The following is a 57,671-nucleotide window of genomic DNA, read 5'->3' on the forward strand; positions in this document are numbered from 1 at the left end:
CCGTGGTCGTCGCACAGAAGCGCGTGCCCGCGGGCACCACTGCTGGTGCCGCGCTGCGAAACGGCTTGCTCCGGCTGGAGAAAATGCCTGCCGAGACGGTGCCGCAGAACGCGCTGGGAGAAATCGGCGCGGACGTCACCGAGCTGGTGGCGACCGCCGACGTCCAGGCGGGCCAGCTCCTGCTGAAGCCCATGTTCGCGGCCGCCAAGCCTGCGTCGTCCGGCTTGCCCATTCCCGAGGGGAAGGTCGCCGTCAGCATCGAGCTGGGCGCACCGCAGCGAGTCGCCGGCTACGTCAAAGCCGGATCGCAGATCGCGGTGTTCGACACGTACACCGTCATGGACGAGAAGTCCGGCACCCCGTCCGGCGCCGGGCTGGAAAAGCAGCACGAGAGCACGCAGGTCACCCGATTGCTGCTGCCGAAGGTCGAGGTGCTCGCGCTCGGCGCGCCGCCGGTACCGAACGCGAAGCAGGGCGACGGCGCGAGCCAGGGCGGCGTGCTGGTCACGGTCGCGGTGACCCAGGGCGAAGCCGAGCGCCTGATCCAGCGCGCCCAGTTCGGCACCTTGCACTTCGCATTGCTCACAGACAGTTCCCAGATAAGCCAGGGCAACGGAACGAACAGCAAGTCCGTCTTCGGCCCGGCCTAGCAAGAGTGGAAGAGAACATGTCAATCCTGTGCACGAAACAGAGGGCGGTGGTACCGCCGCTAGCCGGAGCGATGGGCGGCGAAGTGTCCCATGTGGACGATCTCACCGCGGCTGAGGGGGTGCTCGCTTCCGACCCGCGCGAGACGCTGGTCGTCATCGGGGCCGATGTGGATCTGATGGAGGCACTCGACTTCGCCTCGGTCCAACGACTTCTGCGTCCCGCGCTGGGTGTCGTCCTGCTGCGTGAGCGGCTCGAGGTGTCCGTGCTGGCGCTCGCCATTCGCGCCGGGGTCCGCGAGGTGGTACCGGAGTCCGACCTCGACCTGGTCGCCGAGTCCTGCCTGCGTTCGCGGGAGCTGTCGCGGGTGACGCCCGACGGCGTCGTGATTCCCGCTCAGCAGTCGACCGAGGGCAAGATCGCGGTCGTGTTCGCGACCAAGGGCGGGTGCGGCAAGACGACCACGGCCACCAACCTGGCGGTCACGTTGCACGCAGGCGGCGCCAACCGGGTCTGCCTGGTGGACCTGGACATCGCTTTCGGCGACGTGGCCATCTCCCTTCAGCTCACCCCGGTCCGCACTCTGGTGGACGCGATGGCGATGGACGGTCAGCTGGACGAGACCGGCGCGTCGGGACTGCTCACGCGCTACCGGCCGGGCCTGGAATGTCTGCTGGCACCGGTGGAACCGGGCGACGCCCAGCAGATTCCCGCCTCTCTCGTCACGGATGTGCTCCGGGTGCTGCGACGCATGTTCGACTACGTCGTCATCGACACGCCGCCGCAGTTCAACGAGCACGTGCTGGCGGTGCTGGACGAAGCCGACCACCACGTTCTGCTCACCACCCCCGACGTGCCGACGCTGAAGAACCTGCGGTTGACCATCGACATGCTCGACCTGCTGTCCTACCCGCGCGACCGGCGCCTCATCGTGCTGAACCGGGAGGACTCGCGGGTCGGGCTCACCGTGACCGACGTCGAGAGCGTCGTGAAGACCGGCGTCGCCGTGCGCGTTCCGGCAAGCCTCGCGGTGCCCGCCTCGATCAACCGGGGCGTGCCGATCACCATCGACCAGCCCGAGCACCGGGTCAGCGCCGGGTTCCGGGAGATCGCCACGCGGATCCTCGCGGGCGCGAAGCACGAGCCCCCGGCTGCCCGGCGCGGATTGTTCGGGTTGAGGAGGCGGTCCGGATGAGGCTGAGCGACCGGCTGGTCCAGCGGACCTCGCCCGCCAGGACCGAGGACGAACCGGTGGTCACCTCCACCGCGGTGCCCGAGGCACGCAGGGACCGCAGTTCCGACCACTTCGCCGCCGTCAAGCGCCGGGTGCACGGGGCGTTGCTGGACACCCTGGGACCCAAGCTCTACGACGAGCAGCTCGACGAGCACGAGCTCGAACTGCGGGTCCGCAACTCGCTGCAGACCGTGCTCGAGCAGGACGAGACCCCGATGACCCTGGCGGACCGCGGCCGGATGGCGACCGACGTCGCCGACGAGATCCTGGGTCACGGTCCGCTGGAACCGCTGTTGCGCGACGCCGACGTCAGCGAGGTCATGGTCAACGGGCCGAACCGCATCTACGTGGAGCGCAAGGGAAAGCTCCAGGCGGTGGACGCGGCTTTCACCGACGAGGGCCACCTGCGCCGGATCATCGACAAGATCGTGTCGCGGGTCGGCAGGCGAGTGGACGAGGCGAGCCCGATGGTGGACGCCCGGCTGCCCGACGGCAGCCGGGTCAACGCCGTCGTGCCGCCCATCGCGCTGGACGGCTCTTCGCTGACGATCCGCAAGTTCGCCACGGACCCGCTCCAGGTCGAGGACCTGATCAGGTTCGGCACGATCAGCCCCGCCGTCGCCGAGCTGCTGTCGGCGTGCGTGCGAGGGCGGCTGAACATCCTGGTGAGCGGCGGCACCGGCTCTGGCAAGACGACGACGCTCAACGTGCTGTCGTCGTTCATCCCGGAAGACGAGCGCATCGTCACCATCGAGGACGCGGCCGAGCTGCAGCTGCGGCAGGACCACGTGCTGCGGATGGAGTCACGCCCGGCGAACGTCGAGAACCGCGGTCAGGTGAGCATCCGGGAGCTCGTCCGCAACTCGCTGCGGATGCGGCCTGACCGCATCGTGGTCGGCGAGGTCCGTGACGGTGCCGCGCTGGACATGCTGCAGGCGATGAACACGGGGCACGACGGGTCGCTGACGACGGCACACGCCAACACGCCGCGCGACGCGCTGTCGAGGCTCGAGACGATGGTGCTCATGGCGGGCGTCGACCTGCCCAGCCGCGCCATCCGCGACCAGGTCAACTCCGCGCTCGACCTGATCATCCAGCAGGCCAGGCTGAAGGACGGCACCCGGCGGATCACGCACATCACCGAGGTGGTCGGCATGGAGGGTGACGTGATCACACTCCAGGACCTCTTCGTGTTCGACTTCGCGGCAGGTGTGGACGAGAACGGGAAGTTCCGCGGCACTCTGCGTTCGACAGGACTGCGCCCCACCTTCGCCGACAGGCTGGCCGAGCACGGCATTCCGCTGCCCGCCGGCCTCTTCTCCTCCGACAGGTGACGCCGATGATCCTCAGGCTGATCGCCGCAGTCATGGTCCTGTGTGGAGCGTCGACGCTCCCAGCGGGCGCCGACCCGACCGCGGAGCTCGGTTCGGCGAAGGTAGAGGACGGACGGATGCACGTCACACTCACCGCACGCGACGTCCCCGATTCGCTCGATCCGGACGGAGTGCGAGTCGAGGTCGACGGCACACCGGTGCCCGCCACCGCGGCCGTGGTCAGTGAACCGCGGCCTGCGCGGGCGGCGCTCGTCGTGCTCGACACGACAGGCACCATGAACGGTGTCCCGATCGCGACGGCCGGCAACGTGGTCACCGCCTACCTGTCGGCGTTGCCCGCGGACGTCCACACCGGACTGGTCACCTTCTCGGACCGGCCCGCGCTGACGGTGCCGGTCACCGCAGACAGGCAGCAGGTGACGGCCGCCCTCGCCGGGGTGGGTGCCGCCGGCAGCAGTGCGCTGAACGACGCGGTGACGCTGGCCGCCCGCAGCCTCGCCGGAGTACCCGGCACCCGCAGGTTGCTCGTGCTGTCCGACGGCGAGGACGCCGACGGTGGCGCCTCGCTCGACGCCACGCTGAAGGTGCTGTCCGAAACAGGTGTCACCGTCGACGTGGTGGAGCTCGACGGTGCGGCCGGGGCGGCGATCGCCGGCCGGAACAGCCTTGCACAGGGCAGCGGCGGCCACCTGGTGGCGGTCGGCGACGCACGGGCGGGTGCGGCGTTGTTCGCGCCGGCCGCTCCTGTGCGGCTCGAGGTGAGCGCCGTCGTGCCCGACCAGCTCTCCGGCAGGCAGGTGCGGCTGACCGTCCGGGTGGGGCACCTCGTCGCGGAGACCGGCGTGCACGCCCCGGACCGGCGCGGCGCCGACATGCCCGCCGTACCGGCCTGGACGTTCGGCACGCTGCTCGGCGTGATCTTCACCGTCCTCTCCGGACTCGGCTGGCTCTGGTTCGGGCGTCGTCGCGTCGTCCGGCGCGCGCGGCGCAGCCGGCTGGCCGAGGTGCGGCGCTACCGCGTGCGTGACGGCGCGGAGCCGGAGACAGGCGCCGTGCGGGAGCCGACGCGGCCGACGCGCCTGCTGCTGGCACTGTGTGAACGGATCATCGACGGCCGCGGCAGGCGTGAGCGGATCGAGTTGGACCTCGACCTGGCGGGCGTCCGACTGCGCCCCGCGGAGTGGTTGCTCGTGCGGTTCGGCATCGCCGTCGTGCTCGGTATGGTCCTCGCGGCGGTCACGGGCGCGCCGATGGTGTGCGGACCGCTCGGGGCCCTGCTCGGGTGGTTCGGCGGACGTTCCTTCCTGAAGTTCCGGATCGGCAGGCGGCGCACGGTGTTCGGTGAACAGCTCCCGGACACGCTCCAACTGGTCGCGGGAGCCCTTCGGTCCGGTTTCTCGCTGGCGCAGGCGCTCGACAGCACGGTGCGCGAGGGCACTCAGCCCATCGCGGGCGAGATCGCCCGGTCACTGGCCCGCACCAGGCTCGGCGTCTCGGTGGAGGACGCCCTTCAGAAAGCCGCCGACCGGATGCGGTGCCAGGATCTCTCCTGGGTGGTGATGGCGATCCGGATCCAGCGCGAGGTCGGCGGGAACCTCGCCGAACTGCTGCTCACCACCGTCAACACCATGCGTGAGCGGGCGACCGTGCGCAGGCAGATCAAGGCGCTCACCGCCGAGGGCCGGATGTCGGCGTACGTGCTGATCTCGCTGCCGATCGGGCTCGGCGTCTGGCTGTTCGCCAGCCGGCGGGACTACATCGAACCGCTCTACACCCGCCCGGCCGGCTGGATGATGCTCGGCGCGACCGCGGTCTGCCTCTGTGTCGGCTGGTTCTGGATGACGAAGATGATCAAGGTGGAGGTCTGAGGTGAGCGGAACGTTCCTGCTCCTGACGGGCGTCGCTGCCGTCGCCGGTGCGCTGGCGCTGGCGGGGGCCCAGGTCGCCACGGCCGCAACGGGTACGGCGCGCGTGTCACGTGGGCTCGCCCAGATCGAGACCACCTACGGCCAGGGTGCCACCGACGTCGCCGACACGGACGGCGAAGCGCTGCCTTCCGCGCTGGACCGGCTGCGCGCGCTCGCCGCCCGAATCTCACCGGCCACCGCCATCGCGTCACTGGAGCACCGGCTCGACCTGGCGGGCAACCCGTCCCGGTGGACCGCCGAACGGGTGATGGCCTTCAAGGGCGTCGGTCTGCTGGGACTGGCGCCGATCGGTGCCCTGTACGGACTCGGGTCGGCGCTGACCCTCGTCGCCTACGCCCTGGCAGGCGCCGCGGTCGGCTTCTTCCTGCCGGACGTGCTGGTGCACAACGCGGCGACCAAGCGCCAGGCGCTCATGGGCAAGGAACTCGCGGACGTGCTGGACATGCTCACGGTGTGCGTCGAGGCCGGGCTGGGCTTCGACGCGGCGGTGTCCCAGGTCGCCCGCAACACCTCCGGTCCGCTGTCGGTGGAGTTCTCCCGCCTCCTGCAGGAGATGCAACTGGGCAAGTCCAGGGTCGAGGCGCTGCGGTCGCTGTCCGGCCGCACCACGGTCGCCGCGGTGCACACGTTCGCCTCGTCGCTGGTCCAGGCGTCCGAACTGGGCATTCCGACCGCACGGGTGCTGCACGAACAAGCCGGCGAGATCCGCGTCAAGCGTCGCCAGGCGGCGGAGGAGAAAGCCCAGAAGGTGCCGGTGAAGATCTTGTTCCCGCTGCTCCTGTGCATCTTCCCCGCGTTGTTCATCATCATCATCGGACCGGCGGGCATCGAGATCTACGACAGCCTGATCGCCGGTTGACCGCAACCGAACGGCAACCGTCCGGCACCCGGCGTGACACCGGAAGTGCCGCTTCATGGAGGACACACAGTGGTCAGCAAGAAGCAGAGGACGTCATGTCGATTCGACTCGTGGTCGTGGACGGTCAGCCCCTCGCCCGGTTCGGGCTCACCCGGCTGCTCGAGGGCGAGACGGACATGGAGATCGTCGGCGAGGCCACCACGGCGGCCGAGGCGATCGCCCTGATCTCCACCACCAAGCCGGACGTGGTGACCGTCGACGTGACACTTCCCGACGGCAACGGGCTGACGCTCGCCAGTGAGCTGCGGGACCGCTGGCAGTCGCTCGGCATCGTCGTGCTCACCTCCAACGGCGAGGACGATGTGTTGTTCCGCGCGATGGAGACCGGTGTGTCGGCGTTCGTGCCGAAGACTTCGACCCTGGTGGAGATCGTCGGCGCGATCAGGCACGCCGCCGTCGCCGCTTCGTCCTTCACCGCCACCGGCCTGGCCGACGCGTTCACCCGGCTGCGGGAGTCGCGTGCGCGTTCCCCGTTGAGCCCGCGTGAGGGCGAGGTGCTGCGCCTGTTGCAGGACGGACTGTCCGTGCCGGGTGTGGCCCGAGCGCTGCACATGAGCACGTCGACGGCCAAGACCTACGTGGCGCGGCTCTACGAGAAGCTCGGCGCTTCCAGCCGCTCGCAGGCGTTGATGACGGCACTGGACCGCGGACTGATCGGCCTGCGCAGCGCCTGACCACAGTGGACGGTCCCCAGTTTGCGGTATTCGACGGCCTCTCGCCACGAACCCTGTGTCAGCATCGGGTTCCCGGGCTGGTCCGGTAGGCGTGAGCAGAGCGACCGGAGGTGTCCGTGGTCTCCAAGGTGCTGGTGATCGAGGACGATCAGGACATCCTCGGTCTGCTCGCGCGCCACCTCCGGGACATGGGGCACGAGGTCGTGCTGGCACAGACAGGCGAGCGAGGACTCGACCTGGCGCGCGCCGATCCACCGGACGTGGTGGTCGTCGACATCGTGCTGCCCGGCAAGGACGGCCGGTGGGTGATCCGCGAACTGCGGGCCGACCCCCGAACCCGGCATTGCCAGGTCGTCGTCACGTCGATGCTCGACCCCGCCGACATCCGCGTCGACGACGTCGACGGAATGCTGCTCAAGCCGTTCGACCGCGCCGCCGTGTGGGCGGCGCTTGGGAGGGTGTCATGACCGCCGTGGTCATCGCGGAGGACGACGCCGACATTCGCGATCTACTGGTGTTCAAGCTGATGCAGGACGGGTTCGACGTCAGGGCCGTCGGGGACGGGCCGGCGGCGCTGGACGCCGTCGCGACGGAGCGCCCGGACCTCGTCATCCTCGACGTGATGATGCCCGGCATGTCCGGCCTCGACGTCTGCCAGAGACTGCGGTCCGAGCAGGCGACGAAGAACTTGCCGGTGATTCTGCTGACCGCTCGTGCCCAGGAGGCCGACGTCGAGTCCGGCTTCGGGGTGGGTGCGGACGACTACGTGACCAAGCCGTTCAGTCCCCGCGAACTGCTCAGCAGGGTGCACGCCGTGCTGGCCAGGGTCGGCCAGTGAATTCGATGGGCTCCGCCATCATGCTGGCGGGCGCGGTGTCGACCGTGGTGCTGGGGGTGCTCATCACAGCACACCACCTGACGTCGGCGCGCCGCCGTAGTCGCCGTGAGCGGGAGGCACAGCGGTTGCGGCCGCTGGTCTTCCGGCTGCTCGGCGATCCGGGGCTGCTGCCGGAGCTCGTCGCGCTGGACCGCCGGGCGTGGGCCGCGGTGGAGCCGACCGTGATCTCCTTGCTGGGCAACCTCAGTGGCGCGGTGCGTGAGCCGTTGGTCGACCTGCTCACGCACCGAGGGGTCCTCGACTCGGCGCGTCGTGGCCTGCGGGCCAGACGAGCGCGCGCGCGGGTCGAGGCCGTCCACGTGGTGGGGTTGTTGCGCAGCAAAGAGGATCTGCCGCGGGTGGTGTCACTGATGGCGGACCCTCGTCCAGAGGTCCGGGTGGCAGCCGCCAGGGCATTGGGCGGCCTTGCGGATGCGCGGGGTGCCCGGCCGCTGCTCGGTGGCCTCAGTTGCTCCCGGCCGGTGCCTGCGCACGTCGTGGCGCACTCGCTGCTGGCGCTGGGCCCCACGGCGAATCCGGTGATCATGGACGCGCTGCGTCATCCACACGCGACGGTCCGTGCAGTGGCGGCGGAAGTGCTGGGATTCGGAGGCGTGGTGGCGGCGTTCCCCTTGCTCGTCCGCCTCCTGCGCGAGGACGCCGAGCTGCCGGTCCGGCTGGCCGCCGTGCGCGCGCTCGCCCGGACGGGGACACCGGCCACAGCCGCGGTGCTGATCGGGTTCGTCGGCAGGGGAAGTCCCTCCGAGCTGCGGATCGCGGCCGCGGAGGCACTCGGCGCACTCGGCGACCCGGCTGCCGCGGACACCCTGGGTTTCCTCCTCGCCGAGGAGCCGCATCGGTTGGCGCACAACGCGTCCCGTTCCCTGCTGCGGCTTGGCGACCACGGTCGCGACATCCTCTCGCGCGTGGCGGGCGGAAGTCTCGGCCCAGCCGCCGCCGTGCACGCCATCGAGGCGCTGGCGTGGAACCAGATCACCCACGAGCGCCTGGCCGCGGCGGCTCGAGGTCACACGTGACGACCCCTTCCGCCGGCACACCCACGGGGGCGGCGTGATCCTGAACGCCGTCGAGGTGGCCGGCCTCGCGGCGGCGTGCTACTTCCTGCTGATCAACTGCAGCTACCTCGTGTTCCTGTCGATCGCGGCGGTGGAGTTCACGCGGGAGGGCAGGCGCACACCGTTCCTGGCGGTGGACGAGTTGTACGCGGGTCCGCTGACCAACGCCGTGTCGGTGCTCATGCCCGCGTACAACGAGGAGGCGGGCATCGTCGAGGCGGTGCGGGCCATGCTCGCCCTGCGCTATCCCGTGTTCGAGGTCGTGGTCATCGACGACGGGTCCACGGACGAGACGTTCGCTCAGCTCGAAGCCGAGTTCCAGCTCGTGAGTCTGCCCGCTGTCGTGTCCGACGAGCTACCGCGGCGGGGTGTCGTGCGTTCGGTGCACGTTCCCGCAGTCCGTGCGATCCCGCTCGTGGTGGTGCGTCAGGAGAACGGGGGGAAGACCCGTGCGCTGAACACCGGGCTGTGCCTCGCCCGGCATCCGCTGGTGTGCATGGTCGACGCGGATTCCATTTTGGACCCGGACGCGTTGATGAGCGTGGCCAGGCCGTTCCTCGACGACCCGTTCCGGGTCGTCGCCGCCGGTGGTGCCGTCCGCGTCGCCAACGGGTGCCGGGTGGTGGCCGGCCGGCTGGTCGACGTGCGGATGCCGAGGCGGCTGCTGCCCGCGATCCAGGCCGTGGAGTACCTGAGGGTCTTCCTGCTCGGCCGCACCGCGTGGTCGCGTTTCAACGGCCTGCTGGTGATCTCCGGAGCGTTCGGGCTGTTCCGCCGTGATGTCGTGGTGGCGGTGGGCGGGCTCGACCCGGACTGCATGAGCGAGGACGCGGAGCTGGTGGTCCGGATCCACCGGAAGATGCGGGACGAGGGCCAGGACTACCGGATCGTGTTCGTGGCCGAACCGGTGTCGTGGACGGAGGTGCCGGACACCGCGCTGGTCCTCGGCCGCCAGCGCAAGCGGTGGAACCGCGGCCTCGCCGAGATCCTGCTGAAGCACCGGCGGATGATCGGCAACCCGAAGTACGGCGTCGTGGGGCTGTTCACGTTGCCGTACCACATGCTGTTCGAGCTGATCACCCCGCTCGTCGAGTTCGTGGCGGCGCTCGTGCTGGTGTTGGGCCTCACGACGGGCGCGATCACTCTGTCGTTCGCGGTATCCCTTTCGGCGGCGGCCTACGGCTTCGCGTTCCTGATCTCCGTCTTCGCGCTCACCGTCGAGGAGTACTCGTTCCGCCGGTACCACCGGTGGGCGGACCTCGGGCTGGCTCTCCTCGCGGCGCTCGCGGAGAACGTCGGCTACCGGCAGCGGACCGCACGCTGGCGGATGTGGGGCGTGTGGGCCGCGCTGCGCCGGTCCGAACGCTTGTGGGGAGTCATGCCCCGGCGAGGATTCGATGTTCCGACACCCCGAGGGGGCAGACGGCCATGAGCTCAGGACAGTCCTTCCGGCGCTTGCTCGTCCTCACGTTCGGGCCGCTCGTGGCCGTCGTCCTGATCCTGCTGGCGCTCGGCGTGGGAGCGGTCTCGGCGGCCACGAGCTCCGTGGAGGAGCTGACGTCCCGCGTTCAACCGATGCAGAAGCTGAACTCCGAGCTGCGCGGGATCATGCTGGACAGCTCCCGCGGCCTGCGCGGGTACACCTACAACAGCGACGCGGCCTTCCGCGATGCCTACGACCGAGGTCGCCAGAGCTACGCCAGAGTCAGGGACGAGCTACTTCAGCTGTCCGTGCCGGCCGAGCGACAGACGGCACTCAAGATGACCGAGTTGGCGGACCGGTGGTTCTCCGTGACGGCCGCTGTCCGAGAGGCTCAGCCGGCATCGGCGGACACGCCGGCGCGGCTCGCGGCCGGCGCGGTGATCATGGACGAGGTCCTGGAGACCAGTGCCCGGCTTGCCGAGGCACTCGACACCACCAGCGCCTCGTTGAGGCAGAGCAGTGTCGAGACCCGGCGCCAGGTGATGCTCGCCCTGATCGGTTGTGGAATCGTTGCCATCCTGCTGGCGGGCGGCTCGGCGATCGCCACCGGGCAGCGGCTCGGCACGTCGATCACCGCGCTGCAGGACACGGTGAAGAGGTGGGCCGAGGGTGACGCGAAGGCTCGCATCCCCGTGCAGGGCATCGCGGAGCTCCAGGACGTCGCCCGGTCGATCAACACGCTGGTCGACGAGGCCGCCAAGCTGCACGAGGTGGAGCTGGAACGGCAGCGCCACCGCGAGATCGCGGCCGGCATCGGCCTGAGGATCAGAGAGCATCTGGACGTCGACGCGGTCGTCGAGCTGGCGACCGCGGAGATGGGGAAGCACTTCGACGCCGAGCGGGTGTGCGTCTGGCTGACCGAGGGCGCGCCCGAGGACACCTGCGCCGACCTCGTCACGCCGGAATGGCACCGGCCTGAGCTCGCTCCGCTCGGATCGTCGCTGACCTCGGAGGAGCGCATGTTGCCGGTGGCGCCGCTGCGCCGGCTGTACGCGAGCCGCCGCTGCATCGAGGTGGAGAACGCCGGGGAGGCCGCCAGATTGGGGCTGCCCGCCGCACTGCGAGACCGCGCGGTGCTGGTCCTGCCGTTCGGGCGAGGGGAGAGCGTGCTCGGAGCACTGGTCCTCGCTCGCCCCGGCGCCGGCTGGCGGACCGTCGAGATGGACGCCCTCGAGCACGTCGCGGCCGATCTCGGCCGCGGCGTCGACCAGGCCAGGCTCTACCAGGAACAGCAGTTGCTCGTCCGGGAGCTGCGCGCGCTGGACCGGAGCAAGACCGAGTTCGTGTCGAACGTCTCCCACGAACTGCGCACACCGATGACCAGCATCGCCGGATACGTGGAGCTGCTGCGAGACGGAGACGTTGGCACGATCAACGACAATCAGCGGAAGATGCTGGACATCGTCCACCGCAACATGACCCGGCTCCGGGGACTGATCGAGGAGCTGCTGCTGCTCGCCAAGCTCGAGTCGGACGCCGTCACCATCGAGGAAAAGCCTGTCGACGTCGGCGAGCTCGTCGACGGTGTCGTCGAGGCGCTGCGACCTGCCGCGGACGTGGGTGGGGTTCGCCTGGATCGCGAGAACGTCGGAGAACCGGTGGTGTGCGGCGACGCGGCGCAGCTCGACCGCGTGCTGACCAACCTGCTGTCGAACGCGGTCAAGTTCACGCCGGCCGGAGGTGACGTGCGGGTGACCTCCCGCCGGTGTGGCGACGGCTGGGTCGAGGTGAAGGTCAGCGACACCGGCATGGGTGTTCCGGAGGCAGAGCAGCACGCCATGTTCACCCGGTTCTTCCGGGCGACCAACGCGACGGAGCAGGCGATTCCCGGTTCCGGCCTGGGGCTCGCGATCGTGCGGCAGATCGTGCGCAGGCATGGTGGGCAGGTCTCGCTCACCTCCACCGAGGGCGCGGGCACGACGGTGACCGTGGTCCTGCCAGAGGACCGGACGGGAGAAACGCCGTGAACAGGACGTCGACGACTTGGCCGCAAGCGATGACGGAGCGGCGGGAGTTCAGCCCGTCGGTGCTGATCGCCGCCACGCTCGGCCGGGCCCCGATCGCGGGAGTCGCGCTGCTCGAAGGGGACGAGCTGGAGCTGCACGAGGTGCGGGGCATGCCCCACGGCCAGGACGAGTTGCTGCCGTTGTGCAGGCAGACCGTGGAAGCGGACGACCTGGTCTTGTTTTCACAGCCACGACGGTCGGCGGGCAGGGCCGTCCACTTCTTCGCCGGTGTGCCCGTGCGCGGTGACGACCGGCGGCCGGTCGGCGTGCTGTTCATCGCCGCCCGCGAGGTCCGGAACCTCGGCCACGATGCGCTGGAGGCGTTGCTGGCATTGGGTCGTCAGCTCGAACGTCAGCTCGACGCCGACCGGGCAGTGCGCGCGGTGGAGGCGCGCAGCCGGATGGTGTCGATGGCACACCGGGCGTCCGACCTCACCGAGGTGCTCCGGTTCTGCCTGGACGAGGTGTGCGTTCACTCCGGGTGGCCGGTCGGCCACGTGTGCGTTCCCGCCGACGACGGAACCGGCGAACTGGTGTCGGCGAAGTTGTGGCACGGTGCGGACGACGGCGGTCCCGCACGGTTGCGGGAGATCCTGTGGGACACCAGGGTGTCGCCTGGCGTCGGCCTGTGCGGTGAAGCCGCGGACAGCCTCCGTCCCAAGTGGATGGCCGACCTCGACTTGCCCGAGCTCGGTGTGGGCAGCGGGTTCGCGTTCCCCGTGCACTGCGAGAGCGGCGTGGTCGCGGTGCTGGAGTTCTACGATCCCGGCGTCCGCCGTCCCAGCCCGCTGGTGCTCGACCTGGTCACCGAGCTCGGGCGAGAGGTGGGTCTGGCAGTCGCACGGATGTCCGACCGGGCGGAGCTGGTGCGCAGCCAGACGACGTTGCGGGAGACCGTGCGCCGGCTGCGGACGATCATCGGTACTGCGCACGACGCGTTCATCGCGCTCGACGAGGATGGTTGCGTCACCGAGTGGAACGCGGCGGCCGAGCGGATGTTCGGCTGGCCGCACGCCGACATCATCGGGAGGCTCCTCGCGGACACCGTTGTGCCGGAACGGTTTCGTGCCGACCACGTGGCTGGGATCGCGCGTCTCAAGGCCACCGGCGAAGGGTCGGTGCTCGGCAGGCAGATCGAGCTCGCCGGTCTGCGCCGCGACGGACAGGAGTTCCCGATCGAGCTGTACGTCTGGCAACCGCAGCCGTCCGGTCCCTACCGCTTCAACGCCTTCGTCAGGGACGTCAGCGAGCGCAAGGAAGCCGAACGCGCCCTGCGTGACGCGTACTCCCGGGAGCAGGAGGTGGTCGAGGAGCTGCGCGGACTCGATCGGATCAAGACCGACTTCATCGCCAACGTGTCCCACGAGCTGCGCACGCCCCTGACCAGCATCTCGGGATACCTGGAGCTGCTGGTGGACGGGGTCGCCGGAGACCTGACCGACGACCAGCAGGAGATGACGTCGATCATCCAGCGCAACACCGGACGGTTGTTGCGGCTGGTCGAGGACATCCTGACCGTCGGCAAGATCGACTCGGGTCAGTTCCAGCCCGCCGTCGAAGCGACGGAGCTCGGTGCTCTCGTGGAAGCCGCTGCGAAAAGCGTCGAACCGGCCGCGATCAGGAAGGCGATCACCCTGGTTCGCCAGCTGGGAGCCGAACCGATCGTGGTGCGGGCCGACCCGAACCAGCTCGACCGGGCGCTGATGAACGTGCTGAGCAACGCGGTCAAGTTCACCCCGGCGGCAGGCTCGGTGGTGATCCGCGTGCGGCGCGTCGGCAACGAGGTGCGGATCACCGTAGCGGACACGGGGATCGGTATCGCGCAGGACGAGCTGCCCAAGTTGTTCACCCGGTTCTTCCGGTCGTCGCTCGCGATCGAGCACGAGATCCAGGGCACCGGCCTGGGGCTCGCCATCGTCAAGCACATCGTGGAGAGGCACGGCGGCGACATCTCGGTGGCCTCCCGGCCAGGCGAGGGAACGATGGTGGCCATCGTCCTGCCGATCGATCCGGACGTGGTGTCGGCGCAACCGTAGGGCAACCGAACATGACCGGGTCGCGCTACTGGGGGCTAGGTTGCGACACGGCGTCACGCCACCCGGAAAAATCATCAAATCGTATTAGGAGATTTCCTCTAAAACGCGCGTAATGAGAGGAGCTACGGCTGGGTCGGTGCTGCGCGCTCGGCGGCAGGCGGAGCGTTGGCAAGGCTCTGTCGGCGACTCCTGGCTGTGCCTGAAGCTGACGAGGTGCCGGCTCGGCAACGTTGACGCTCACCTCGACCACGTTCAGCTGCGAAAGCGCCCCGCATCGGCTCCCGGGCCACATCCCTGGACCAGGCACCTGGTCCTCGGCCGCGGGTTCGTCGAAACTCGTCGAAGCGCCGGATGGCGACATCGACGCGGCGTGACGATCACGCGGCGGCTCAGGCGGCGAGACGACTGCGGAGCGTGCCACGCGTGGCCACCTCCGCGAAGTACGCCTCTCGTTTGCGTGCGGCCCGGCCGGACAGCGGCTCGGCGACCAGGTCGCGGTCGAGCTGCGCGTTGACGCCGTCCCGGAGCAGCGCGAGTGCCTCCGCGCGCATGTGCGAGACACGGGACTCTCCGACCCCCAGCTCCTCGGCGATGTCGGCCATCGAGCGGTCCTGCAGGAAGTACCTGACGACAACGGTGCGGAGGTTGGCGGGCAGTGCATCGATCGCGTCCCGCAGGTAGCCGAACCGCTCACGCAGCAGCACGACGTCTTCAGGACCGGGAGCCCGTTCGCGGACGAGGAGGTCCGCGGTTTCCTGGGTGACGCCCTGGAGGCTGACCGTCGCCGCTCGCTGCACGTCGTGGTGCCACGAGATCACCTCGCGCTCTGACACCCCGAGCACCTGGGCGAGCTCGGCCGCGGTGGGCGTGCGGCCGAGTGCCGCCACCAGCTCGTCCTCGGCGGCCTGGAGCTCTCGGGCCCTGGTACGAACCGAGCGGCTCGCCCAGTCGAGGGTGCGGAGGTGGTCGATGAGAGCGCCGCGGACCCGGATGCACGCCACGTGCCCGAAAGGCGCCTCGCCCCGATAGCTCCGTGCGCACGCGACCAGCGCGGTCAGCCCGGCCGACACGAGGTCGTCCCGGTCGATGTGTGCGGGCAGCCTGCGTGCCAGCTGCCTGACCTCGCGGTCGACCAGAGAGAGGTGACCGCTCACCAGTGCCTCAACTTCGCTGATCAGTGCCATGAGGACAGTGTTCGAGCGTTCGGTGAGCGCAGCGGTTTCCGCTCGGGTGCAGAACGGTAGTAGGAACCAGGATGTGCTGCTCAAACCGCCCGGTGGTGGGGACACCACGGGGCGGTTCGAGGTTTGGGACTCCTTCCGGCTCAGCTGGGAGGAGCGAGCACCACGACCGAGTTGTGGCCGCCCATGCCGAGCGACGACTTGACCGTGATGCCGTCAGTCAGGGGAGTGGGACCGTCGAGCAGCTGGGGATGGGCCCGCGCCACTGTGGGTGATGCCGGCACGATCCCCCGTTCGCACGCCAGGGCTGCCGAGGCGACCTCGATCGCCGCCGCCGCGCCCTGACAGTGCGCCGTGAGCGGTTTGACCGAGTAGATGCCGGTGTCCCGCCTGAAGAGCGTCTCCACCACGGCCGACTCCGCCCGGTCGCACTGCGCGGTGCCGGGCCCGTGCGCGTTCAGGTATCGCACGGAGTCGGCGCTGACGCCCGCGTTCGCGAGCGCGTCCCGGAAACAGGTCATGACCTGCGTCAGGCCGGGCTCGATCGACGTGACGTGATGGGCGTCGTGTGACATCGCGCCACCGAGCAGGTGCAGGTAGGGAGTGGCCGCCTGCTTCGACAGCACCATCGCGACCGACGCCTCGCCGACGGTGAACCCGCGACTGCCCTCCTGGAAGGGCCGGCATCCGTCCAGCGGGTCGGTGTCGGTGACAGCGACGCCGAGCCGCACGAAGTGGCTCACGTTCTCCGGCGTGGCGGAGAGGTCGGTGGCCACCAGCACCACGTCGTCCACCACACCGGCGTCCAGCCACGACTTCGCCGTGATCAGCGCGGCGTTGCCGGAGGCGCACATCGCGGACACGTTCATCGCCGGGCCGTGGAACCCGTACTCCTTCATGAGGGTCGACATCGGCGTCGACGGCATGAGGGCGAGGAACTCCCTCACTGAGACGCGCTGGTCGCGGGCGAGGTGGAACTCCCGCCAGAGATCCACCTCGCCCAGCACGACCGCGTGCAGGAGTCCCACTCGCCGACCGGGGCGCCAGCCGCGGCGGCCGGCGTCCGTGATCGCCTCGCGTGCCGCGCCTCGCATCGCCCGCGCGAACCGGCTCTGTCCGTCCTCGGGAGAGCCGCCGTCCGGGACGAGTGCCACCCAAGCGTCCTTCGCTCCGTAGCCGCCGACCAGGTGCGCTGCGGGCTTGCCGCTCACCAGCCCGTCCCACAGCTTCTCCCGGCCCCAGCCGTAACCGCTGACCACTCCGATGCCACAGATGCCGATCATGTCTTGTCCTTTCTTCGAGGTCGTGCCCCTCAGAGCGGACTCAGTTCCCGGGACCTGACGAGAACCGTCCCGGGACATGGGGCGGACTCGTGTTGCGGCGGAAAGCGCGCAGCCAGTCCCGCACGGTGGTCTCCGGCAGGCCGAGGATCAGCGCGATCCGGCGGTAACCCTTTCCTCCCAGGTGCGCGGCGATCGCCTCGCGGATGACCGGCGCCGCGTACGCCCGCCGCAGCACCATCCAGTCCGGTAGCAGCACGTGGGTGCGGCGGCAGTCGGCGCACCTGGCTCGGCGCGGGCGCACCTTCCGGTCCGCGACACCCCGGAACCGCACCACGCGTTCGCGCGCCGAGCCCCACGGCCGCAGCGCTCCCCGGCACACCGGGCAGCAGAGCCGTCCGGCGTGCAGCGACTCCTCCAGCACCGACTTCGTCCCGCTCGTCACATTCATGCCCAATTCTCGTCAGGTCCGCCGTGCACCTGCCGCTAAGAGAGGCATGGACATCGAGGTGAAGTTCGATCAGGACGTCGTCGACCTGGCGCCGTCCACCGACGCCCCGGTCATGTGGTGGTTCGACTTCGCGACGAACTGCCCCACGTGGATGCCCGGCATGGCCGAACTGCTCGGCGTGCCGCACTACACGGACACCGAGATCCGGCCCCTGCTGCTGAGCCTGGTCGATCCGCTGGTCGTCGCCGCGCAGGCCGCCGCGGTGTGGCAGGACTTCGTCCTCGAACTGCCCCACTCGTTGCCGGACGGCACCACGAGGTGGATCCAGCTGCGGGCTTGCGTGTCCGGTAGCGCCACGGCGAGGAGCCTCACCGGTGTCGCCACCGACGTGACGAAGCGGCACGCGGACCAGCAGGCGCTCGCCGACCTCGCCGACCGCTACCGGTTGCTCGTCGAGCTCAGCCCCGACGCGATCGTGGTCCACGAGGCGGGTGTGCTGACCTACACCAATCCCGCGGGGATCCGCTTCCTCGGCGCGGGCACGGCCGAGGAGCTCATCGGTCGTCCGATCACGGACTTCGTCCATCCCGCTTCGGTGCCGGACATGATGCGCCGGATCACCGGGCTGACCACACCCGGCGCGGCCACCGAACCCTCTGGCGCCACCATCGTGAGGTTCGACGGCGGCACGATCGACGTCGAAGTGGTGTCCGTGCGGACGACGTGGGAGGGCAGGCCGGCCTTCCAGGTGATCCTGCGCGACGTCACCGCGCAAAAGGCCGCAGAGGCCACCCTGCACTACCAGGCGGCACTGGTCGCGCACGTCAGCGACGCGATCATCGCGACCACCGCCGCGGGCGTCGTGACGACGTGGAACCCCGCCGCCGAGACGGTGTACGGCCGTTCGGCGACCGAGGCCGTCGGCAGGCCGGTCTCCTTGCTGGTCGGTGCGCCGCTCGATCCCGCCGCGATCGTGCGCCTGGGCGGCATGGACCGGGCGGTGCACCGGCGTTCCGACGGCACCACCCTCGTCATCAGGGTGTCGGCCGCGGAGATGGACGACGGCTACGTGCTGGTGTGCGCGGACGAGACCGCGCGGCGCCGTGCGGAGCAGCACTTCACGACAGTCGTCGCCTCACTGGAGGAGGGGGTTCTGGTGGTGGGCCCGACCGGTCTGGTCGAGTCGGCCAACCCGGCGGTGGAACGGGTCCTCGGCATTCGCGCGGAACGCCTCATCGGATCGCCCACGACCGCGTGCCCGCTCTACGACGAGCGAGGCGTCCGCCTGCCGGAATCGGAATACCCGTGCGTGCAGACCCGGCGGACCGGTCTGCCGCACAACGGGCGTGTAGTCCGTGTGCACAGGCCCGACGGACAGGACATCTGGCTGTCGGTGAGCTGCCGGCCGCTCAACCAGGTGAACACGTACCCGGCCTCCGTGGTCATCTCGTTCACCGACATCACCGAGCGCAAGTCGATCGCCGCCCGTCTCGAGCACGACGCCACCCACGACGGGCTGACGGGACTCGCGAACCGGACGCTGGTCATCCGGCACCTGTCGTCGCGCTCGGGCCCGCTGGCGGTGCTGTTCGTCGACCTCGACAAGTTCAAGGTCATCAACGACTCGCTCGGACACGCCGTCGGCGACAAGGTGCTGAGGATCATCGGCGAGCGGTTGCAGAGGAACGTCCGCGGCGGTGATCTCGTCGGCAGGCTCGGCGGTGACGAGTTCGTGGTCGTCGCCCGCAACATCGCCAGGGCCGACGTGTGCGGGCTCGCCGAGCACCTGCGGGACGCCGTCGTCGCCCCCCTCTCCGTCGACGGACGGCAGCTGCACATCGACGCGAGCATCGGCATCGTCGTCACCGGTCCCGGTGATGCGCGCACCGGCGAGGACCTTCTCCGCGACTCCGACGTCGCGATGTACCAGGCGAAGTCCCAGGGCCGAGGCCGGTACGTGTTCTTCGACGTCGACCTCCGCGAGAAGATGCAGCGCCGCCTCCAGCTCGAAGGGGATCTGCGCGAGGCCGCGTCGAACGAGCAGCTCACGGTCGTCTACCAGCCGATCGCGGATCTCAGGAGCGGCCGGGTGGCGTCCGTCGAGGCGCTCCTGCGGTGGAACCACCCGGTGCACGGGTCGATCTCACCCGCCGAGTTCATCCCGCTGGCCGAGGAGAGCGACCTGATCAACCTCGTCGGTGACCACGTCCTGCGGACGACGACCGGGGAGGTCGGCGTGGTGCGTTCCCAGGTCGGGACGGAATGCGACCTGGCGGTGAACCTGTCGCCGCGCCAGCTCGAGGACCCCCGGCTGGTGACCGCGGTGCAGGACGTGCTGCGCACCACCGGCATCGTCCCGAGCACGCTCTGCCTCGAGATCACCGAGAACGCGCTGATGAGGGACCCCGCGGTCGCGGGTCGGACGCTCAGGGCGCTGCGTGAGCTCGGAGTGCGGCTCGCCATCGACGACTTCGGCACCGGTTACTCGTCTCTGGCCCAGCTCCGCAGGCTGCCGATCGACCAGCTGAAGATCGACAGGTCCTTCGTCTCCGCGTTGGGCGAGAGCCGAGAGGCGGAGGCGATCGTCGGCAGCATCGTGATGATGGCCCACGCGGTGAACCTCACCGTCGTCGCCGAAGGCGTGGAGACCGAAGAGCAGCTCGACGTGCTGCGCCGACTGGACTGCGACAAGGTGCAGGGTTTCCACCTCGGCAGGCCGACCTCGCCGGACCTGCTGCCGGACCGCCTGCCGGAAAGTCAGCCGTCCACGGCGGGCAGGTAGACGTCGATCGTCGTGCCCTCCCCGACGGTCGAGGAGATGACCAGTTCGCCGCCGTACCGGCGGACTATTCTGTACACAGTGGACAGACCAAGTCCGGTGCCCTGTCCCACCGGCTTGGTGGTGAAGAACGGATCGAGCACGTGCTCGAGCACGTCCGGCGGAATGCCTTCCCCGGAGTCCACGACGGTGAGCTTGACGTAGCGGCCCTGTGTGAGCGGACCGGTGTCCGTGTCGACCACGTGGTTGCGGGTGCGCAGGACGAGCGTGCCGCCCGCGGGCATCGCGTCCCGTGCGTTCACCGCGAGGTTGAGCACTATCTGGCCGAGCTGACCGCTGTCGACGAAGACCCGCCGCAGGCCGGGTTCCCTGTCCTCGACCATCTCGATCATCGAGCTGAGCAGTGGTACGAGCAGCGTCTCGATCTCGTCGAGAAACTCGTTGACGTCGACCGGTTCTGGCGCGGCGATGTCGGGCCGCCCGAACGCCAGCAGCTGGGAGATCAGGCGGCCGGCTCGGGTGCCCGCCCGAACCACGCCGTCGAGGCTCTTGCGCAGGGACCCGGCGATCGCGGAGTCCACGGCGCCGTTCTCCGCGCCCGTCTCGGTCGTGTCCTGGGCGATGCTCGCGTGGCCGAGGATGGAGGTCAGGATGTTGTTGAAGTCGTGCGCCACACCGCCGGCCAGCTGGCCGAGGCTCTCCAGCCGCTCGGCCACCCGCAGCCGGTGGTCCAGTTCGCGCTGCCGTTCCTCCGCCCGGATCTTCTCCGTGATGTCGTCGACGACACCGACGCACTGGAGCATCCGTCCGTGTTCGTCGTACGCGTTGTGCAGGCTGATGTCGAGCCACCGGCCACCGCCGGGGCGTTTGACGGGCCACTGGTTGCGGATCAGTCCGTCCTGCCTGCCCGCCAGCACCTCGGCGAGTTCGCGGTCGCCCTCCAGGCCGATGGCGGCCTGCCACGCGAGGCCGGTCAGCTGATCCGCCGAGCGACCGAGGATCGTGGTGAGCCGGGTGTTGACGTTCACCGCGGTTCCCGCAGTGTCGACGAGGAGAATCCCCACCGGGGCCGACTCGGCCATCAACCGGAACTGTTGTTCGCTGCGCTGTGTCTCGCGGACCTTCTCGACCAGCTTGGTGTTGACGATCCGCAGGTGTTCGCGTGTCAGGCCCTCGTCGATCGGGATCGGCTCGCACGACCGCTCGTCGTCCAGTTCGGCGTCGATGACCTCCAGCAGCTTGGCGGGATCGTCGGTCTTGGTCACGACGTGGCGGACGCCGTACCCGAGGGCGAGCGGGGCGGCCTCGTGATCCAGGTAGTTGGCGGTCGCGAAGATCACGGGGACGCCGGCCGTCTCCGGTTTGGCCCGCAGCTCGCGCACGAGCTGGTAGCCGTCCATCCGCGGCATCATCACGTCGGTCACCACGAGATCGGGAATCTCGTCGGTGATCCGGTCCAGCGCCTCGACACCGTCGCCGGCCTCCAGCACCCGGTGCCCGTGACGGGTGAGCAGAGTGCGCATCAGATCGCGGTTGATCGGGAGGTCGTCGACGATCAGGACAGTCGCCATGCGCTCATCTCCTGGTACGTCAACGTTTCCGCCACAGTAGGGACACCGGGACGACGTGCAACTCGATCTTGTGCGGAGCGCTACATCCCGGCGGTTGCGCGGGTCGCGCGTGCGTAACCGGTGCGCAGCTCGGCGACCACTGCCGCGGCGCCCGCGATGTCGCCCGACTTGAGGCGCGCACTGAGCTCGCCGCAGGAGTCGACCACGTCGACGGCGCCGATGTGGCCCGCGAGACTGGTCAGATCGTGTGCCTGCTCTCTGGCGGTCTTGCTGTCGCGGGCGGCGACCGCCGCCGCGATGGCGTCGATGTGGCGGGGCGCCGCGGTGCGGAACGCGCTGAGCACGCGCGCGGCGAGGTCACCGGGTTCCGCCGGGCGGCCGAACCGGAGCTGGGCGAGCCGTTCGGTGATCGCCGAACGCAGTTCCTCATCCGATATGATCATGGTGATTCACCCTTGCGGGGTGTGAGCGTTGCAACTTTTCGCACGTACCTTACGCCACATGGAGTACTCGGCAAGGTCGGCGCTCCGGTCGTCCCGCATCGTCGGGTCGACCGTGGTGATCGTGATCGCGATTGCCGGCATCACGTTGCTCGGGCACGCCACGGGCGTGCGGATCTTGACGTCGATGGTTCCCGGCGCCGCCACGACGAGGTCGATCTCCGCGCTGATGCTCGTGTTGCTGGCGTTCGGGTTGTGGTTGATCGCGCCCGCCGCGGCGAGCACGCCGCGCCGGCGTGCGGGACAGGCGCTCGGTGCGGTGGTGGCGCTGACCGGGGCGCTCGTGGCGGCGGAGTACCTGACCGGGTGGCATTTCGGCGTCGACACGCTGCTGTTCCCGGCCCGCGCGAGGGAGTGGGCGGTCACCAGCTTTCCCGGACGTCCGTCGCCGCACACCGCGGTGGCGTTCGTGTTGTCGGGCCTCGCACTGGTGTTGATGGACACCGACGGTCGACGTGGACACCGGCCTGCCGCCGTCCTGGCTCCGGCCGGCGCTCTCGTTGCCACCACGGCACTGCTCGGGCACGCGTACGGTCTCACGTACCTCGCCGGTGACTCGAGGGTCGGTCAGATGCCGTTCAACACGGCGCTGTGCCTCATCTTCCTCTCCACCGGCCTGGTGGCGTGCCGTCCGGACAGGACAACAGCGAGAGTGTTCCTCGGCGGTGCCGAGGGCGGAGACGTGTTCCGCCAGCTGAGGCTCGCGATGACCGTGTTGTTCGTGCTGTTCGCCTTGCTGTTGAACGCGGTGGGCGACAAGGACGCCGGCTCCCAGAACGCCGTCATCACCGTGTCCACCGCCGCGACGGTGCTGATCCTCTACGCGGTGTTCCTGCGAGCCGGGTCCGATTTGGACAGAGCGGGCCGGACACAGCGAAAACTGCTCTCCGAGCTGCGCCGGGAACGCGACTTCAACCGCACGGTGCTGCGGTCGCTGCGCGAAGGCGTGCTCATCGCCGATCCTCGCGGGAAGGTGCTGGAGGTCAACCCTCGCTGGTGCGAGATCACCGGATATCACAAGGAGAAAGCGGTCGGTGCCGAACCGCCGTACCCGTGGCTGCCGGCCGGCTCCGGCGCTGTCGCCGAGGACGGCGCGGAGGAGGACGTTCTCCTGTGCCGCCACGACGGCACCGAGATCGCCGTTCAGATGACCACCACGAGGGTGTGCGACGAGGAGGGGACCCGGCTGATCGTCAGCAGCTACCGGGACCTCACGTCGCGCAACAAGGCCGAAGCCGAGCGGCAACGGTCCGCGGAAAGGCTCGACCACTTCTTCGACATCTCGACCGACCTGCTGTGCATCGCCGGCACCGATGGTTACTTCAAGCACCTCAACGCCGCCTGGGAACGCACGCTCGGCTATACCGCGGAAGAGCTGAAGAGCCGGCCGTACGTCGACTTCGTCCATCCCGACGACGTGGCGAGGACCGCGGCCGAGAGCGCGGAGCAGGTCGCGTTGAACCGAACCACCCTGATGTTCGACAACCGGTACCGCTGCCGTGACGGCTCCTACCGGTGGCTCACCTGGAACGCGGTCCCCATCCCGGACGAGGGACTGGTCTACGCGGTGGCTCGCGACACCACGGCACAGCGGGCCGCCGATGACGCCGCCGCACGTCTGGCCGCCATCGTGAAGGGCACCGACGACGCCGTCATCGGTCAGACCCTCGACGGCATCATCACCAGCTGGAACCCGGCAGCGGAACGCCAGTACGGCTACACCGCCGAGGAAGCTGTGGGCCGGTCCATCGACCTGATCGTGCCCGCAGGTGAACGCGACGAACTCGGTGGGCTCCTGCAGACCGACGGCGACCAGTCGATCCGGTTGCACGACATCGTGCGGGTCCGCAAGGACGGCAGCCGCCTGCACGTGGAGGTGAGCGTCTCGCCGATCCGCGACAGCGCCGGTCAGATCGTCGGCGTCTCGTCCATCGCCCGCGACGTCACCGAGCGGATCAAGGCCGAACAACGGTTCCAGCAGCTCGTCCTCGCCGCGCCGGACGCGATGCTGATCGTTGACGAGCACGGCACGATCGTGCTGGTCAACGAACAGACCGAACGCCTCTTCGGGTACCGCCGCGACGACCTGGTGGGCCAGTCGATCGAACTGCTGATCCCGGCGCGGTTGCGGCAGAAGCACATCGGTCACCGGCAGCGCTATCTGCAGGATCCGGTCCACCGCAGGATGGGCACCGGCATCGAACTGGCCGGCATGCGCCACGACGGCAGCCACATCCCGGTGGAGATCAGCCTCGCACCACTGGACACCGAGCAGGGCACACTCGTCTCGGCTGCGATCCGCGACATCAGCGAACGCCGCGAGGCCGAGCTGAAACTGGCCGACGCCCGCGACAAGGCGCTCGCCGCCGCGCAGCTCAAAACGCAGTTCGTCGCCATGGTCAGCCACGAGATCCGCACGCCGATGAACGGCGTCATCGGCCTGACCGACCTGCTGCTCCAAACGCCGCTGGAACCGTCCCAGCGCCGCTATGCCGAGGCGATCCAGACCTCGGGCCGCGCGCTGCTGTCGATCATCAACGACATCCTGGACTTCTCCAAGATCGAAGCGGGCAAGCTCAAGCTGATCCACGCCGAGTTCGAACTCGACAGGGTTCTCGAGGAAGTCGTGCAGGCCGTCGCCCAAGCCGCCCGCGACAAGCACGTCGAAGTCGTCTGCGACTACCCGCCCAACCTGCCCACCGCACTGCGCGGCGACGACGGCAGGCTGCGCCAGGCTCTGCTCAACCTCCTCGGCAACGCCGTCAAGTTCACCGAGGAGGGCAGCGTGCTGCTGCGCGCGGAACCCCAGGAGGACGACAGCCACCGGGTCACGTTCACGGTCCTGGACACGGGCATCGGCATCGCGCCGGAGGACCTGGCTCGCCTCACCGAACCGTTCTCCCAGGCCGACGCCGCCAGCACCCGCAGGTACGGGGGTACCGGCCTCGGCCTGACGATCACCAGGCAGCTGGTGGAACTCATGGGCGGAACCCTGGACATGGCCAGCAAGCTCGGGCAGGGCAGCCGCTTCTGGTTCACGATCGGCTTCGAGCCGCAGGAACACCCGGCCGCACAACGCACCCGCCTCCCCCTGCGCAGCCACATGACGGGCAACCGGTTGCTGGTGATCGACGACAATCCGACCAACCTGCACCTGATCAGCAGGCACGCCAAGGCCTGGGGCATGGACCCGACCGCGGTCTCCGACGGCCTGGCCGGTCTGGAACACCTGCGCGAAGCCGCACGGACCGACGTTCCGTTCGAGCTGGCGGTGGTCGACCAGCACATGCCCAGCTTCGACGGCGTCGCGCTGATCGACGCCATCGCCGCCGACGCGGGCATCCCTCCGGTCAAGGTGGTCCTGCTGACCTCCGGCTCGTACCGCGACGACCAGCGCGCCGAGGCCTCGGGCGCGGCTGCCCTGCTGCCCAAACCGATCGGCCCGTCCCAGCTCTACAACTGTCTGCTCGAGATCCTCACTCCGGAAACCAGTACGCCGAAGCCGCGTCACCCGGTGGAGACGCCTGCCACCGCGAGCCGCGGCTTGATCCTGCTGGCCGAGGACAACGAGATCAACCAGATGGTCGCCGTGGAAACCCTCACCATGCTCGGGTACCAGGTGGACGTCGCCCAGGACGGGTACGAGGTCCTCGAACTCGCGGACACCAGGCCGTACCTGGCGATCCTGATGGACTGCCAGATGCCGAGAATGGACGGCTACACCGCCACGGCTGAGCTGCGCAGGCGTGAGCACGGCGGCAGGCGCATCCCGATCATCGCCATGACCGCGCACGCCCTCGCAGAGGACCGCGACCGCTGCCTGGCCGCGGGCATGGACGACTACCTCACCAAGCCCATCGACTCGCACAAGCTGCAGCGGACCCTCGACGAGTGGAGTGCGAGCACCCTGGCCTGACCCGCCCGCGGAACACGACCGGCATCCTCCGAATTCGGGATGCACAGCATCGCGCCGGTCGGCGGTGATTACGTTCGAAGCCCGTGCCCGGCAGCGGAAAGGCATCGCACGTGACCCCACTGCTGCTCGTCGTCGTGACGCTGCTGGGCCTGCTCGCCGGCTCGTTCCTCACCACGGTCGTCGACCGGGTCCCACGTGGACAGTCGGTGGTCAGGCCGCGGTCGCGCTGCCGGACGTGCGGCAGTCCTGTCCGGAACCGGCACAACATCCCGGTGGTCGGCTGGGTGGTGCTGAAGGGCCGGTGCGCGGACTGCGGTACGCGCACCGGCCTGCACAACCCGTTGCTGGAAGCCGGAACGGCGGCGTTGTTCATCGCGATCGCCCGGCGCCTGGCAGACGGACCGCTGCTCAGCGCCCTGCCCGCGTACCTCTACTTCGCCGCGCTGGGGATCGCGCTCTCGATCATCGACCTGGAACACCACCGGTTGCCGGACGCGCTCGTCCTACCTGCCTACCCGGTCGTGGCGATCCTGCTCACGGCATCGTCGGTGGTGCGGAACGACTGGTCGTCGCTGGGCCGCGCCGCCGCGGGCGCCGCTGTGCTGTTCGGTTGTTACCTGGCGCTGGTACTGGCACATCCGCGCGGCATGGGGTTCGGCGACGTCAAGCTGGCCGGTGTCGTCGGGGGCGTGCTGGGCTACCTGTCCTGGTCGGCTCTGGTTGTCGGTGCCCTCGGCGCGTTCGTGCTGGGTGCTGTCACCGGTGTGGCGATGATGGCGGTGGGACGTGCCGGACGGACGACCGCGATTCCCTTCGGCCCGTTCATGATCGTCAGCGCGGTCGTGGCGGTGTTCGCCGCCGGGCCGATCGCCGAGGCCTACCTGGCGTTGCTGCGAGCGGTCTGACCGCTACCCCGGCGTCGACCAGCTCAGCACCGCGATCTTCCTGCGGCGGGCCGCGGGAGAGGCGGGATCGGAGTCGAACAACGCGACCCGGCTGCGCAGCGCGGGTGTGCCGGCCACCGCGCAACTCGCCGACTTCGGACACACGTAGGCGTCGAGGTACGCGCTCACCCCGAAGCCCGGTGAGTCGTCCGGCACCTCGATGACCGGGCCCGTGTAGGCGAAACTACCGGTCTCCTTGATCCACACGGCTCTGGCGATCGTGCCGAAGCGGAAGACCTGCTCCGAAGCGTTGTTGAGGGTCAGGTCCACCGCGGCGAGCGGTGCGTAGGTCGTGCCCTGGACGTAGAACTGGTTGCCCGAGTTGTTCACGGCGGTGATCAGCGCGCAGGTGGAGGAGCCAGAGCCCGTGTAGGGAGCGGCGACCACACAGCCGCTGGCCGCGCGGAACGCCGGTGGTGTGTAGCTCAGCTCGAGCTGAATCGCGTCGATGTCCTGGGTTTCGTCCACTTTGGAGTTGGTCGAGGCCGTCACGGCGATCGTCGCGCCGCTGAACGTGCCGGCGTTCACCGCTTTGGCGAGGGAACCGGTGCCCGTCGTGTCGAGCGGGACGGCATCGGTCCGCCACGACGAGGAGCCGGGTTGGCCTGCCGCGCTGCCCGTCACCGCGGTCGATCCGTTCGGTGTCAAGGAGATCGACAGCGGATCGGTGGCAGCGGTGTCGGAGTGCCGGTGCACCACCTTCACCGTCGCGGACCTCAACACGGAACCGGCCGGGATCGGCGACGGCGGGGTGAAGCCCTTCACGGTCACCGCACCGGTGGAGGCATCGCCCTTCTTGTACTTCCACGTCCCGAACGCGGTCCCGTCGGCATCGGCGAACACCGCGGCGTTCGTCGTGCCGAACTGTCCGGCGTCGGTGACCGTCGTGGGCTTGAGGGCGGTGGCTCCGGACAGCGCGACGGTCGGCGCGGCACCCGAGGTGAGCCCGTACACCGCGACCGGCGGCCTGCTGGTGCTGTACGTGCCGCAGATCTCCGCCTGTCCGGACTTCACCGCGAACCGGCTGTCACCACCGAAGATGAACTGCACACCGCGGGCGTTGGCGCCGTTGATCGGGTTGTCGCACGCGCCGGGGATCACCACGCCTGCCGGCGGTACTCCCGAAGCGGCGGTGGGCGTGCCCGCGACCAGGCGGCCGTCGTCGATCGTCCACACGTTCTCCGACGGCTTGAGCAGCGGGTTGCGGTCGGCGCCACCGTTGCGGAAGTCGAAGTAGTACACACCGGGTTTGAACCACCAGGTGCTGCCCCGGCACGCGCTGTTGCCCGCCATCATGTCGGTCAGGCCCTTCGCGTCGTCGTAGTGACCCGGTTCGAACACCACGGTCGAGTTCGGTGTCGTGCACGGAGGCAGCGCTCGCCAGGCAGGAATCGCCGACACCTCGGGCGCGTAGCGGGGATCGTCACCGAGAGCGTTCGCCGCGCTGTAGTTGCACGACGGCGGGGGCGTGCTTTGCACAACCCCCGTGCAGGCACCTCGCGCATAAACGGCCGCGTTGGTGTTGAGGGCACCGTTCACGACGTTGAGGCTGGAGTTGGAGAACACGGTGCCGTGCACCCTGAACGTGGAGGTCGTCGGCTGCTCGATGCGCACGCCGTCCTCGCCCGGGACCCGGCCGAGGGTGAGCAGCGCCGCGCCCGGCCGGTTGCACTGCGACACCGACGGGCAGTGGATCAGCACTTTGGCCGGCTCGCCCGTGCACCTGACCGCCGCCGAGTCCTGGCCGGAGATCAGCGGCAGGGACAGCGTGCTGCTCGTGCCGAAACACTGCTCGCCGGGTGCTCCGCTGAAGGTGCCGTTGCGCAGCGTGTTGATCGCGGACTTCATCGCGGCGTCCGCGGCGGACGTCGTGGCGGCCTGGTCCCGCAGAGCCATCGTCGCGCGGAGGTTGGTGTCGGCGAAGGACAGCAGAGCCGACAGGCTCAGCGCGATCACGGTGACGACGACGAGAACGAGGATCAGCGAGGCGCCGCTGTCGTCGCGGCGCAACCGTCGGATCATGTCTGCCTCCGCTGGCCGCTGAGCGTCACCGGGTAGGGCGCGGCGCCTCCCGTCTGGACGGTGAACGAGAGCGTCACCCGCTCGGGCGGCGTGCTGCCCGTGCAGGAACTGGAACAGGTGACCGACACCGTTGCGGGGTCGACGTTGTGAGCGATCGCGGTGTCCGACACCGGCGTGGGCGCCGGCCCCGAGCACTTCATCCGCCACAGTTCGGTGGCCGGCCCCACCGGCTTCAGGTAGTAGGCGACGACGTCGGTCGCGGCCACCGGAGGCGCGGCCGAGGTGTTCCAGTTGTCGGACAGGAAGCGGACGACCGCGACCGGTGTGGCGCTGGTACCGCAGACCGTCGCGCCCGCGTTGAACGCGGCCGCGGTCTGGACGGACGCCTTGAAGGGCACGGTGCCGGTGGAGTCGACCGCGCCGCTGTAGTCCCGCACGCCGAGCGAGGCGACGTCACCCGCGAAGTACGCCGCACTGATCTGTGCGTCGTGCGACAGGACCATCCGCTCGAAGGCGGCGTCCGAGACACGCAGGTAGCCGATGATCGCGTTGGCGAGCGGTGCGGTGATCACTGCGAGCACCGCGACGGCGATCAGCAGCTCGATCAACGTCACGCCCGCGTCGTGGTGGCGGGTGGTCAGTCGCACGGCGGATCCACTGGCCGGCACGGCTTGCGCAGCGTCAGCACGAGCGTCTCGGTCGCGCGGGCGTCGGCGCTCGTGACCTGAGCTGTGAGCTGCTGCAGCCCGGTGTCGGCGGAGCACGCCGGCTGCCAGCCGCTGCCGTTCCAGTACCGCATCGAGCCCGGAACGACGGAAACGCTGTAGCCGGCCGGAGCGGTGAAGCCCGCAGGTGACGCGTACGCGGACGCCGCGGCGCAGTTCACATAACCGCCGCTGGTCACCGTGGCGTTGATCGCCTCGGCGTAGTTGCGCAGCACCGATCCCGCGGTGGCCTGCTTGCGGTGGACGTCGGAGACCAGCACGCTGGTGCCGAGCCCGGCCATGACCGCGACGAGCGCCGTTGCCATGATGGACACCGCGACGACCAGCTCGATCAGAGTCTCGCCGCTCTCACGCGAGGGTGCCGGGCATTGCGCGGCCATCACTGGTTCACCTGGTCGAAGACGCCGTACATCGCGGACACCAGTGCGACGGCGACGAAGCCGACGATCAGACCCATGACGACGATGACGGCCGGTTCGAACATCGCGGTCAGCTTCTTCAGCTTGTAGTCCAGCTCGCCCTCGTAGTAGTGGGCGGTGACCTCGAGCTGGGCTTCGAACGTGCCGGTCTCCTCGCCGACGCGCATCATGCGTGCCGCCGTTCCGGGAAACAGGCCGGTCGCGGAGAGCGGGCCCGCGAGACCCTCGCCCTCGATCATCGCCTCGGCCACGTGGGCCAGTGCGCGCATGAACACCACGTTGCGCAGCGAGTCGGTCGCCACCCTCAAGGCCTCGGGCAGCGGGACACCGGCACCCGCCATGGAGGAGAGGATGCGGCAGAACCGTTCCACGAGGGCGTACTCGACCGCGATGCCGACGACCGGCACCTTCAGCAGCAGGTAGTCCCTGGCGTGGCGGCCACCGGGCGTCCTGACGGCGATCAGGTACGAGACGACCAGCGCCACGAGGCCGCCCGCCAGCGCCCACCACCACTGGCTGATGAAATCGGTGAACGCGAGCAGGATCCGGGTGGGCAGCGGAAGCGTGGCGTTCATGTTCGCGAAGAAGACCTTGAAGCGCGGCAGGACGAAACCCGCGAGGACGGCGACCGTCGCGATCGCCATCAGCACGATCATCGACGGGTACACCAGCGCTGACTTGATCTTCCGGCGTGCCTCCAGATCCCGCTCGAGGTACCTCGCGAGCTGATCCAGAACGACGTCGAGCTGACCGGTGAGCTCGGCCGAACGCAGAATGCCCCGGTAGAACTCGGGAAAGATCCGAGGGTGGTTGTCGAGACAGTCGGAGAGCCGGTTGCCGTGTCGCAGGCCCTCCTCCACATCGCTCATCATTCGGCGCACGGAGGGGTTGGAGGCCTCGACGCCGAGGCTGTGCACCGCGTCGATGATCGGGAGGCCCGCGCGGATGAAGGCGCCGAGCTGCCGCGACAGGTGCATGACCTCCTCGCGTTTGACCCGCTTGGGGGACAGCTCGACGTCGAGCACGTGTCGCCGCTCGGTGAGTTGAACGCCGCGCAACTGGCGCTCGGACAGCGCTGCCTCGGCCGCCTCCCGGTTGGCGGATCGCTGCAGGCCGCTCGCCGGCTGACCCTCCGAGTCGATGGCGACGTAGGTGTACTTGGGCATCTCAGCTCCCCATGACGTAGATGCTGCGCAACACCTCGCTGAGGTTCGTGACGCCGTCCTCGACCAGGCGGGCCGCATCCTCCTTCAGGGTGCACATGCCCTCGTGCCGGGCGGTCTTGCGGATCTGGTCGTGCGGTGCGCGGTTCAGCACCATCTCCCGGATCGCGTCGGTGATCTGCATCAGCTCGTAGACCCCGATTCGTTCGAGGTAGCCGGTGCGGGCGCAGAAGTTGCAGCCGGTGCCGCGGACATAGCCGCTCTTGGGCGTGCGGCCGCCCATCGACTCGTAGAGCGCGAGCTCCTCGGCCGACGGTGTGTACTGCTCGATGCAGTAGCCGCACACCCGGCGAACGAGGCGCTGGGAGACCACCGCGGTCACCGACGAGGCGACCAGGAACGGCTCGATGCCCATGTCCAGCAGGCGGTGCAAAGCGGACGCCGCGTCGGTCGCGTGCAGTGACGACAGCACGAAGTGGCCGGTGAGTGCCGCCTGGACGGCGATGCGCGCGGTCTCCACGTCGCGGACCTCGCCGACGAGGATGATGTCGGGGTCCTGCCGCAGGATCGACTTCAGGCCGCCGGCGAAGGTGATGCCCGCCTGCTCGTTGATCTGGATCTGGTTGATCGACGGGAACACGTACTCGACGGGGTCCTCGATCGTCATGATGTTGCGGTCCGGGCTGTTGAGTTCGCGCAGTGAGCCGTACAGGGTGGTGGTCTTGCCACTGCCGGTGGGGCCCGCGCAGATCACCATGCCGTACGGGGAGCGCAGGAGCGCGCTGTAGCGCGTGGCCGTGGCGTCGTGCATCCCGAGCTGCTCCAGCCGGAACAGCGGCCTGCTCTTGTCCAGCAGACGCAGCACGACCTTCTCTCCGCCGACGACCGCCGTGGTCGAGACCCGGATGTCCACCTCGCGGTCCTCGACGTCCATGCTGATCTGCCCGTCCTGCGGGCGACGACGTTCGACGATGTTCATCCCCGCGAGGATCTTGATCCGGCTGACGACCACCGGTCCCATCGACTCGGGCAGGTCGAGCACGTGGTGCAGCGCGCCGTCGATCCGGTAGCGAACGCGCACGCGGTCCTGCTGGGGCTCGATGTGCACGTCGGACGCGCGGTCCCGCAGCGCCTGCGTGATGATCATCTGAACGACCTGCACGACGGGAGCGTTCTCGTTCGCCACCACCGTGTCGGCCGCGTCGGCCACCTCCCGGCGCTGCCGGTCCTGCTCCTCGAACGCCTCGACCTTCGAGCGGACCCCTGCCAGCGCGCGATAGCTGCGACTGATCGCGGCCATGATGTCCGAGTGCGCGGCCACCTTGGCCTTCACCAGCAGGCCGGTGACGTCACCGAGGATCTTGATCGTCGCGGCGGACGGCGCGGCCACGGCGACCACCACCTCGTCGCCGTCGAGCTCGATCGGGATCGCGATCAGGGCGCGTGCGGTCTCCTCGGCGAGCAGTTCGATCGCGGACGCTTCCGGTGTCACCTCCCGCAGATCCACGACGTCGAGCGAGTGCTGCTTCGCCACCATCTCGGCGAGCGTTCGCTCGGTGAGGGCACCCTGGTCGACCAGGTACTCACCCAGGCGCTTGCCGCCGGGCTGATGGGCCGCCTCGAGCGCATGGGCCACCTGCTCACGCGTGGCGAGGTTGGCGTCGATGAGCATCTCGCCGAGCCGGCTTCCACCGGCCACGATCGTCTTGTCCTGCGTGGTCGCCGGCTCCGGTGGTGCCGCGGGGGCGTGTTTCGGGGTCCCCTCGGGGACTTCCGGGATCGACCGGTTGCGTTTGCCCAGCCTCATGTCCGCACGCCCGCTCGTGGCCGGGGAGTCGTCTCGACATCCGAGGGGTGAAGGCTGCGGGTGACCGCTTCTTCGTAGTCGACCTCGCCTGCGACCACCAGTTCGGACAGCGACTGCTCGAAGGTCACCATGCCCTCCCTCCGGCCGGTGACCAGGGCGTTCCGCAGCTGGTGCGTGCGTCCCTCCCTGATGAGGTTGCGCACCGAGGTGGTCGCGACCAGCACCTCGTGGGCGGCGATGAGCCCGCCGCCGATGCGTGGCAGGAGCCGCTGGTAGACGATTCCGGTGAGTGCCGCGGAGAGCTGCACGCGCACCTGCGCCTGCTGCTCGGCGGGGAAGGCGTCGACGATGCGGGCCAGTGCCTGCGCCGTGTCGTTGGTGTGCAACGTCGCGAACACGAGGTGGCCGGTCTCGGCGATGGTGAGCGCGAACCGGATGGACTCCAGATCCCTCATCTCACCGACGAGCAGGACGTCGGGGTCCTCCCGCAGTGCGGAACGCAGAGCAGCGGCGAAGGACGCGGTGTCGGTGCCGACCTCGCGCTGGTTGACGGCCGAGCGCCCGTGCTCGTACACGTACTCGATCGGGTCCTCGATGGTGAGGATGTGGCAGGCGCGGTGGTGGTTGATCTGGTTGATCAATGCGGCCAGCGTGGTCGACTTGCCGGAGCCGGTCGGCCCCGTGACCAGCACCAGGCCGTGGTGCCTTCGAGTGAACTCGCGCAGCACGGGCGGTAGGCGCAACTCCTCCATGGTGGGGATCCGGCTGGGCATCATCCGCAACGCCAACGCGGTACGCCCGCGCTGGCTGAACGCGTTGCCGCGGATGCGGGCGCGGCCACTCCATCCGAACGAGAAGTCGTATTCGTGACTCGCTGCCCACGCCGCCGACTGGCTCGGCGTGAGCAGCTCGCCCAGCATCGCCTCCGTGTCCTCGCCAGTGAGCGCCCGCTGCCCCTCGACGGGGCGCAGCATGCCCTGAACCCTGATCTGGGGCGGCATGCCCGCGGTGAGCAGAAGGTCGGTACCACCGGCGGCGGACAACGCTTCGAGCAGCGCGTCGACACGCTCGCGCTGATCATCAACCTTCACGACAGGCCTCCTGTGCGAGGTGGGTCAACGGACTTCGCGTCACATCGGCGTCAGGTGCAGGCGCCGCTCGCGATGACCGCCTTGTCGCTGTTGATCGAAATCGTGTAGCCGTTGTCGGTACGCGGCACCTGCTTGAGGAAGCCCTCCGTGACGAGGTCGGTGAGGCTCGCCGCCTTGGTGCCCTTCTTCGCGTAGTAGGCCTCGGCGGCCACTTCGACGTTCTTCTTGTCGGCGAGGCAGGCGGCTTCCTTGCCCTCGTTGTTGAACGCCTGCACGGCGAACACGGTGACGCCGGCGAGCACGCCGAGGATCACGATGACGATCAACAACTCGATGAGCGTGAACCCGTGGTCGGCCCGGACAGTCGCTCGACAATCCTGATTCATGACGTCCTCCTCGTGAAATCACTTCACTTCCTCGACCGCAGGCACACCGATTCGCCTTGCGTCTTTTCATGGTCACGGCGGCGAAAGAATCGCGCAGGTCCGGCGGGCGAGATTCATTCATTGGTGCGACAAAGATCTGGTCGCCTCGTGTGTGGACGGCAAAATCGTCGTCAATTTTGGGGATGACCGCAGGGTGTGGAAATCTGCACCCGAATTGCACCCGATCTGCAACCGAGGCAGGTGCAGCTCGGCCGGAGTCGCCGCATTCGTGTCAGCGAACTCTGTCAGCGCGTTTCGTCGTGCACACCCGGTTGCGGCCGTTCTCCTTGGCGCGGTAGAGCGCCTCGTCCGCGTCGTGGAGCAGGGTCGCGACGTCTTCTGGCTCGTCCGGTTCGAACGCGGCGACTCCGACGCTGAGCGTGACAGAGCTGCCGATGCCGCCGGGGTGCGGTATCCGCTGGGCTTCCACCGCCGCCCGGATCCGTTCGGCGGTGCGTTCGGCGGAGGCCAGATCCTGGTCAGGCGACACGACGAGGAACTCCTCACCGCCGTACCGGTACACCTGGTCGCCTCTCCTGATGTTGGTGGTGAAGGCCTCCGCGACCTTGCGGAGCACCTCGTCACCGGCCTGATGGCCCTGGGTGTCGTTGTAGCGTTTGAAGAAGTCGACATCACAAAGAGCGACGGAGTACCGCGAGTGGTTCCGCACGGCACGCGCGTGAATCGAGCCCAGGTCGTTGCTGAGGGACAACCGGTTGCGGAGTTGGGTGAGCGGGTCGGTGCAGGCGAGGCGGACGGCCTCGTCGTGCGCGGCCGCGAGGGCGTCGCGGACTTCTTCAAGCGTTCTGATCTGCCTGCCGACGAGGAGCGCGATGCCGACCACCACCGGCATCATCAGGAAGACGCTGCCGACCACCACATGGGGTTGCTCGTGCAGGATCAGCGGCGCGACGTACGAGACTGTGCCCAGCGGAGTGGCCGCCCACGTCACCCACTCGGGGAAGTTCAACCCGATCCAGACGAACACCAGCAGGAGGAACGGGGCGGTCCCGCTGACGAAGCCGCCCATCGCCCACGTCGACACGGCGACGATGGCGAGAGCGGGCACCGACAGGACCGCGGGCCACAGCGGTGTCCATCGCCCCCACGGCAGCAGCCACGCGAACGCGGCGCAGATGAGATCGGCCGCACAGATCCCGAGCAGCAACGGTGCCTGATCGGGCAGCGTCAGGATGCCGGGCAACGCCACAACGCCGGCGAGCGCGAACAACGCACCAGCCTGACGTGCGGCGGCGCGGCGACCCCTCTGGTGCAGCCTTTGCGTGACAGGCACGACCCGAGCCTAAGGATGGCCGCCTCGACAGTTCCTGATCGCCGAGGCGGGTTCCCCGGTAAGTGTCCATTCATCGAATCGACCGGGTGACGATTGCGGCATCGGCATAATTCGATGCTGGTGGTGGTACGCCCCGGACATTGTCCGCCGCCGCGGGGATTGATCGTCATCGCATTTCCGACAAGGAAATGTCCCCGCAGGCCAGAGGTCAGGCGGTCCCGATGCACCTGAGGGAGTCGTCATCGCGCAGCTCGACTTCGAGATCGGCCACTTGGTGGAGTCCCTGTGGTGGCATCAGCTCCACGAACGGGATCTGGCTCACATGTGGCTGCGCCGGATCGCCGCCAGGTGGGCCACCTCGTCGAGGACGAAAGTTCCTGACGGGCTCGGCGAGGGCGTTCGACGGTGCGGTTTCCGATCTCCAGGATGAGCGTCGGCGACGGAGGCGCAGCCAGATTCCTGAACACTCGCGAACGGGCGACATCCGCTTCTGTCGCCGAGCGGTTGGCTGAAGTGCAGCAAGTGCTCACGCCGTGGGAACATCCTGCAGGAACGGCCGGTGCGAGCCCGTAGGCCCGCAGGTGACCGACGGGAACAAGGCCGACTTGGTAAGGCATTTCTGCCGCTGTGCGCGCCCTCAGGAAGCAGGTCTGACCTGCGAAAATGCTTGATCAATCTGGTGCCCCCGGCAGGGCACACAGCAGATGGGAACAGCTCCGACCAGGGGTTTCTTGAGGGGGCGTCTGGTCGTCGAGCACAGGGTGTCACTCGAGAGGTGTAGTGGAGCAGTTTCGGTTGAGGCTGCCGCAGCGGACGATTCGGCAGGCGATCAGTCATGATCAGGCGATCTTGTCTGGGTCGAGTGATGTCCGCACAGCACCGCCGGTAGGGGCTCCGGCCACGTGAGGCACTGTCGAGGCACCTCGTCAAGCTGTCTCCAGCCCAGATGATTCGAGAAACGGGTCGGCGACGATGATGATCACCGCGCTCAGGCAGCCGGTCGACCCATGCGGGGCGCAAGCCCAGCGACCGCGGAGTCAGTCCGGCCAGCACCAGGACCGGGAACAGCCTGCCACCCGCGGTGAGCACGACGTCGCCAAGGCGCTCCAGCCCGGATGGGCGAGCATGCCGCGGAAGACGTGTGAGCAGCTACCGCCTGGGTACTCCGCGCACGACGAGCCCGGTTCGACGGACTCGGCGGCGACCAGCTTCGCTGGTCAGGCCAGGTCCGCGCGCGGGTTGAGCAGGCAGCCTCAACGTGGGCCTGGTCGTGCGTGCGCACATGCCGTCCCGGTTCCGTGTGATGGCGCTGGCGCTCGCCTTCGGGTGGGGTGCTGGCCGTTTGCCGCGCCACGACGGGCCCGACCGAGGACGAGATGGCGGAACAGGCCGAAGACGGCACCTGCCGACGTGATCGCGATCGCCGCCAGCGCAGCGTCCGATCCCACCCAGAAGGAGCAATCGGGGGTCACCGAGCATCGCCCGACCGGCTGGTTGTCCGTAGACCACCCGCGCGGAACCATCATGATCGTCCATCACCCGCGGTGCGCGGTGCCCGGACGCTGCCCTGGACCCCGGCGGCCTCATCCGCGCTTCGGCAAGCCGAGTCCAAGGGATCCACCACAATGCCCCAGCAACAGCCCGTCCCGGCATCTCGACCGGCCGGGCCCGTTTCGCTGAACCGACCCGAACCCCAGCCGCACGGCCTGCCTTCCGAGCACGGGGTCGACGGGGTCCTCAGCCGCGTGGTGCACGAGCTGTACGCAGCCGGCCTCGACCTGCACACCGTGCTCGGCCTGGTCCCCGGCCACCGGCGCCTCGCCGAGGAACGGGTGCGGGCCGTCATCACCAGGCTCGACGACACCATCCGCACGATCCACCAGGCCGGAGGACGACTCGCGATGGCGCGAACAGCGCCGCCGATCGACGCGTTGATCGCGTTGCCCGGTGGCATCGACCTCGGCGGCCACCTGTATGCACTGACGCGGCATTGTGTGGAACTGCTGGGCCTGGCCGCGGCCGCGATTGTGCTCAACGGTCAGGACGTGGCTGCGTCCGGCCAGGGGGCGGCCACCGCGCGGGAGCTGTGCCGGTTGCAGGAGGGGCCGTGTCACGACACCTGCCGGACCGGGCAGCCCGTGACGGTCGCCGACCTGGCGGTGACGAGCCGCTGGCCGCTGTTCACCGCACAGGCGCGGACCGCGGGTTTCCAGGTCGTCCACACCCTGCCGCTCTCCTTCGCCGGCACGTCGCTGGGTGCGTTGGCTTTGTTCAACGCCTCAGCACACGAGCCTTCTGCCGGTGAAGTTCAACTCGCGCAAGGGGTGGCCGACTTCGCGGCTGTCGTCGTCACCTTCGACGGGGCGCTGCGTCAGCGCGATTCGCTCGCGGAACAACTTCGGACCGCACTGTTCGACCACGCCGTTGTCGAACAGGCCAAAGGGGTTCTGGCCGAACGCCACGGCATCTCCGTCGCCGCGGCCCGCACCGTCATGATCACGCACTCGCACCTGCACGACGCGCACCTGATCGACACCGCCCAGGCGATCGTCGACGGCGCCGCCGACCTGTCCGACACCGTACGACGGCTTCGATGACGCCGGTCGCTACGTTCAGTCGCCGCCATCCCCGACGAACTCGAGCCCGGTGACCAAGTGCGGGCGGATCCGGATCGCCTGGTCCATGTCACCGTCACCCCACGTCCGCAGCATCTGCTCGTAGCGCACCACGTCGCGAGCATCAGTGACCCACTCGGCGAGACCGGTGACGATCACGCTCCACCCCAGGTGCGTGTGTGGGTCGATCACGTCCGCCTCGTAGGCGACCACCGTGCCCGCCGGCGCCAGCACCGTCCCGGCCAGGTGGGTGCGGATGATCACCGTGCCGTTGTCGACGATGTGGTTGACCAGCCGGATCGCCGGCAATGCGTGCTGTGAGAACACCAGGCGGCCGAACGACGTGCTGGCGAGCAGGTGCATCGACTTCGCCTCGGGAAGTTCCCGCAGGTGCCGTGACTCAGCCGCCATGAAGGTTCTCCATCCGTGTCAGCCTGATCTGTCGGCGGTGGCTGTCGAGGCGCGTTGGTGGACCGTGGCGCTGCGGTCCGTGCGGAAGCGCCGCGGACATGATCGCTGACGGTACCGATGTCGGCACCCGGTAGCGCAAGGCCGCGAGCGGGTTCCGAACACGGTTGCAGCCCCTCGATCTCCTCACCGACCCGGCAGGTGATCTCGTGCGGCCGGACGTGATGCCGTCCTTGCGCGGCCAGAGAGCTACCGCCGGTGCGGTGGGCATCCAGCAGCCTGTATGCCGAAGAAACTCCGGTCGATCATGAATGGAGGGGAGTAAGGTCGCCCTTGCCGGGGACATTTCGCGCGTGAGCTGTCAGCTCAGGCTGTACTCGGCAGACCTGACCGGCTGTTTCTCAGGCCGGAGACGGGAGTACCGGCATGACGTCGGTTCCCAGCCTTTCCGTCACCCCACCGGCTGTCACGGCCACCGAGCAGCCTCGGTCTCTGCAGCGATTGCGGTTGCGACCGAAGGTGCCCACCACGGGGCACGTCGACGAGGTCTGGTGGCAGCGTGGACCTTCGGCCGGGTGAGATTCCGCGGGTGAGCTACACCCTGACCGAGTGGGACACCGCGCCCCGCCAGGCTCTTCGGGTTCTGGTCGAGGACCTGCTCTCCGACGGCATTCGAGACGCCGCTGATTCGGCGTGGGAAGCACGAGCAGCCGATGACGGGACCTGCGGACGCGAGCGTCCGGCTGCTCCGCGCAGGGCGGGCGTTCGCCACGGTGCCCAGCTCGACGCCGCAATCCCCTGCTTCTGTCCACAGTGGAGACTCTCGACCCTGTTTCGGGTGCCGGTCGGCAGAGCCCGCGACGTGGTTTCGAATCGACTGCACCAGTTGCCACTCCCACGTCGGCGAGGACCCCCTGCCGACGTGCAGCCGTTTGAGGGAGACGATGGACACACGGCCCAACGGCGAATCCGGCAGCGGCCAGGCGCTGCACTCGATCCTGCGACTCGCGCAACTGGGGATGGGCGCTGACTTCGCGGTGTTGACCCTCTCGACCGGCACACGCCATCCGGTCGTGCGGGCGGTGGTGGGTGCGGACCTGCTGCCCGGTGCCGCGGTCGATGCCTCTCGGGCTGACGACCAGCTGTTCCCGGAGTTGGGGAGGTGCGTCTCGGCGCCGCTGCCGGCGGGCACGGGGACGGCGGGCCTGCTCAGCGTCGGCAGGCTACCCGGCGGGCCACCGTTCACCGAAGCTGACCACGACGACCTGGTCCGCTTCGCCAGTCACACGAGCGCGGTGCTGGAACTCGACCGGACGCGCGCCGAACTGGCTGGCATGCAGATCAGCGATCACGTCATCGGGGAGCTGTTCGACCTGTGCATGGGGTTGCAGGGGCTCGTCCCGATCCAGCCGCGGCCGGAGAACCGGGCTCGGCTCGCCGGGTACGTGCACAGGATGGACGCCCTCGTTCGCCACCTTCGCGCCTGCGCTGCCGGCGAACTTGTCGGCCACCGGCAGGAGAACCTGCCGCAAAGACTGCTGAGGACGGTCGAGGACCAGTCCGTGGTCTTCGGTCTGCCGGTGCACGTCGACTTCAACGGCAGGCTTGATCTTGCCACCGAGCTGTCCGATCGCGTGGTACTGGTCGTCCAGGCCGTTTTGCGCACAGTGGTTCAGCACCCGAACGTGAGCAGCGTGCATCTCCGTGTCGGAGTGCTGGAAGGCTTCGTCGTTGTCGAGATCATCGACGACGGCCGAGATTCCGACCATGCTGCGATGATCACCCTCCTGGCGGAGTACCGGGGTGTGCTGAGTCAGTCGGACACCCGTGACGGAGGCACCCACCTCACTTGGACGGAGAGCGTTCAGTGATCATCCCTCGCGATGACGCTTCCTGATCGTCAGAGGTGCCCGCCTTCTGTCTCCCAGCGCTCTTCGGCCGGCTCGGCCAGGCGGGCACTGGGAATGAACGCAGGGCTGAAGTGGCCGGTTTCCGGCGGCACACCGTTGGCCGCCAGGATGTCCGCCACGTTCGCGGTCGAGTCGCGGTCGGCGGCCGATCTGAGCGCCGAGTGCGCGGCCCCTGCCGGGACTCCAGGCGGGACGACGAGCAGGCTGACCCGCCGATGGTCGGCCCCGATCACCACGACGGTGTGCGGGTCGATCGATCGGAAACCTTCGAACCGGACCGTTCGGCCGCCGATCGGTGCTTTCCGGGCGACCGCGCCCCAGGTGTCGAGGTGGTAGGAGATGCGGTTGACCGGGCCGACCCACTCGGCGAGCGCGGCGACCAGCTCGGGGAACTCGGCGGCCGGGTCGTCCGACCAGGGCCACCAGCCGCCGGCGATGGGCCCGCATACCGCCCCGGCCGGCTTCATCCGAAGACGCAACCCGCGGCCGCGCCGGTCCTCCGGTGCCGTGCGTGCGGGACTGAGCGGCTCCGAGATCATCCCGGCGCTCCTGCCTCCGGCCCACCCGATGAAGTGATGCCGGGGATTGTTCGTGCGCCCGAGGCGGCGCCAACGACACCGCGGCACTCGTTCGCCTCTGGTGCCCTTCAGCCTACGCCGAGAAGTTCCAGGCAGCGCGATCACGGCTCCGGCGCGACAGGTCCTGGACCCGGACTGGCGCTTTGAGCGTCCGAGCGGCCGGCGGGAGGCGCGATGATCGAACGTTTTCCGGACAAGCGAGTACCGTTGCGGGAAAGTGCCCTGGACCCCGGCATGACGCCATCCGACCAAGGGGCACACCCGTGGCGCATCTCGACCAGCCTTCCGTTCCCGCGCCGGTCGCGGGGATCGCCGAACCTCATCAGAGCACGGTGGCAGCCGTCCTGAGCGCTGCTGGTCTGGGCCTGTTCAGCGCGGCCGAAGCCGAGTTGGCGATCGATCGGATCCGTGCACTCGCGGCCAGGTATCCAGCGGAAGTCCTGCCGACAAGTCCTGATGGCGCAGTCACGTGACTGCGCCGTCTGCGAACTCGTGGCCTGTGTCGATGGCCAAGTCGCTCGACCATCCGCGCACGGCTGGGCGCAGCCGGGTCGCGAACAGCCGGCCAGACGCAACGTTGTCCTGATCAAGGAGATGTCCCCGTGATGCCGCTCCTCCAACGCGCGCCGACAGGCCATTCCGCACAGGAAGCCGCTGACCGGCCCGATGTGGTTGTGATCGCGGTGCGTGGCGAGGTGGACTCGTGCACAAGCCCGCTGCTGCGCGACCGTCTCCTTGAGCACGTGCGGCCCGCCTGCTCGCAACTGGTGGTGGACCTCACCGGCGTGAGCTTCTTCGGAGCCGCCGGTCTCACCGTCCTGGTGACCGTCAGGGAGGCGGCGGACGCGGCCGGCGTCAGGCTGTGCCTGGTGGCGGACACACGAGTGGTGCTGCGGCCAATCATGATCACCGGGTTGGACGAGGTGATCGACATCTGGCCGGACGTCGACCACGCCCAGCTGCGCCCAGGTGGCGTGGCCGTGTGGATCGTCGATGTATCGCTTGACGATGACGGCCTGCGGACGGGCTGTGCCGGTAGTGGTGCGCCATCGACGCCGATCGCCTGAAGGTGGTTGCTCAAACGCAGAACGAGCAGCTCGGAAGGACTCTGGTCCGAGGCGATCCGCCGGCTTGGAGCGAAGTCGCCAGGGTACAGTCCACTGTGGAGGGTCGTGGCTGCGCCGGCTCGACAGCGTGCCAGCGCTCCTGTTCTGGCCGCTGTGTCTTTCTACTCGTGTGGCCGGGGTTTGCTGGTCCTCATCAGTCCGGCGACCTGAGGTGACCTCGCGATCACCTGCTCCGCGACGTCCGACAGCAGTTGGTTGTTGTTGCGGGCGTAGGTCCGCATCAGGGAGAACGCGTCCGCGACGTCGATCTGCAGGCGTTCGGTCAGGATGCCCTTGGCCTGCTCGATGACGACGCGGCTGTTGAGCGCGTTCTGCAGCTGTTCGGTGACCATCTCGCTGTGCCGCAACGCACGGAACTGGAGGATGCTGATCGTCGCGACGTTGGCGAAGGACTGGGCCAGCTCGACCGCGTCCTCCGGGATGGTGCCGGGCGAGGTCCGGAACAGGTTCAGCGCGCCGATGATCTGCTCACGCAGTCGCATCGGCACCGCGTGCACGGCGGAGAAGCCCTGTTCGCGCGCCGCGAGCGTGAACCGGGGCCAGCGCTGCGGCTCCTGGGCCAGGTCGTCGCACGCCACCGGCCGCCCGGTGCGGAAGCAGTCCAGGCAGGGGCCCTCCTCGTCCTGCAGCTGGAACAGCTCCAGCATCCGGGCCTGCTCGGTGGACGCGGCCACCAGGCTCAGCGCACCCCGCTGGTCCGCCAGCAGGATCCCGACCGCGTCGACCTCCAGCAGCTCGGCGCAGCGTTCGGTCAGGGTGTGCAGGAAGTCGATGGCGTCGAACCCCAGCACGAGCGTGCCCGCCAGCTCGACGAAGGTCCGAGCGATCCGCCGGTCCAACACGTGACTCACCTCTGTTTCTCATGGTTGGTATCCGGGGTGAATCTCAGTCTGCGCGCGACCACGTCGGACGCCACCTCGGACAGGCGACGGCCGGTGAGGAACGCGTGGGCCCGCAACCGCAGGAACGCCTCACCGAGATCGGTGTCCAGCTGCACCGACACCATCCCGGTGGCCTGGTGCACCACCGCCCAGCGGCGATCCGGCTCGGAATGCGGCAGGTCGGCGGCCTCCGGTGTCGGCAACGTCGCGGACCGGTCGAGCAGCAGCGTTGTCGCCGTGTCCGCGAAGAGCAACGCGTCCGCGAGCTCGTCCGCTGACAACGGGCCGGCGGCGTCCCGGCAGATCTCCAGGGCGCCCAGCGCGATCGCCCCGAGCGTGAGGGGGATCACGAAGGCCGCCGCCACCCCGGCCGCGACCGCGGCGGGCGCGAACACGGGCCATCGCCGCGTGCTCCACCCGTCGGCCAGGTCGGATGCGAGCACCGAGCGGTTCTGCCGCACGGCCTCCGCCACGGGCCCTTCGCCCATCGTCACCTGCAGCTCGGCCAGGTAGTCGCCCGCAGGGCCAACGACCTCGAGGGGTTGGGACGCGCCGGCGAGGTAGACCGCGACGCCGACGGCGTCGAGGCCGGTCCGGCAGGCAAGGCAGACGTGGCGGACACCGACTGGTTCCTGGTCGGCCGCGGCGATCTCGTTGATCACCAGAAGTAGATCGAGGTGCCGATTCGTGCCCACGTCGGTCACTCCTCGCCATCGTGATCTCGTGGGACGACTCTAGCCCTTCGCACACCGGGGTGGCGGAGTGCGGGCGGCTCCGACGGCGACGGTGTCAGCGTTGCCGCGGCGGTGGACCGGCGAAAGCGGCGATGCGCGCGGCGAGTTCCCGCGCGCCGGAGTGCGAGCGGTGGTGCTCCGCGTGCCTGCCGAGCGGGCGTATGCGGTCACGGACGCGCGCCGAGGCCAGCTGTTCGGCGGATGCCAGCGCTCGGAGTCCGATGGCAACGCCATGATCAAGATCCCTGTTGATCAGGTGGTTGATCGACAGCAGGATGAGGCTGAACGCGCGGCTGCGGGCCCAGTCGTCGCCGTAGCCGTCGACAGCTTCGGTGAGCAGCGGAATCGCGTCCGCGGTGTGGTGAGCGTTCACCGTGAGGGCCAGATCGGTGTGGATGGCGCCGATCATGGCCGACAGATCGGTCTCGGTGAAGAACCTGGCCCAGGCAGGCACCTCGGTGTGATCGGCGGCCGCGAAGTGGCCCCGGCCGCGGTCGAGCACGGCGAGTGCCTGATCACCGTCGCCTTTCCGCGCGTGGGTCCACGCCGAGTTCACCGACAGGATGCCGGCCGCGATCCCGTCGCCCGGTCCCGCCGCGGCGAGCAGGCCCAGCTCGAAGTAGTCCAAAGCCTCGTCGAGGCTCTCGTGGTGCAGGCACACGCGTCCGAGCCGGTAGGAGATGTTGGCGACCAGGCTGTCGTTCCGGCCCCATCCCGCGAGCGCCAGCGCCTGGGCGAAGTGCACACGGGCGCTGCCGGCCAGGCCGGCGTCGAAGGACACCCAGCCGGCGAGGTTGTACAGGTCGCCCAGCGCAACGTACAACCGCCGTCGTACGTATTCGGCGGAGGAAGCCTCGAGCATCAGCCGCCCGTTTCCGATCAGGGCACCTACCGCGTCGAGGCAGACATTCCCGCCTTGCCGGTGGTCTACGAGGCGCAGGGCATCCGTGTCCGCCTCCAACCGCTCCACGTCGGGCAGACCGATCGTGTTCGGTGCACTTTTCGCGCCAGGAAAGAAATCCGGGGTCGCCATGGCGGCACTCCTGATAGCCGGTACCGAAGAAGTGGGCGCCGCCGGGGTCCAGGGCGGAAGGAACACGCGTCGATGTGACTTGACCACTGTCAACATAGCTGAGCACGTCAGCGGCCGCTGCCACCGAACGGGGCGGCAGCAGACGGGTGAACGGACTGACGAGGAACGAAGGCAGGGAGATCATTCAGGCAGACGATGCTGCCCTGCCAGGTGTGAACCGGCGACGGGTGCCCGACAGGGCAGCCGACCCCGGCTTGCCGAACGGGCACGGTCGACCGAGGAGCGGTCTATCATCTGCGGTGATCAGGGTTCCCGGCTTGGCGCCCCAGGTCGTCAGCCGGGTGGTCATTCGACCGCTCTGGACCTCGGCGGTGCCCACTTCTCCCATTCGCATGCCAGGAGAGTCGCCGTGGCCGTTCCCGATCCTCGTCCCGCACCCCGACGGCCAGGCATCCTCCAGGCGACCAACCACCTCGTCGAGGGAGATCTCGACCGTGCGGCGGACATCGGCTTCCGCGCCGGAGCAAGGGAACCGTCCGCGCCGATCGCCGCTCCGGTCTGGCGGCTCCCGTGAACAACCCGCTGCCCTGGCGGGCGCTGTCGGTGCTGTCGGACACCGAGCGCGAGATTCTGCGGCTTCGTGTCGTCACGGGGCTCTCCGCCGAGCAGGTGGCCGCCCTGCTGGGGTGCAGCCCGGAAGCCGTGCGCCTCAGCCAGCATCGCGCCCTTGATTTGCTGCGCGACGAACTCATCGCTCGCAAGGACAGTTCCGAGGACAACGGCCATGGGGATGGGAGCGGGAGAAGCTGAGGGTGCTAGGCCGACGCGTCTGACCGGGTCCGTCGTCATGTCGTCCTCCTTGAGGATCGTTACCCATTCCGCGATCCTGGATCACCATAAGAGTCCTTTTTGGACAGATGTGGGATCCGGGAAGCCGCGATGTCGTCGACCAGCTACGGCCGCAGGAACGGTCGTTCGGTGGTCGGCACCTCTGTCGTCCGCATCGGTGCGCTCGTGTCGGGTGCTCCGTTCGAGGTCGCGTGCGCGCCTGGTTGAGGGAAATCGTGGTAACCGGCAAGTCGAATCGAGATCATGTGATCTTCCGAATTCGTGCGAGTTGCCGCCGGCTTACGCGTTCGTGATATTTTGTGCCCAGCACTTTCGGGGCGGCAGAAATGGCTTCACCTGCGATGTTCGGTGACGTGAAGATCATTCTGTGTATTTTGTCGATCTTCGCGGAATTGGTGTAGGGTTGATTTTGTCGGGAACCCCTCGCATGTGGGCGGTCAAGCTCACGTCGTACTCGGCGAAAACTCAACCGGCCGTTTCTCCGGCCGGGGACGGGAGTCCCGGCATGATGCGGGCAGCCCACCTTTCCGTCGCCCCACCGGCCAACCCGGCCTCTGGGTGCGGCCGGCGTTCGCCACGCACTGTGCTCGCCGAGTTGGGTGACGTCGTCTGGCTGAGCTACTACCACCTCGTCGACCGATGGCGCCGAACTCGGCTCGACGGATTCATCTCACGTCCCGTGCACACCATCGACCTCGCCACGCTGGACGGACACCGCCGCACGGTGCCCGCGCGCCAGGGCCGGGTCGCGGTGCACGTGCTGCACCTGGACGGTCACCTCCCGGATCGGGTGTGCTGACCACTCGTCAGCACAGTCCACAGTGGAGCGTCTGCGTCCGCCTACCCGAAAGGCCCCTTCGTGGTCCGCACTTACGGTTTTCTGAGCACGTATCCACCCACGCAATGTGGCCTCGCCACCTTCACCGCGTCACTCCTGCGCCACCTGACCTCCGCGTCGCCGGGAAGCACGGGCCGAGTGGTCCGTGTTCTCAACGAACCCGACCATGAACCGGTGGTCACCACGCAAGCCCGGACGGTGCACCACATGGTTCCCGGCGCTGTCGTTGAGGCGGCCGATGTGCTCAACCGCTGCGACCTGGTCGTGGTGCAGCACGAGTACGGCATCTACGCCGGCCGCGACGGCGAGGACGTGCTGGGCGTGCTCGCCCGGCTGCGGGTCCCGGTGATCATCGTGCTGCACACGGTGCTCACCGCGCCCACCCCCGGCCAGCGGCAGATGCTCGAACATGTCGTCGGGTACGCCGACGCCGTGGTGACCATGTCCGAGGCCGCGCGGCAGCGGCTCGTCGACGGCTACGCCGTGGAGCGGCCAGGTGAGGTCGTCGTCATTCCGCACGGTGCGCTTCCCGTCGAGCCACCCGCTCACGATCCGTCCGCCGACCGGCCGGTGATTCTCACCTGGGGTCTGCTGGGGCGCGGCAAGGGCATCGAGTGGGGCATCTCCGCACTGGGTGAGCTGCGCGATCTGAGACCCCGTTACGTGGTGGCCGGCCAGACCCATCCCAAGGTGCTGGCGCACGAGGGCGAGCTCTACCGCGGCAACCTGCGCGACCGCGCGGCCGCGTTCGGTGTCGCGGACCTGGTCGAGTTCGACCCGGCCTACCGCGAGGCCGACGCGCTGGCTGAGCTGGTCGGCCAGGCCGATGTCGTCCTGCTGCCCTACGACTCCTCCGAGCAGGTCACGTCCGGCGTGCTGGTCGAAGCCCTGGCCGCCGGGAAACCAGTGGTGGCGACCGAGTTCCCGCACGCGGTCGAGTTGCTGGCGGACGGCGGCGGGCTGCTGGTGCCCCACCGCGATCCGGTCGCCATCGCCGCGGCGCTGCGGCGGGTGCTGACCGAACCGGGACTCGCGGCCGCGATGAGCGACCGTTCGGCCAGTCTCGCCCCGGTGCTGAGCTGGTCGTCCGTCGCCGACCGGTATCACCGCCTGGCAGAGCGACTGCTCGCCGCCCGAGTCGTCGTGACCACGTGACCGGCCCGAGCTTCACCCACCTGATCCGGCTCAGCGACGACACAGGCCTGTACGAGCACGCCGACGGTCCGCTGCCCCGCCGGGAACACGGCTACTGCCTGGACGACGTCGCCCGCGGCCTGGTCGTCCTGTGCCGCGAGCCGGAGCTGTCCGCCGAGCTGGTCGTCCTGGTTGAGCGCTATCTCGCCTTCACCGCTCACGCGCAGGCCAACAACGGACAGTTCCACAACCGACTTGGTGCCGACCGCGGCTGGCGGGACGAGCCGGGGTTGGGTGACTGGTGGGGACGCGCGTTGTGGGGGCTGGGCACCGCGGCCGCCCGCTGCCCGGTGCCCTGGATCCGCCAGGCAGCACTGGCCGTCTTCGAAAGAAGTGCCCATCGCCGGCCGTCATCGGTGCGGTCGATGTCCTTCGCGGCGCTTGGCGCCGCCGAGGTGCTGGGTGCGGTTCCCGACCACGCGCTCGCCGCCAAGCTCCTCGGTGACGTCGCCGCACACGTCGGCGAACCGCGCGCGGCCCCTGAGTGGCCGTGGCCCGAGCACCGGTTGTACTACGCCAATGCCGTGCTGCCCGAGGCGCTGATCGCCGCAGGCCAGCTCCTCGACGATCCCCAGGTCCGCGATGACGGCCTGCGACTGCTCGACTGGCTGTTGACCGTCGAGTCCCACGAGGTCCACCTCTCACCCACCCCGGCAGGTGGCTGGTGCATCGGCGAACCTCGCCCGGCGTTCGACCAGCAACCCATCGAGGTCGCAGCGCTCGCCGACGCCTGTGCCCGCGCCCACCAGGTCACCGGCGACCTGAGGTGGCAGGCCGGTGTCCGCCGCGCGGTCGCGTGGTTCGACGGCGACAACGACCTCGGCCTGCCCATGCGCGACAAGGAGACCGGCGGCGGTTACGACGGACTCACGCACGACGGCCCCAACCTCAACCAGGGCGCCGAGTCGACGCTGGCGCTGATCTCCACTCTGCAACACGGCCGCACTCTGCTGGGGAGCAACGGATGAACGCCGGCATCGCTCGCACCGCGCTGCGGCTGCGGCCGGATCCGCGCCGCGTCATCGCCAAGCTGTTCGTGCCGGGAGAGGAGCGGCCCGAGCACGAGTCGCGGTCCGCGGCCGTGATCCGGCGGGTGATGGCACTGGACGAGGCGACGGTGTGCGCCGCGCTGGATCGCACGGTCCTCATGTTCGCGGGCAGGCATCGGGACGTCCGGGCGATCTTCGCCGACCACTTCGCGAGCGTCAGCCACCGCCTGGCCGCGGGGGTCGAGCTGTCCGAGTCCCGCAAGCTGCTCATCGGCGCGTACTTCACGCACGAGTACGCCATCGAGGGCGCCGCGCTGTGCAACCCCTCGCTGGTCGCCCACCCCGACCAGAGCGGGACGTCGCCGGGACAGCTGCGATTCGTGCTCAGCGTGCGCGGCATCGGCGAGGGTCACCTGTCCTCGATCGGCTTCCGCACCGGGTTCCTCGCTCCGGGCGGTGCGCTCACCGTCGACCCGCCACCGAACGTCGTCACCACGGGCCTGCACCAGCAGGCGGTGTACGAAAAGAGCCTCTTTCAGGGCAAGCTCGCCGAGTTCGGCCACGACGACGAGGTCTCCGCCGTGCTGAACCGGTGGCTGCCCGCACGGTTCACCGGCGCCGAACTGGACCTGGTGCTGGCCGACCTGCACCCGAGCCTGGTCGCCCGCCAGGAAGCCCACCGAACAGTCGAGCTGATCCGGTGGATCGCCGCGTGCAACTACACCTCGCAGTTCCCGGACGACACCGTCATCAGCGGGCGGGTCCTCTGGCCGACCGGCCCGTCCGAACGCCACGGCATGGAGGACGCCAGATTCGTGCGCTTCACCGACGACGACGGCGAACAGACCTACTACGCCACCTACACCGCCTACGACGGGGTCGATGTCGCGCCACAACTGTTGCAGACCAAGGACTTCCGCACCTTCCACGTCACGCAGACGACTGGCTCGGCCGCTCGCAACAAGGGCATGGCCCTGTTCCCCCGGAAGATCGGAGGCCGGTTCGCGGCGTTGACGCGCGGGGACGGCGAGAGCTCGGCCGTGGTGACCTCCGACGACATCAGGACCTGGAACGGGGCCCGGCCCGTGCAGGTGCCCGGCCGGGACTGGGACCTCGTGCAGGTCGGCAACTGCGGTTCGCCCATCGAGACTCCCGAGGGCTGGCTCGTGCTGACCCACGGCGTCGGCCCCATGCGGGTCTACTCGATGGGCGCGATGCTGCTCGACCTCGACCACCCCGAACGGGTGCTGGCGACCCTGCCCCAACCGCTGCTGCTGCCCACCGCCAGCGAGCGCGACGGCTACGTGCCCAACGTCGTCTACTCCTGCGGCGCCCTGCTGCACGACGACACGCTGGTGATCCCCTACGGTGCGAGCGACGCCTCCATCGGCCTGGCGACCACGTCACTGCGCGGCCTGATGGCCGCCCTGACCGGGTAACGCGAGCCTCAGCACGCGCTTCCAGACGCTGGCGGTCTGCTGTAGCAGCGGCCCGGTGGCGTACGGCAGGCCGAAGCGTTCGCAGAGCGCGCGCACTCGCGGCGCGATCTCGGCGTACCGGTTGCTCGGCAGGTCCGGGAACAGGTGGTGCTCGATCTGGTGGCTGAGGTTGCCGGTCATGAGGTGGAACAACGCGCCGCCGTCGATGTTCGCCGACCCCGCCAGCTGACGCAGGTACCACTCGCCGCGGCTCTCGCCGTCGAGCTGGTCCTCGGTGAAAACCACTGTGCCGTCAGGGAAGTGACCGCAGAAGATGATCGTGTGCGTCCACACGTTGCGGATCGTGTTCGCTGTCAGGTTCGCGAGCAGCGTCGTCAGGAACGACGGCCCCGACAACAACGGGAACGCGACGTAGTCCTTGATCACCTGACGGCCGGCCTTGCCGAGGACACCGCGCAACTCGGTCAGGGCCTCGCGCCAGCTCTTCTCGCCACGCCAAGCACGTTCGAGCTCGACGTCATAGATCGTGATGCCCCACTCGAAGAACATCGCGAGCGCAACGTTGTAGAACGGCTGCGCGAGGTAGACGGGGTGCCACGGCTGCTCCGGGTGGATGCGCAACGCGCTGTAGCCGATGTCGCGATCCTTGCCGAGCACGTTGGTGTACGTGTGATGCACGAAGTTGTGCGAGTGCTGCCACGCCTTCGCCGGTGTCGCGAAGTCCCACTCCCAGGTGGTGGAGTGGATCTTCGGATCGCACATCCAGTCCCACTGACCGTGCAACACGTTGTGGCCGATCTCCATGTTCTCCAGGATCTTGGCGGTGGCCAGCGCCGCGGTACCCACCAGCCAGGCCGGCGGCAGGACCGACACGAACAACAGCGCCCGCCCGCCGGCCTCCAAGCCCCTCTGAACGGCGATCACCCGCCGGATGTACCGCGCGTCGTTCTCACCGCGGGCGGCTGTCACCTCGTCGCGGATCCGGTCCAGCTCCCGGCCGAAGTCGTCGATGTCGCACTCGGTCAGCCGTTCGGTCGTCGTCATGCGCTGCTCCCACAGGTCGATCTCGACCGCGCCGGCAGCCGCCGGCACGCAGGCTTGAACGAGACCCAACCTACGCCTACGTAACCGTAGGTACCGGTTGCGCGGGTTTCCTGCCGGTGAACTGTTCGTCCTTGCCTCCGAAGTTCTGGTCTCAAGGCCTACTGGAGTATCACCACGGTCGCTTGGCCGGAGCGACAAGCGCTGGAACATCGATGACCGGGTCGGTCGACAGTGGTCGCCAGCTCCCGGCGAAGTGTCTGTCGGACATCGCATCCGGTTTCAGGGGCAACCTCAGACCGTGTTGCACGAGCAATGTGTCAGTGGTGCAGAGCGGATCCGAGATCATCTCGGCGCTCCCGCCTCCGGCTGAACCAGCCGGGTCTTCTGATGCGTCCAAGGCGACACCGGCTTGACCGCCGGTGCTACGACATGCCTTCGACAACTCCATCCTACGCTGCTCCAGCCGCAGGACGGGTTCGAAGATGCCGCCACAGCCGTTCCCGGCCAAGCGGGGTGAGAGTCCACAAAGGACCAATTCGAGGGAGATGGCTGTGTGTCGTGCCTGAGGCTCAACGCAAGTCGGAAGCGATCAGTCCGGCGGCCAGCAAGGCCGCGCTCACCACTGCGCCGAACACCTGGACCGCCACCAGCCGTCGCCGGGCTCCCCGGGCGAACGCCAGGTTCACCGCGACATGCGCGGAGGCGGTGACCAGCACCCACCACGACCCCGTGGCCAGGAGCAGGGAGGCGCCGAGGTGGAATGCGGTCGTCGTGATGCCGCGGACGCCGCCGTGCGCGGGATGCGTGCTGACGAACCCGCCCTCTGACCTCAGTTGTTCCGCCGCTCGGCGTCCAACGGGCCGGCTGAACCGTGCCAGGTGTGCGGCCAGGACGAAGACGAGCTCTGCCAGCGCCCAGCCGAAGCCCGCCCAGAGCGCGGGGATGTATCCGCCGGCGACGACCAGCACAAGTGCGAGCCGGGCGACTTCGTCCGTGACCGCTGAGGTTGCCGCGAGGATGGTGCGGCTGCGGTCGGGGTCGTGCAGCCTGCCCGCTGAGGCGAGCGCCGGCAGCCGCGCCGCCAGTGCGACCAGCCACCCGAGAACACCCAGGAGTGCCGCACCTGCGTCCGAGATACCGAACAGCACCACCAACGCGGCCGCGAGCAGCACGAGAACGGCCGACATCACGGCGGCGCCCGCCCGGATCCTCCCGCTGACCCGCGCCGGAGCCGTCACGGGTTGTTCTTCGCCTGCTGGTCGAGTGATGACCCCACGCTACTTGTCACCGGCATGCTCGGCACGGTCGGCGGGCTTCCCTTCGGTTCTCGGGTGACGACGCCGCGACCCACCGGCACACCCGACCTCTCTGTCCATTGTGGAGTAATGGCCGGGTGCGCAGGTGGCCGTTGCGGTAGCGATCGGCGCCTGTGCCGCTGAATCAGCCGAGTTCGGGCGGTGTCGGGACGGAGCGCAACGCACGGTTGCTGCGTGGCTCGGTGCGGGTCTTGGTCTCGCCGACCTGACGGATCAGTTCATCGCGGACCTCGTTCAGCGCCGCGGGGAGGCGTCGCTGCGACGAGGTGGCGACGAGGTGCAAGCGATGGTCGCGGCTGATCCAGCACTGCAGGACGACGTGTTGCTCGGCACCCTCGCGGTCCTTGAGGCTGATCTCCAGGTCGATTTCGTCGTCGCGATATGACCGCAGACGAGAGCCGAGCGCGGCCAGGCGGTCCACGACCCAGTCGCGTTCGGACGCGTGGAAGCCGGCGGCGAGGTGTAGTCGCTGTGCGATCACTGAAGCATCTTCGGGAGTGGTGTTCATGCGTTGTCGCTGACGGTGCTCACTGAAATCTCTCCTCATGACCAAGGTGAACCGCCTGCCAAGGGGCGACGGAAGCTGGTCTCAGGCGTAGGGCTGAAGTCGTCGAAATAGCCCGCTCCGCACACCATAGGCCGGAGTGTGAGCTATTACCTGAAATTTGCGTGAGAATCCGTTGAGGTCGCGGAACAGTGCGGCGTCATCACGTTCGACCTGGTGCTGGGTGTGCGGTCGGCGACAAAAGTAATTTGAGGTATTTCAGTCGATCTCGGACGAAGAGGCGTAGGATTGATTTGTCGAGAACATCTCGCACCTGAGCGGTCGTTTTCGGTCGAGACCGGCCTGACGCCGGTCCCTCACGAATCCAGCGCGCCATGGGCCGCCGACGCCGGTGAGCACTTGTTCTCCTCGAACGCCCTTCATCCCCAAGCAGCACAGTCGAGAGAGTGGAAGAGATGACAGCATCGACCTTCATGTCCCTGTACGAGCGCAGGCTCAAGCTGGTTCAGGACACCCTGACGGAGCATTCCGAACTCAGCGCCACCTCCGCACGGGCTCTCGCCGTGCGCGTGCTGGGCGCGCTGGACCACATCCCCGAGCGAGTGCGTTGATCGAGCAACGGACTGAGCACTCGTGAGCGCCTGCCGCCTGGGTTCGGCCCGGTCTTGACCGGGATGAGCAACCCTCGTGCGAGGCGGACCTCAACCTTCGAACGCCCAGCGGCCCAGCCGGTTTGCGACCGGCGTGGCAGGGAACTCCGAGCAGAGGCGGGCAGACCCTGCCAACTCACCGATGACCCCGGACCCCGGCGTCGGAAACCGACCCTGGAGGTGCGGACGTTGGTGAGCACCGACCACGGTGACGTGCCGCCTGACCGGAGTCCGATTCCCGCGGTGCTGAGAGTCAGCGCGGCGGTGAGCTGGCGCTTTCTCGTCGTCGTCGCGGCTCTTTACGTCGTCGGTGTCATCTTCAGCAGGCTGGCCGCACTGGTCGTGCCGCTCGCGATCGCGCTGCTGCTGGCCGCCTTGCTCGCACCGGCCGTCGATTTCCTGATGGCGCACCGGGTTCGCAGAGGTCTCGCCACCGCGCTCGTGCTGGTCGGCGGACTGCTCCTGCTCGGCGGGATGCTGACCTTCGTCGTGGTGACCTTCGTCAACGGCGTGCCGGACCTGGCAGCGCAACTGGCCCGCGGCATCGACACGATCTCCGGCTGGCTCGTCAACGGCCCGCTGCGGCTGAGCGAGACGCAGCTGCGCGACTTCGTCGATCGGATCGTGAAAACCCTGCAGGACAACCAGTCCGGCATCACGACGGGCGCCATCACCACCGCCGCGACAGTCGGTGAGACCCTCGCCGAGATGCTGCTGGTGCTGTTCGCGCTCGCGTTCCTCCTCTACGACGGTCCCCGGATCTGGCAGTTCCTCATCCGCGTCGTTCCCGACGGACCGCGCAGGCGGGTCGACGTCGCAGGCCGGCGCAGCCTCGCCGCACTGGTGAGTTACGTCCGCGCCACCGGAGCGGTCGCGGTGGTCGACGCGATCGGCATCGGCATCGGACTGGCCGTGCTGCGCGTGCCCCTGGCGGTTCCGCTCGCGGCGCTGGTGTTCATCTGCGCATTCGTTCCGATCTTCGGTGCGGCGGTGGCCGGTGCCGTCGCCGTCCTCATCGCACTCGTCGCGAACGGTCCCCTGACCGCGGTGATCGTCCTGATCATCGTCATCGCGGTGAACCAGCTGGAAAGCCACATCCTGCAACCGTTCCTGCTCGGCCGCGCGGTGAAGCTGCACCCGCTCGCGGTGGTGCTGGCCATCGCGGCCGGCCTGCTCGTCGCGGGCATCGCGGGCGCACTGCTCGCCGTTCCCCTGCTGGCGGTGCTCAACTCCGCGATCCGCTCCCTGCGCAGCGAAGCGGACGAACATGTGACACCTGGCGACGTGCACACCAGCCAACCCGAGGAGTCCGGACCGGACGAACCCGGCCTGGACACCGAAGCCGAGAAGTGAACCCCCACGACCGCTCATCGCGGCTATGCACCCGGAGCAGCTACATGACCTCAACGCACGACACCCTCACGAACACAGATGGCCCAGCTCGCGGCAGTGACTTCGCCCGCCTCACCACGGAACTCAAGGCCGCCGGCCTGCTGGATCGGCGACGCGGCTACTACCTGCTGCGGATGACCGCCAATGCGCTGCTGCTCGGCGCGATCACCGTGACGTTCGCGATGCTGGGCGACTCCTGGTGGCAACTGGTCACGGCAGCCGTCCTGGCCGTCGCCTCGACTCAGCTGGCCTTCATCGGGCACGACGCCGGGCATCGGCAGATCTTCGCCAGCCATCGCCACAACGATGTCGTGGGGCACCTGCACGGCGGCCTCACCGGCATCAGCTACCAGTGGTGGGTGGCCAAGCACAACCGCCACCACGCCAACCCCAACCACGAGGACCACGACCCGGACATCGAGATCCACGCGCTCGCGTTCAGCCGCGCACAGGCCACCCGGAAACGCGGCCTGTACAGCTGGATCACCAAGCACCAGGCGTTCCTGTTCTTCCCGCTGCTGCTGGCGGAAGCCGCCGTGCTGCGCATCTCCGGCCTCGTCGCGTTGTGCCGCAACGAACTGCGCAACCCGTGGCGCGAAGCCGCACTCCAGATCCTGCCGATGATCGCCTACCTGGCGGCGGTGTTCCTCGTGCTGTCACCTGCGAAGGCAGTCCTGTTCATCGCCGTGCACCAAGGCCTGATGGGCGTCTACCTGGGCTGCTCGTTCGCGCCGAACCACAAGGGAATGCCGATCATCGCCAACGGTCAGCGCCTCGACCACCTCCACAAGCAGGTGCTCACCTCCCGCAACGTCACCGGCGGCCGCTGGGTCGACGCCCTGCTCGGAGGCCTCAACCACCAGATCGAACACCACCTCTACCCGCACATGCCCCGCCCCAACCTGCGGCGCGCACAACCCGTCGTCGAGAGCTTCTGTCTCCGGCACGGCATCCCCTACAGCAAAACCACCCTGCGCCGCTCCTACGCCCAGGTACTCCGCCACCTGTACGACGCCGGCGCGCCGCTACGCCATCCGGCACGCTGAACCGTTGCCCTCCGATGCTGACCAGTCCAACGGGACAGCAGTGCCCACCACAGCGGCGTTGGGACGCTCCGGAGGCCGCGCTTCCCTTCTCCGGCCGTGGCCGGTGCGACGCGACCGCTTCGATCTCGTCGCCGCTCGAAGTCCGGGACGCGGCCACGTGACCACGTCAGTTCTTGGAGGCGGCACTTCCGCCGTCGAGTACCGCCAGCGCGTTGCGGATGCCCTGCTCCAGGAGGTCGTCGGCGAGTTGCCGGTCGGTCAGAGCACGTGACAGCTGCAACGTGCCGACCATCAGGGCGTAGACGCTGAGAACCGCGGTGTGAGCCGACTGCGGATCAGATGGTGCGAGGCGGGCGGCGAAGTCGTCGATGATCGCGAGCATGCTGTCGGTGTAGGCCTGTCTGGTCGGGTCCCCGCACCGGCTGATCTCGTCGAGCAGGGCCGCGGACGGGCAGCCTTCCTCTGGATGGTCGCGGTGCTCGGGGGAGAGGTACGCGCGGACGATCTGCTCCACTCCGGCGCGGCCGGGTGCGACGGCCGCGAGTTGCTCGCGCTGGTCGCGCAGCTGGTCGGAGACCGCGGTGGCGACCAGGTCCTCCTTGGACTCGAAGTGCGCGTAGAAGGCGCCGTTGGTCAGTCCCGCGTCCGCCATGAGCGTGGCGACCCCGGAGCCGTCGATGCCGCTGCGCTTGAACCGGCGGCCCGCGGTCTCGATGATCCGCTGTCTCGTCGCCAGCTTGTGCTCTTTGCCGTATCGCGCCATGTGCTCCTCCGCTGCCCGCCCAATGTTAGTACGATCATAATCTAAATCCGTTGGTTCTCTTGCCCTGGACCCCTGTCTCATCTTATGGTCGTACGATCGTAATCCAATGGCTGGAGGCCACGATGACAACAGCACCGCCTGTAGCCGGCGACGAGTCGGTCAGCGCCGTCGTGGGCCAGGTGCTCGAACGTTTCGGGCGCCCCGACGTCCTGGTGAACAACGCCGGAGTCGGCGCCAACGGCGTCCGCAAGCTCAACCGGATGGCGGGCTGACATGCGGGCGTTCATCGTCGATCGCTACGGGAAGAGCGGCAACACCCTGCGGGCCGGTGACGTGCCGGAGCCGGAGGTGGGTGAGCACGACGTGCTGGTCCAGATCCACGCCGCAGGCGTCAACGCCCTGGACGCCAAGATCAGGGACGGGGAGTTCAAGCTCGTCCTGCCCTACCGCCCGCCGTTCGTCCTGGGAAACGACGTTGCCGGTGTCGTGATCCGGATCGGTGCCGGGGTGCGGAAGTTCAAGCCCGGTGACGAGGTCTACGCACGACCGGACAAGGACCGGATCGGCACCTTCGCGG

General features: G+C 68.8%; 51 protein-coding genes and 1 pseudogene (2 of these 52 running past the window's edge). 30 read left to right on the forward strand and 22 right to left on the reverse strand.

The window, feature by feature from the left end; all coding sequences use genetic code 11:
• From cpaB to AOM45_RS11820, 12 genes are all read left to right on the forward strand, one after another.
• On the forward strand, positions 1–650 hold the 3' portion of the coding sequence (cpaB, locus tag AOM45_RS11765; RefSeq protein ID WP_051784092.1) for a Flp pilus assembly protein CpaB. 121 nt of this gene lie to the left of the window's left edge; the window shows 650 of its 771 coding nt (coding positions 122–771); the start codon falls outside the window, past its left edge; its stop codon occupies positions 648–650.
• A 92-nt stretch (positions 651–742) separates the two neighbouring features.
• Entirely contained in the window at positions 743–1,843 is a 1,101-nt protein-coding gene (locus AOM45_RS11770; protein WP_162185703.1) for a CpaE/TadZ family protein, read from the forward strand.
• Positions 1,840–3,216 (forward strand): TadA family conjugal transfer-associated ATPase, encoded by a 1,377-nt coding sequence (locus AOM45_RS11775; RefSeq protein ID WP_030470057.1) that lies wholly within the window; start codon positions 1,840–1,842, stop codon positions 3,214–3,216. Before AOM45_RS11770 ends, AOM45_RS11775 begins: the two co-directional genes overlap by 4 nt.
• Before the next feature lie 5 nt (positions 3,217–3,221).
• The gene (locus AOM45_RS11780) at positions 3,222–5,084 is read left to right on the forward strand and encodes a type II secretion system F family protein (protein WP_051784090.1); all 1,863 of its coding nucleotides are present in this window, start codon (positions 3,222–3,224) and stop codon (positions 5,082–5,084) included.
• A 1-nt stretch (position 5,085) separates the two neighbouring features.
• The gene (locus AOM45_RS11785; protein WP_030470055.1) at positions 5,086–6,003 is read left to right on the forward strand and encodes a type II secretion system F family protein; all 918 of its coding nucleotides are present in this window, start codon (positions 5,086–5,088) and stop codon (positions 6,001–6,003) included.
• 95 nt (positions 6,004–6,098) lie between these two features.
• Positions 6,099–6,737: a response regulator transcription factor gene (locus AOM45_RS11790; RefSeq protein WP_030470054.1), complete on the forward strand. Its 639-nt coding sequence runs from the start codon at positions 6,099–6,101 to the stop codon at positions 6,735–6,737.
• A 116-nt stretch (positions 6,738–6,853) separates the two neighbouring features.
• On the forward strand, positions 6,854–7,204 hold the full coding sequence (locus AOM45_RS11795; RefSeq protein WP_051784089.1) for a response regulator: 351 nt from the start codon (positions 6,854–6,856) through the stop codon (positions 7,202–7,204).
• Positions 7,201–7,575, forward strand: a complete 375-nt coding sequence (locus AOM45_RS11800; protein WP_030470052.1) for a response regulator transcription factor — start codon at positions 7,201–7,203, stop codon at positions 7,573–7,575. Before AOM45_RS11795 ends, AOM45_RS11800 begins: the two co-directional genes overlap by 4 nt.
• Before the next feature lie 5 nt (positions 7,576–7,580).
• Complete coding sequence (locus tag AOM45_RS11805; protein ID WP_030470051.1) at positions 7,581–8,651, forward strand: HEAT repeat domain-containing protein; 1,071 nt, start codon at positions 7,581–7,583, stop codon at positions 8,649–8,651.
• A gap of 34 nt (positions 8,652–8,685) precedes the next feature.
• Positions 8,686–10,122, forward strand: a complete 1,437-nt coding sequence (locus AOM45_RS11810; protein WP_030470050.1) for a glycosyltransferase family 2 protein — start codon at positions 8,686–8,688, stop codon at positions 10,120–10,122.
• A complete protein-coding gene (locus AOM45_RS11815) occupies positions 10,119–12,140 on the forward strand; it encodes an ATP-binding protein (RefSeq protein ID WP_051784088.1) in 2,022 nt (673 codons plus the stop codon). Before AOM45_RS11810 ends, AOM45_RS11815 begins: the two co-directional genes overlap by 4 nt.
• A 29-nt stretch (positions 12,141–12,169) precedes the next feature.
• Positions 12,170–14,215, forward strand: a complete 2,046-nt coding sequence (locus AOM45_RS11820; RefSeq protein ID WP_030470048.1) for an ATP-binding protein — start codon at positions 12,170–12,172, stop codon at positions 14,213–14,215.
• Between the two features lie 389 nt (positions 14,216–14,604).
• On the opposite strand, the gene AOM45_RS11825 is transcribed toward AOM45_RS11820, so the two are convergent.
• The 3 genes from AOM45_RS11825 to AOM45_RS11835 form a co-directional block, all read right to left on the reverse strand.
• Positions 14,605–15,399, reverse strand: a complete 795-nt coding sequence (locus tag AOM45_RS11825; RefSeq protein ID WP_030470047.1) for a sigma-70 family RNA polymerase sigma factor — start codon at positions 15,397–15,399, stop codon at positions 14,605–14,607.
• A gap of 140 nt (positions 15,400–15,539) precedes the next feature.
• Positions 15,540–16,679, reverse strand: a complete 1,140-nt coding sequence (locus tag AOM45_RS11830; RefSeq protein ID WP_030470046.1) for a beta-ketoacyl synthase N-terminal-like domain-containing protein — start codon at positions 16,677–16,679, stop codon at positions 15,540–15,542.
• A gap of 40 nt (positions 16,680–16,719) precedes the next feature.
• On the reverse strand, positions 16,720–17,127 hold the full coding sequence (locus AOM45_RS11835; protein WP_051784087.1) for a DUF6431 domain-containing protein: 408 nt from the start codon (positions 17,125–17,127) through the stop codon (positions 16,720–16,722).
• Between the two features lie 46 nt (positions 17,128–17,173).
• Here AOM45_RS11835 and AOM45_RS11840 point away from each other — a divergent pair, with 46 nt between their 5' ends.
• On the forward strand, positions 17,174–19,909 hold the full coding sequence (locus AOM45_RS11840; RefSeq protein ID WP_030470044.1) for a sensor domain-containing protein: 2,736 nt from the start codon (positions 17,174–17,176) through the stop codon (positions 19,907–19,909).
• Here AOM45_RS11840 and AOM45_RS11845 read toward each other — a convergent pair.
• Both AOM45_RS11845 and AOM45_RS11850 read right to left on the reverse strand, forming a co-directional pair.
• On the reverse strand, positions 19,885–21,477 hold the full coding sequence (locus AOM45_RS11845; RefSeq protein ID WP_051784086.1) for an ATP-binding response regulator: 1,593 nt from the start codon (positions 21,475–21,477) through the stop codon (positions 19,885–19,887). The two genes, AOM45_RS11840 and AOM45_RS11845, sit on opposite strands and share 25 nt — an antisense overlap.
• 80 nt (positions 21,478–21,557) lie before the next feature.
• Positions 21,558–21,920 carry an Hpt domain-containing protein gene (locus tag AOM45_RS11850; protein WP_030470042.1) on the reverse strand — a complete coding sequence of 121 codons (363 nt, stop codon included), beginning with the start codon at positions 21,918–21,920 and terminating at the stop codon, positions 21,558–21,560.
• Between the two features lie 58 nt (positions 21,921–21,978).
• On the opposite strand from AOM45_RS11850, the gene AOM45_RS11855 reads away from it, so the two are divergent.
• Positions 21,979–25,893 (forward strand): PAS domain S-box protein, encoded by a 3,915-nt coding sequence (locus tag AOM45_RS11855; protein WP_051784085.1) that lies wholly within the window; start codon positions 21,979–21,981, stop codon positions 25,891–25,893.
• 110 nt (positions 25,894–26,003) lie between these two features.
• On the forward strand, positions 26,004–26,798 hold the full coding sequence (locus AOM45_RS11860; protein ID WP_236703315.1) for a prepilin peptidase: 795 nt from the start codon (positions 26,004–26,006) through the stop codon (positions 26,796–26,798).
• A 3-nt stretch (positions 26,799–26,801) separates the two neighbouring features.
• Here the strand turns inward: AOM45_RS11860 and AOM45_RS11865 are convergent, their stop codons facing one another.
• The 8 genes from AOM45_RS11865 to AOM45_RS11900 all read right to left on the reverse strand — a co-directional run bounded on the left by AOM45_RS11865 (position 26,802) and on the right by AOM45_RS11900 (position 35,783).
• Positions 26,802–28,859, reverse strand: a complete 2,058-nt coding sequence (locus AOM45_RS11865; RefSeq protein WP_030470039.1) for a hypothetical protein — start codon at positions 28,857–28,859, stop codon at positions 26,802–26,804.
• Complete coding sequence (locus tag AOM45_RS11870) at positions 28,856–29,506, reverse strand: PulJ/GspJ family protein (protein ID WP_236703318.1); 651 nt, start codon at positions 29,504–29,506, stop codon at positions 28,856–28,858. Before AOM45_RS11870 ends, AOM45_RS11865 begins: the two co-directional genes overlap by 4 nt.
• Positions 29,497–29,964: a type IV pilus modification PilV family protein gene (locus AOM45_RS11875; RefSeq protein ID WP_030470037.1), complete on the reverse strand. Its 468-nt coding sequence runs from the start codon at positions 29,962–29,964 to the stop codon at positions 29,497–29,499. The genes AOM45_RS11870 and AOM45_RS11875 overlap by 10 nt, the downstream gene beginning before the upstream one ends.
• Positions 29,964–31,169: a type II secretion system F family protein gene (locus AOM45_RS11880; RefSeq protein ID WP_030470036.1), complete on the reverse strand. Its 1,206-nt coding sequence runs from the start codon at positions 31,167–31,169 to the stop codon at positions 29,964–29,966. The genes AOM45_RS11875 and AOM45_RS11880 overlap by 1 nt, the downstream gene beginning before the upstream one ends.
• Before the next feature lies 1 nt (position 31,170).
• Positions 31,171–32,973 carry a GspE/PulE family protein gene (locus tag AOM45_RS11885; protein WP_236703319.1) on the reverse strand — a complete coding sequence of 601 codons (1,803 nt, stop codon included), beginning with the start codon at positions 32,971–32,973 and terminating at the stop codon, positions 31,171–31,173.
• Positions 32,970–34,064: a type IV pilus twitching motility protein PilT gene (locus AOM45_RS11890; protein ID WP_051784084.1), complete on the reverse strand. Its 1,095-nt coding sequence runs from the start codon at positions 34,062–34,064 to the stop codon at positions 32,970–32,972. Before AOM45_RS11890 ends, AOM45_RS11885 begins: the two co-directional genes overlap by 4 nt.
• Positions 34,065–34,114: 50 nt before the next feature.
• Entirely contained in the window at positions 34,115–34,450 is a 336-nt protein-coding gene (locus AOM45_RS11895; protein ID WP_030470033.1) for a competence type IV pilus major pilin ComGC, read from the reverse strand.
• A gap of 271 nt (positions 34,451–34,721) precedes the next feature.
• Positions 34,722–35,783, reverse strand: coding sequence for a GGDEF domain-containing protein (locus AOM45_RS11900; RefSeq protein WP_156094081.1), 1,062 nt, complete (start codon positions 35,781–35,783; stop codon positions 34,722–34,724).
• A gap of 1,625 nt (positions 35,784–37,408) precedes the next feature.
• Between AOM45_RS11900 and AOM45_RS11905 the strand changes: the two genes are divergently transcribed.
• Entirely contained in the window at positions 37,409–38,380 is a 972-nt protein-coding gene (locus AOM45_RS11905) for a GAF and ANTAR domain-containing protein (protein WP_236703322.1), read from the forward strand.
• 15 nt (positions 38,381–38,395) lie between these two features.
• Here AOM45_RS11905 and AOM45_RS11910 read toward each other — a convergent pair whose 3' ends face one another.
• Entirely contained in the window at positions 38,396–38,809 is a 414-nt protein-coding gene (locus tag AOM45_RS11910) for a pyridoxamine 5'-phosphate oxidase family protein (RefSeq protein WP_030470030.1), read from the reverse strand.
• Between the two features lie 941 nt (positions 38,810–39,750).
• Here AOM45_RS11910 and AOM45_RS11915 point away from each other — a divergent pair.
• A complete protein-coding gene (locus AOM45_RS11915) occupies positions 39,751–40,677 on the forward strand; it encodes a sensor histidine kinase (protein ID WP_030470029.1) in 927 nt (308 codons plus the stop codon).
• Between the two features lie 29 nt (positions 40,678–40,706).
• On the opposite strand, the gene AOM45_RS11920 is transcribed toward AOM45_RS11915, so the two are convergent.
• Positions 40,707–41,255: a DUF5994 family protein gene (locus AOM45_RS11920; protein WP_174517898.1), complete on the reverse strand. Its 549-nt coding sequence runs from the start codon at positions 41,253–41,255 to the stop codon at positions 40,707–40,709.
• A gap of 302 nt (positions 41,256–41,557) precedes the next feature.
• On the opposite strand from AOM45_RS11920, the gene AOM45_RS50740 reads away from it, so the two are divergent.
• Together AOM45_RS50740 and AOM45_RS11925 are read left to right on the forward strand one after the other, a co-directional pair.
• Positions 41,558–41,767: a hypothetical protein gene (locus AOM45_RS50740; RefSeq protein ID WP_156094080.1), complete on the forward strand. Its 210-nt coding sequence runs from the start codon at positions 41,558–41,560 to the stop codon at positions 41,765–41,767.
• A 132-nt stretch (positions 41,768–41,899) separates the two neighbouring features.
• The gene (locus AOM45_RS11925; RefSeq protein WP_156094079.1) at positions 41,900–42,361 is read left to right on the forward strand and encodes an STAS domain-containing protein; all 462 of its coding nucleotides are present in this window, start codon (positions 41,900–41,902) and stop codon (positions 42,359–42,361) included.
• 161 nt (positions 42,362–42,522) lie between these two features.
• On the opposite strand, the gene AOM45_RS11930 is transcribed toward AOM45_RS11925, so the two are convergent.
• From AOM45_RS11930 to AOM45_RS11940, 3 genes and pseudogenes are all read right to left on the reverse strand, one after another.
• Entirely contained in the window at positions 42,523–43,263 is a 741-nt protein-coding gene (locus AOM45_RS11930; protein ID WP_156094093.1) for a GAF and ANTAR domain-containing protein, read from the reverse strand.
• Between the two features lie 5 nt (positions 43,264–43,268).
• On the reverse strand, positions 43,269–43,997 hold the full coding sequence (locus AOM45_RS11935) for a GAF and ANTAR domain-containing protein (RefSeq protein ID WP_162185702.1): 729 nt from the start codon (positions 43,995–43,997) through the stop codon (positions 43,269–43,271).
• Between the two features lie 94 nt (positions 43,998–44,091).
• A pseudogene (locus AOM45_RS11940) lies at positions 44,092–45,189 on the reverse strand (NsdA family TPR-like regulatory protein); the annotation flags it as partial.
• Between the two features lie 289 nt (positions 45,190–45,478).
• Between AOM45_RS11940 and AOM45_RS50745 the strand changes: the two are divergent.
• The 6 genes from AOM45_RS50745 to AOM45_RS11965 all read left to right on the forward strand — a co-directional run bounded on the left by AOM45_RS50745 (position 45,479) and on the right by AOM45_RS11965 (position 50,378).
• Positions 45,479–45,643, forward strand: a complete 165-nt coding sequence (locus AOM45_RS50745; RefSeq protein WP_156094077.1) for a hypothetical protein — start codon at positions 45,479–45,481, stop codon at positions 45,641–45,643.
• Positions 45,640–45,879: a sigma factor-like helix-turn-helix DNA-binding protein gene (locus AOM45_RS11945; protein WP_035911696.1), complete on the forward strand. Its 240-nt coding sequence runs from the start codon at positions 45,640–45,642 to the stop codon at positions 45,877–45,879. The genes AOM45_RS50745 and AOM45_RS11945 overlap by 4 nt, the downstream gene beginning before the upstream one ends.
• A 622-nt stretch (positions 45,880–46,501) precedes the next feature.
• Positions 46,502–46,717 (forward strand): hypothetical protein, encoded by a 216-nt coding sequence (locus AOM45_RS11950; RefSeq protein ID WP_030470023.1) that lies wholly within the window; start codon positions 46,502–46,504, stop codon positions 46,715–46,717.
• Positions 46,718–46,930: 213 nt separating this feature from the next.
• Entirely contained in the window at positions 46,931–47,911 is a 981-nt protein-coding gene (locus tag AOM45_RS11955) for a glycosyltransferase (RefSeq protein ID WP_201779936.1), read from the forward strand.
• Positions 47,908–48,918, forward strand: coding sequence for a hypothetical protein (locus AOM45_RS11960; RefSeq protein ID WP_030470021.1), 1,011 nt, complete (start codon positions 47,908–47,910; stop codon positions 48,916–48,918). The genes AOM45_RS11955 and AOM45_RS11960 overlap by 4 nt, the downstream gene beginning before the upstream one ends.
• The gene (locus AOM45_RS11965) at positions 48,915–50,378 is read left to right on the forward strand and encodes a glycoside hydrolase family 130 protein (protein WP_030470020.1); all 1,464 of its coding nucleotides are present in this window, start codon (positions 48,915–48,917) and stop codon (positions 50,376–50,378) included. The genes AOM45_RS11960 and AOM45_RS11965 overlap by 4 nt, the downstream gene beginning before the upstream one ends.
• Here AOM45_RS11965 and AOM45_RS11970 read toward each other — a convergent pair.
• The 3 genes from AOM45_RS11970 to AOM45_RS11980 form a co-directional block, all read right to left on the reverse strand.
• The gene (locus AOM45_RS11970) at positions 50,343–51,422 is read right to left on the reverse strand and encodes an acyl-CoA desaturase (RefSeq protein WP_035911719.1); all 1,080 of its coding nucleotides are present in this window, start codon (positions 51,420–51,422) and stop codon (positions 50,343–50,345) included. The genes AOM45_RS11965 and AOM45_RS11970 overlap by 36 nt on opposite strands.
• A gap of 569 nt (positions 51,423–51,991) precedes the next feature.
• Complete coding sequence (locus AOM45_RS11975) at positions 51,992–52,660, reverse strand: hypothetical protein (protein WP_156094076.1); 669 nt, start codon at positions 52,658–52,660, stop codon at positions 51,992–51,994.
• Positions 52,661–52,862: 202 nt separating this feature from the next.
• Positions 52,863–53,219 (reverse strand): HPF/RaiA family ribosome-associated protein, encoded by a 357-nt coding sequence (locus AOM45_RS11980; protein WP_236703329.1) that lies wholly within the window; start codon positions 53,217–53,219, stop codon positions 52,863–52,865.
• A 479-nt stretch (positions 53,220–53,698) separates the two neighbouring features.
• Here AOM45_RS11980 and AOM45_RS51725 point away from each other — a divergent pair, with 479 nt between their 5' ends.
• From AOM45_RS51725 to AOM45_RS11990, 3 genes are all read left to right on the forward strand, one after another.
• Positions 53,699–53,854, forward strand: coding sequence for a DUF6307 family protein (locus tag AOM45_RS51725; protein ID WP_169774268.1), 156 nt, complete (start codon positions 53,699–53,701; stop codon positions 53,852–53,854).
• A 231-nt stretch (positions 53,855–54,085) separates the two neighbouring features.
• Entirely contained in the window at positions 54,086–55,246 is a 1,161-nt protein-coding gene (locus AOM45_RS11985) for an AI-2E family transporter (RefSeq protein ID WP_236703331.1), read from the forward strand.
• A gap of 44 nt (positions 55,247–55,290) precedes the next feature.
• Entirely contained in the window at positions 55,291–56,331 is a 1,041-nt protein-coding gene (locus tag AOM45_RS11990; RefSeq protein WP_030470015.1) for a fatty acid desaturase family protein, read from the forward strand.
• Positions 56,332–56,497: 166 nt separating this feature from the next.
• On the opposite strand, the gene AOM45_RS11995 is transcribed toward AOM45_RS11990, so the two are convergent.
• Positions 56,498–57,094 (reverse strand): TetR/AcrR family transcriptional regulator, encoded by a 597-nt coding sequence (locus tag AOM45_RS11995; RefSeq protein WP_030470014.1) that lies wholly within the window; start codon positions 57,092–57,094, stop codon positions 56,498–56,500.
• A 122-nt stretch (positions 57,095–57,216) separates the two neighbouring features.
• Between AOM45_RS11995 and AOM45_RS52280 the strand changes: the two genes are divergently transcribed.
• Entirely contained in the window at positions 57,217–57,366 is a 150-nt protein-coding gene (locus AOM45_RS52280; RefSeq protein ID WP_201779937.1) for a hypothetical protein, read from the forward strand.
• A gap of 1 nt (position 57,367) precedes the next feature.
• Positions 57,368–57,671: the 5' end (the start) of an NADP-dependent oxidoreductase gene (locus AOM45_RS12000; RefSeq protein WP_030470013.1), read on the forward strand. The gene runs 701 nt beyond the window's last position; the window shows 304 of its 1,005 coding nt (coding positions 1–304); its start codon is at positions 57,368–57,370; its stop codon lies beyond the right edge, outside the window.

Origin of the sequence: Lentzea aerocolonigenes, assembly GCF_000974445.1 — a bacterium.
Lineage (GTDB): Bacteria > Actinomycetota > Actinomycetes > Mycobacteriales > Pseudonocardiaceae > Lentzea > Lentzea aerocolonigenes.

Coding starts and splice junctions, on each gene's coding strand:
- AOM45_RS11775 (WP_030470057.1), top strand. CDS start 1,840: ATGAGGCTGAGCGACCGGCTGGTCCAGCGGACCTCGCCCGCCAGGACC.
- AOM45_RS11780 (WP_051784090.1), top strand. CDS start 3,222: ATGATCCTCAGGCTGATCGCCGCAGTCATGGTCCTGTGTGGAGCGTCG.
- AOM45_RS11790 (WP_030470054.1), top strand. CDS start 6,099: ATGTCGATTCGACTCGTGGTCGTGGACGGTCAGCCCCTCGCCCGGTTC.
- AOM45_RS11800 (WP_030470052.1), top strand. CDS start 7,201: ATGACCGCCGTGGTCATCGCGGAGGACGACGCCGACATTCGCGATCTA.
- AOM45_RS11805 (WP_030470051.1), top strand. CDS start 7,581: ATGGGCTCCGCCATCATGCTGGCGGGCGCGGTGTCGACCGTGGTGCTG.
- AOM45_RS11815 (WP_051784088.1), top strand. CDS start 10,119: ATGAGCTCAGGACAGTCCTTCCGGCGCTTGCTCGTCCTCACGTTCGGG.
- AOM45_RS11820 (WP_030470048.1), top strand. CDS start 12,170: ATGACGGAGCGGCGGGAGTTCAGCCCGTCGGTGCTGATCGCCGCCACG.
- AOM45_RS11825 (WP_030470047.1), bottom strand. CDS start 15,399: ATGGCACTGATCAGCGAAGTTGAGGCACTGGTGAGCGGTCACCTCTCT.
- AOM45_RS11830 (WP_030470046.1), bottom strand. CDS start 16,679: ATGATCGGCATCTGTGGCATCGGAGTGGTCAGCGGTTACGGCTGGGGC.
- AOM45_RS11835 (WP_051784087.1), bottom strand. CDS start 17,127: ATGAATGTGACGAGCGGGACGAAGTCGGTGCTGGAGGAGTCGCTGCAC.
- AOM45_RS11840 (WP_030470044.1), top strand. CDS start 17,174: ATGGACATCGAGGTGAAGTTCGATCAGGACGTCGTCGACCTGGCGCCG.
- AOM45_RS11845 (WP_051784086.1), bottom strand. CDS start 21,477: ATGGCGACTGTCCTGATCGTCGACGACCTCCCGATCAACCGCGATCTG.
- AOM45_RS11850 (WP_030470042.1), bottom strand. CDS start 21,920: ATGATCATATCGGATGAGGAACTGCGTTCGGCGATCACCGAACGGCTC.
- AOM45_RS11855 (WP_051784085.1), top strand. CDS start 21,979: ATGGAGTACTCGGCAAGGTCGGCGCTCCGGTCGTCCCGCATCGTCGGG.
- AOM45_RS11865 (WP_030470039.1), bottom strand. CDS start 28,859: ATGATCCGACGGTTGCGCCGCGACGACAGCGGCGCCTCGCTGATCCTC.
- AOM45_RS11875 (WP_030470037.1), bottom strand. CDS start 29,964: ATGGCCGCGCAATGCCCGGCACCCTCGCGTGAGAGCGGCGAGACTCTG.
- AOM45_RS11880 (WP_030470036.1), bottom strand. CDS start 31,169: ATGCCCAAGTACACCTACGTCGCCATCGACTCGGAGGGTCAGCCGGCG.
- AOM45_RS11885 (WP_236703319.1), bottom strand. CDS start 32,973: ATGAGGCTGGGCAAACGCAACCGGTCGATCCCGGAAGTCCCCGAGGGG.
- AOM45_RS11895 (WP_030470033.1), bottom strand. CDS start 34,450: ATGAATCAGGATTGTCGAGCGACTGTCCGGGCCGACCACGGGTTCACG.
- AOM45_RS11905 (WP_236703322.1), top strand. CDS start 37,409: ATGCCCCAGCAACAGCCCGTCCCGGCATCTCGACCGGCCGGGCCCGTT.
- AOM45_RS11910 (WP_030470030.1), bottom strand. CDS start 38,809: ATGGCGGCTGAGTCACGGCACCTGCGGGAACTTCCCGAGGCGAAGTCG.
- AOM45_RS11915 (WP_030470029.1), top strand. CDS start 39,751: ATGGACACACGGCCCAACGGCGAATCCGGCAGCGGCCAGGCGCTGCAC.
- AOM45_RS11920 (WP_174517898.1), bottom strand. CDS start 41,255: ATGATCTCGGAGCCGCTCAGTCCCGCACGCACGGCACCGGAGGACCGG.
- AOM45_RS11925 (WP_156094079.1), top strand. CDS start 41,900: ATGCCGCTCCTCCAACGCGCGCCGACAGGCCATTCCGCACAGGAAGCC.
- AOM45_RS11965 (WP_030470020.1), top strand. CDS start 48,915: ATGAACGCCGGCATCGCTCGCACCGCGCTGCGGCTGCGGCCGGATCCG.
- AOM45_RS11970 (WP_035911719.1), bottom strand. CDS start 51,422: ATGACGACGACCGAACGGCTGACCGAGTGCGACATCGACGACTTCGGC.
- AOM45_RS51725 (WP_169774268.1), top strand. CDS start 53,699: ATGACAGCATCGACCTTCATGTCCCTGTACGAGCGCAGGCTCAAGCTG.
- AOM45_RS11990 (WP_030470015.1), top strand. CDS start 55,291: ATGACCTCAACGCACGACACCCTCACGAACACAGATGGCCCAGCTCGC.
- AOM45_RS11995 (WP_030470014.1), bottom strand. CDS start 57,094: ATGGCGCGATACGGCAAAGAGCACAAGCTGGCGACGAGACAGCGGATC.
- AOM45_RS52280 (WP_201779937.1), top strand. CDS start 57,217: ATGACAACAGCACCGCCTGTAGCCGGCGACGAGTCGGTCAGCGCCGTC.